At 68.9% G+C, this 57,479-nt stretch carries 50 protein-coding genes and 1 tRNA gene; 19 read left to right on the plus strand and 32 right to left on the minus strand.

Annotated elements, in window-relative coordinates; translation table 11 throughout:
- The 13 genes from IZR01_RS01975 to IZR01_RS02035 form a co-directional block, all read right to left on the minus strand.
- Positions 1–446, minus strand: a 446-nt coding sequence (locus IZR01_RS01975) for a helix-turn-helix domain-containing protein (RefSeq protein ID WP_194922647.1), incomplete at its 3' end; no start/stop codon positions are given.
- Between the two features lie 888 nt (positions 447–1,334).
- Positions 1,335–4,082 (minus strand): AfsR/SARP family transcriptional regulator, encoded by a 2,748-nt coding sequence (locus IZR01_RS01980; RefSeq protein WP_194922648.1) that lies wholly within the window; start codon positions 4,080–4,082, stop codon positions 1,335–1,337.
- A complete protein-coding gene (locus IZR01_RS01985) occupies positions 4,079–4,507 on the minus strand; it encodes a pilus assembly protein TadG-related protein (protein ID WP_194922649.1) in 429 nt (142 codons plus the stop codon). The genes IZR01_RS01980 and IZR01_RS01985 overlap by 4 nt, the downstream gene beginning before the upstream one ends.
- Positions 4,504–4,890 carry a TadE/TadG family type IV pilus assembly protein gene (locus IZR01_RS01990; protein ID WP_194922650.1) on the minus strand — a complete coding sequence of 129 codons (387 nt, stop codon included), beginning with the start codon at positions 4,888–4,890 and terminating at the stop codon, positions 4,504–4,506. Before IZR01_RS01990 ends, IZR01_RS01985 begins: the two co-directional genes overlap by 4 nt.
- Positions 4,891–4,924: 34 nt before the next feature.
- A complete protein-coding gene (locus IZR01_RS01995) occupies positions 4,925–5,311 on the minus strand; it encodes a TadE/TadG family type IV pilus assembly protein (protein WP_323746878.1) in 387 nt (128 codons plus the stop codon).
- Positions 5,308–5,511, minus strand: coding sequence for a hypothetical protein (locus IZR01_RS02000; RefSeq protein ID WP_194922652.1), 204 nt, complete (start codon positions 5,509–5,511; stop codon positions 5,308–5,310). Before IZR01_RS02000 ends, IZR01_RS01995 begins: the two co-directional genes overlap by 4 nt.
- Before the next feature lie 28 nt (positions 5,512–5,539).
- The gene (locus tag IZR01_RS02005; RefSeq protein ID WP_194922653.1) at positions 5,540–6,382 is read right to left on the minus strand and encodes a type II secretion system F family protein; all 843 of its coding nucleotides are present in this window, start codon (positions 6,380–6,382) and stop codon (positions 5,540–5,542) included.
- Positions 6,382–6,954 carry a type II secretion system F family protein gene (locus tag IZR01_RS02010; protein WP_194922654.1) on the minus strand — a complete coding sequence of 191 codons (573 nt, stop codon included), beginning with the start codon at positions 6,952–6,954 and terminating at the stop codon, positions 6,382–6,384. Before IZR01_RS02010 ends, IZR01_RS02005 begins: the two co-directional genes overlap by 1 nt.
- 299 nt (positions 6,955–7,253) lie before the next feature.
- Positions 7,254–8,555, minus strand: coding sequence for a TadA family conjugal transfer-associated ATPase (locus IZR01_RS02015; RefSeq protein WP_194922655.1), 1,302 nt, complete (start codon positions 8,553–8,555; stop codon positions 7,254–7,256).
- Positions 8,552–9,274: an SAF domain-containing protein gene (locus tag IZR01_RS02020; protein ID WP_194922656.1), complete on the minus strand. Its 723-nt coding sequence runs from the start codon at positions 9,272–9,274 to the stop codon at positions 8,552–8,554. Before IZR01_RS02020 ends, IZR01_RS02015 begins: the two co-directional genes overlap by 4 nt.
- 27 nt (positions 9,275–9,301) lie before the next feature.
- Entirely contained in the window at positions 9,302–10,126 is an 825-nt protein-coding gene (locus tag IZR01_RS02025; protein ID WP_194922657.1) for a hypothetical protein, read from the minus strand.
- Positions 10,123–10,713, minus strand: coding sequence for a hypothetical protein (locus tag IZR01_RS02030; RefSeq protein ID WP_194922658.1), 591 nt, complete (start codon positions 10,711–10,713; stop codon positions 10,123–10,125). The genes IZR01_RS02025 and IZR01_RS02030 overlap by 4 nt, the downstream gene beginning before the upstream one ends.
- Before the next feature lie 87 nt (positions 10,714–10,800).
- On the minus strand, positions 10,801–11,607 hold the full coding sequence (locus tag IZR01_RS02035; protein WP_194922659.1) for a GntR family transcriptional regulator: 807 nt from the start codon (positions 11,605–11,607) through the stop codon (positions 10,801–10,803).
- Positions 11,608–11,844: 237 nt separating this feature from the next.
- Between IZR01_RS02035 and IZR01_RS02040 the strand changes: the two genes are divergently transcribed.
- Positions 11,845–12,441 (plus strand): hypothetical protein, encoded by a 597-nt coding sequence (locus IZR01_RS02040; protein ID WP_194922660.1) that lies wholly within the window; start codon positions 11,845–11,847, stop codon positions 12,439–12,441.
- A gap of 213 nt (positions 12,442–12,654) precedes the next feature.
- Here IZR01_RS02040 and IZR01_RS02045 read toward each other — a convergent pair whose 3' ends face one another.
- Both IZR01_RS02045 and IZR01_RS02050 read right to left on the minus strand, forming a co-directional pair.
- Positions 12,655–14,061 carry an IS1380 family transposase gene (locus IZR01_RS02045; protein ID WP_194922661.1) on the minus strand — a complete coding sequence of 469 codons (1,407 nt, stop codon included), beginning with the start codon at positions 14,059–14,061 and terminating at the stop codon, positions 12,655–12,657.
- A gap of 117 nt (positions 14,062–14,178) precedes the next feature.
- Positions 14,179–14,748, minus strand: a complete 570-nt coding sequence (locus IZR01_RS02050) for an HNH endonuclease (RefSeq protein WP_323746879.1) — start codon at positions 14,746–14,748, stop codon at positions 14,179–14,181.
- 287 nt (positions 14,749–15,035) lie between these two features.
- Here IZR01_RS02050 and IZR01_RS02055 point away from each other — a divergent pair, with 287 nt between their 5' ends.
- The 6 genes from IZR01_RS02055 (at position 15,036) to IZR01_RS02080 (ending at position 21,468) form a co-directional block, all read left to right on the plus strand.
- On the plus strand, positions 15,036–16,217 hold the full coding sequence (locus IZR01_RS02055; RefSeq protein WP_194922663.1) for an ISAs1 family transposase: 1,182 nt from the start codon (positions 15,036–15,038) through the stop codon (positions 16,215–16,217).
- 1,090 nt (positions 16,218–17,307) lie between these two features.
- On the plus strand, positions 17,308–18,225 hold the full coding sequence (locus IZR01_RS02065) for a hypothetical protein (RefSeq protein ID WP_228558810.1): 918 nt from the start codon (positions 17,308–17,310) through the stop codon (positions 18,223–18,225).
- 323 nt (positions 18,226–18,548) lie between these two features.
- A tRNA-OTHER gene (locus IZR01_RS02070) sits at positions 18,549–18,634 on the plus strand.
- Positions 18,635–18,834: 200 nt separating this feature from the next.
- The gene (locus IZR01_RS52075; protein WP_267254744.1) at positions 18,835–18,960 is read left to right on the plus strand and encodes a hypothetical protein; all 126 of its coding nucleotides are present in this window, start codon (positions 18,835–18,837) and stop codon (positions 18,958–18,960) included.
- 142 nt (positions 18,961–19,102) lie between these two features.
- Positions 19,103–19,774, plus strand: coding sequence for a GAP family protein (locus IZR01_RS02075; RefSeq protein ID WP_194922666.1), 672 nt, complete (start codon positions 19,103–19,105; stop codon positions 19,772–19,774).
- Positions 19,771–21,468, plus strand: a complete 1,698-nt coding sequence (locus IZR01_RS02080; RefSeq protein ID WP_194922667.1) for a SulP family inorganic anion transporter — start codon at positions 19,771–19,773, stop codon at positions 21,466–21,468. Before IZR01_RS02075 ends, IZR01_RS02080 begins: the two co-directional genes overlap by 4 nt.
- A 26-nt stretch (positions 21,469–21,494) precedes the next feature.
- Here the strand turns inward: IZR01_RS02080 and IZR01_RS02085 are convergent, their stop codons facing one another.
- Together IZR01_RS02085 and IZR01_RS02090 are read right to left on the minus strand one after the other, a co-directional pair.
- Positions 21,495–21,905, minus strand: a complete 411-nt coding sequence (locus IZR01_RS02085) for a DUF7144 family membrane protein (RefSeq protein ID WP_228558811.1) — start codon at positions 21,903–21,905, stop codon at positions 21,495–21,497.
- A gap of 8 nt (positions 21,906–21,913) precedes the next feature.
- Positions 21,914–23,722: an alkyl/aryl-sulfatase gene (locus tag IZR01_RS02090; RefSeq protein WP_194922668.1), complete on the minus strand. Its 1,809-nt coding sequence runs from the start codon at positions 23,720–23,722 to the stop codon at positions 21,914–21,916.
- A gap of 207 nt (positions 23,723–23,929) precedes the next feature.
- Between IZR01_RS02090 and IZR01_RS02095 the strand changes: the two genes are divergently transcribed.
- The 4 genes from IZR01_RS02095 (at position 23,930) to IZR01_RS02110 (ending at position 30,855) form a co-directional block, all read left to right on the plus strand.
- Complete coding sequence (locus IZR01_RS02095; RefSeq protein ID WP_194922669.1) at positions 23,930–25,312, plus strand: DUF1254 domain-containing protein; 1,383 nt, start codon at positions 23,930–23,932, stop codon at positions 25,310–25,312.
- A gap of 244 nt (positions 25,313–25,556) precedes the next feature.
- Positions 25,557–27,374, plus strand: coding sequence for a serine/threonine-protein kinase (locus tag IZR01_RS02100; protein WP_194922670.1), 1,818 nt, complete (start codon positions 25,557–25,559; stop codon positions 27,372–27,374).
- Positions 27,375–27,405: 31 nt separating this feature from the next.
- Positions 27,406–27,726 (plus strand): L-rhamnose mutarotase, encoded by a 321-nt coding sequence (locus IZR01_RS02105; protein ID WP_194891362.1) that lies wholly within the window; start codon positions 27,406–27,408, stop codon positions 27,724–27,726.
- Between the two features lie 240 nt (positions 27,727–27,966).
- Complete coding sequence (locus tag IZR01_RS02110) at positions 27,967–30,855, plus strand: AfsR/SARP family transcriptional regulator (protein WP_194922671.1); 2,889 nt, start codon at positions 27,967–27,969, stop codon at positions 30,853–30,855.
- Position 30,856: 1 nt separating this feature from the next.
- On the opposite strand, the gene IZR01_RS02115 is transcribed toward IZR01_RS02110, so the two are convergent.
- Both IZR01_RS02115 and IZR01_RS02120 read right to left on the minus strand, forming a co-directional pair.
- Positions 30,857–32,131: a hypothetical protein gene (locus IZR01_RS02115; protein WP_194922672.1), complete on the minus strand. Its 1,275-nt coding sequence runs from the start codon at positions 32,129–32,131 to the stop codon at positions 30,857–30,859.
- Between the two features lies 1 nt (position 32,132).
- Entirely contained in the window at positions 32,133–33,236 is a 1,104-nt protein-coding gene (locus IZR01_RS02120) for a HesA/MoeB/ThiF family protein (RefSeq protein ID WP_194922673.1), read from the minus strand.
- A 369-nt stretch (positions 33,237–33,605) separates the two neighbouring features.
- Between IZR01_RS02120 and IZR01_RS02125 the strand changes: the two genes are divergently transcribed.
- The 3 genes from IZR01_RS02125 to argG all read left to right on the plus strand — a co-directional run bounded on the left by IZR01_RS02125 (position 33,606) and on the right by argG (position 37,193).
- A complete protein-coding gene (locus tag IZR01_RS02125) occupies positions 33,606–34,400 on the plus strand; it encodes an FHA domain-containing protein (protein ID WP_194891366.1) in 795 nt (264 codons plus the stop codon).
- Positions 34,401–34,569: 169 nt separating this feature from the next.
- Positions 34,570–35,646 (plus strand): hypothetical protein, encoded by a 1,077-nt coding sequence (locus IZR01_RS02130; RefSeq protein ID WP_194922674.1) that lies wholly within the window; start codon positions 34,570–34,572, stop codon positions 35,644–35,646.
- Between the two features lie 86 nt (positions 35,647–35,732).
- The gene (gene argG / locus IZR01_RS02135) at positions 35,733–37,193 is read left to right on the plus strand and encodes an argininosuccinate synthase (protein WP_194891368.1); all 1,461 of its coding nucleotides are present in this window, start codon (positions 35,733–35,735) and stop codon (positions 37,191–37,193) included.
- Positions 37,194–37,253: 60 nt separating this feature from the next.
- Here the strand turns inward: argG and IZR01_RS02140 are convergent, their stop codons facing one another.
- From IZR01_RS02140 to IZR01_RS02160, 5 genes are all read right to left on the minus strand, one after another.
- The gene (locus IZR01_RS02140) at positions 37,254–39,122 is read right to left on the minus strand and encodes a hypothetical protein (protein WP_194922675.1); all 1,869 of its coding nucleotides are present in this window, start codon (positions 39,120–39,122) and stop codon (positions 37,254–37,256) included.
- A 106-nt stretch (positions 39,123–39,228) separates the two neighbouring features.
- The gene (locus IZR01_RS02145; RefSeq protein WP_194891370.1) at positions 39,229–39,822 is read right to left on the minus strand and encodes a hypothetical protein; all 594 of its coding nucleotides are present in this window, start codon (positions 39,820–39,822) and stop codon (positions 39,229–39,231) included.
- Positions 39,823–39,834: 12 nt separating this feature from the next.
- Positions 39,835–41,697 (minus strand): ABC transporter ATP-binding protein/permease, encoded by a 1,863-nt coding sequence (locus IZR01_RS02150; RefSeq protein ID WP_194922676.1) that lies wholly within the window; start codon positions 41,695–41,697, stop codon positions 39,835–39,837.
- Between the two features lie 67 nt (positions 41,698–41,764).
- A complete protein-coding gene (locus tag IZR01_RS02155) occupies positions 41,765–42,679 on the minus strand; it encodes a substrate-binding domain-containing protein (RefSeq protein WP_194922677.1) in 915 nt (304 codons plus the stop codon).
- A gap of 113 nt (positions 42,680–42,792) precedes the next feature.
- On the minus strand, positions 42,793–43,197 hold the full coding sequence (locus tag IZR01_RS02160; protein WP_228553780.1) for a TOBE domain-containing protein: 405 nt from the start codon (positions 43,195–43,197) through the stop codon (positions 42,793–42,795).
- Positions 43,198–43,391: 194 nt separating this feature from the next.
- On the opposite strand from IZR01_RS02160, the gene IZR01_RS02165 reads away from it, so the two are divergent.
- Complete coding sequence (locus IZR01_RS02165) at positions 43,392–43,892, plus strand: molybdopterin-binding protein (protein ID WP_194891374.1); 501 nt, start codon at positions 43,392–43,394, stop codon at positions 43,890–43,892.
- A gap of 25 nt (positions 43,893–43,917) precedes the next feature.
- On the opposite strand, the gene IZR01_RS02170 is transcribed toward IZR01_RS02165, so the two are convergent.
- Positions 43,918–44,964 carry an ankyrin repeat domain-containing protein gene (locus tag IZR01_RS02170; protein ID WP_194922678.1) on the minus strand — a complete coding sequence of 349 codons (1,047 nt, stop codon included), beginning with the start codon at positions 44,962–44,964 and terminating at the stop codon, positions 43,918–43,920.
- A gap of 28 nt (positions 44,965–44,992) precedes the next feature.
- Positions 44,993–45,511, minus strand: coding sequence for a MarR family winged helix-turn-helix transcriptional regulator (locus IZR01_RS02175; RefSeq protein ID WP_194891376.1), 519 nt, complete (start codon positions 45,509–45,511; stop codon positions 44,993–44,995).
- Positions 45,512–45,589: 78 nt separating this feature from the next.
- Between IZR01_RS02175 and IZR01_RS02180 the strand changes: the two genes are divergently transcribed.
- Both IZR01_RS02180 and IZR01_RS02185 read left to right on the plus strand, forming a co-directional pair.
- The gene (locus tag IZR01_RS02180) at positions 45,590–46,705 is read left to right on the plus strand and encodes an FAD-dependent monooxygenase (RefSeq protein WP_194922679.1); all 1,116 of its coding nucleotides are present in this window, start codon (positions 45,590–45,592) and stop codon (positions 46,703–46,705) included.
- Positions 46,706–46,817: 112 nt separating this feature from the next.
- A complete protein-coding gene (locus IZR01_RS02185; RefSeq protein WP_194922680.1) occupies positions 46,818–47,648 on the plus strand; it encodes an alpha/beta fold hydrolase in 831 nt (276 codons plus the stop codon).
- Positions 47,649–47,731: 83 nt separating this feature from the next.
- On the opposite strand, the gene gad is transcribed toward IZR01_RS02185, so the two are convergent.
- The 3 genes from gad to IZR01_RS02200 form a co-directional block, all read right to left on the minus strand.
- On the minus strand, positions 47,732–49,123 hold the full coding sequence (gene gad / locus IZR01_RS02190; protein WP_194922681.1) for a glutamate decarboxylase: 1,392 nt from the start codon (positions 49,121–49,123) through the stop codon (positions 47,732–47,734).
- Positions 49,124–49,277: 154 nt separating this feature from the next.
- Positions 49,278–49,517: a chaplin gene (locus IZR01_RS02195; RefSeq protein WP_194891380.1), complete on the minus strand. Its 240-nt coding sequence runs from the start codon at positions 49,515–49,517 to the stop codon at positions 49,278–49,280.
- Between the two features lie 256 nt (positions 49,518–49,773).
- On the minus strand, positions 49,774–51,339 hold the full coding sequence (locus IZR01_RS02200) for an MFS transporter (protein ID WP_194922682.1): 1,566 nt from the start codon (positions 51,337–51,339) through the stop codon (positions 49,774–49,776).
- Positions 51,340–51,552: 213 nt separating this feature from the next.
- Here IZR01_RS02200 and IZR01_RS02205 point away from each other — a divergent pair, with 213 nt between their 5' ends.
- Together IZR01_RS02205 and IZR01_RS02210 are read left to right on the plus strand one after the other, a co-directional pair.
- Positions 51,553–51,924 (plus strand): YciI family protein, encoded by a 372-nt coding sequence (locus IZR01_RS02205; protein ID WP_194891382.1) that lies wholly within the window; start codon positions 51,553–51,555, stop codon positions 51,922–51,924.
- Positions 51,921–53,147, plus strand: coding sequence for an RNA polymerase sigma factor (locus IZR01_RS02210; protein WP_194922683.1), 1,227 nt, complete (start codon positions 51,921–51,923; stop codon positions 53,145–53,147). The genes IZR01_RS02205 and IZR01_RS02210 overlap by 4 nt, the downstream gene beginning before the upstream one ends.
- Before the next feature lie 29 nt (positions 53,148–53,176).
- On the opposite strand, the gene IZR01_RS02215 is transcribed toward IZR01_RS02210, so the two are convergent.
- The 3 genes from IZR01_RS02215 to IZR01_RS02225 are packed head-to-tail and all read right to left on the minus strand — an operon-like array spanning position 53,177 to position 57,278.
- Positions 53,177–54,553 carry a vWA domain-containing protein gene (locus IZR01_RS02215; RefSeq protein WP_194922684.1) on the minus strand — a complete coding sequence of 459 codons (1,377 nt, stop codon included), beginning with the start codon at positions 54,551–54,553 and terminating at the stop codon, positions 53,177–53,179.
- A gap of 26 nt (positions 54,554–54,579) precedes the next feature.
- Positions 54,580–55,842 (minus strand): sigma 54-interacting transcriptional regulator, encoded by a 1,263-nt coding sequence (locus IZR01_RS02220; RefSeq protein ID WP_369125466.1) that lies wholly within the window; start codon positions 55,840–55,842, stop codon positions 54,580–54,582.
- Positions 55,843–55,877: 35 nt separating this feature from the next.
- The gene (locus tag IZR01_RS02225; protein ID WP_194922686.1) at positions 55,878–57,278 is read right to left on the minus strand and encodes a hypothetical protein; all 1,401 of its coding nucleotides are present in this window, start codon (positions 57,276–57,278) and stop codon (positions 55,878–55,880) included.
- Between the last annotated feature and the right edge of the window lie 201 nt (positions 57,279–57,479).

The following is a 57,479-nucleotide window of genomic DNA, read 5'->3' on the forward strand; positions in this document are numbered from 1 at the left end:
GGCGTCGGGGACTCGGCGACTGGCTCCGCCGGCCGGGCCCGGGGAGGGAGGGAATCTTCTACCCCAGCCTCTTCGGTTTTGATTCCCGACTTCCCGCCACCTGGCGTACCGGTTCCCGGTGAGACGGTCGCCGGTTTCACCGGGACTGACGCCCCTGCTCGGTCGGCGAAGATCTCAACCTGGGTACGAATGCGGCCGTCCTCATCCCGGGTCTTCGCCCGAGTCATGTAGCCGCAGGACTCCAACTCGTTCAGCGCGCGGGTGATGGTGCCACGCCCCTCGACAGACTTGTTCGCCAGGGTCTTGACATCCTCGCGGGCGCCATCGGGGAGCGAAAGCAAATAGGCCAGCAGGCCACGCGCCGCGAACGACAGCTGATGATCACGCGCCGTCGTGTTCGGAAGCTTCGTAAAGAACCCGGTTTGCCGGGTACCATGTACACGCATCGGGAGCCCAAACTCCTAGTGCCACGCCCCGGGGTGTTAGCGCACCGCCGGGGTCTTTGTCTTGTTTTGTCACTACCCACCGTAGCCTCGCAGCTCACGGAGATTCAAGTGAGCCACACGGACGGACCAGTGCGACGCTCCGAATCGCGTCCACGCAGTCACGTCACCGCTCACGTCACCCCGGCTAGCCACGGCACCGCCGACACCTTGGCCGACGGCTACACCCGATCGAGGTAAACGTCCCAGCACCGGACGAATCGGTCCCCAGAAGTCGGCCATACGCCGCAAACGCAAAAGCCCTGGCGTCAGGATTAAATGCTACTTCACACCGAACGCGCCAGAAGGCATGCGTATCCTTATCCTGGAGCTTGAGACCAGGCGGAGGACGAGTGCCTGATAAGAAATCAACACCGACGATGGAGGGCTTCACTTGGACCTCCACCCCCACCAAGAACTTTCTTGAATTGATTGGTGCCGGAGACGGATGGTGCGTACGAAACACAATGTGTCAGTTGTTCGGATGGCCCGAGGGCTCCAACGAATGGCTGGCGTTCATCGAAGGTCCCAGCGCACGCGACCTCGATCGCCTCGGCGAACACCTGGGGCTTGAGTGGTACGACCCAGACTTCTCCCCGCACATCCCACTGCTACGGGCGCGATTGGACCACCCTGGAATCTTCCTCTATGCCTCGCACCTCTTGGGATACAGCCACGCCATGTACGAGCCCCACCTCCGCAATCCTCGATGGCTCGCGCCGCACTACCTCGAGCTTGATCCCAATTGGGAGTTCTTCCGCTGCCTGGTAGACGTTAGACAAGAACCACACACGGAAGTATCTGACACGGATTCGCATTCTCCGGCGTAGCGCTTAGATTAAATGTCAACGCTCAGCGTGGATAAATGCTCGCAGAGCTCAAGCTGAACTCGAAAACCTCTCGCGTCCCGCTGTCAACGCTCTCCCCTAGGTCCTCCATGTGGACGCCTAGAAGCTCAAACGTACGCCGGACGGCCATGGCGTCGCCCACCGCAGCCTGCGCCTTCATGAGGCTCTGGTACGTCTCGATGTTGTAGCGATCCACGTCGATAGCGTTCTCAAGCAGGTGGATCGCGTAGGCGGCGTCTGAGGGCTCTACGAGCCGTGCCAACCGGTGGTAGGCGTCCAAGGCGCGGCGTCGCTGTTGTTCGCGGACGGGTTCGGCCCAGTCCGCATCGATGAGCGGGAGGACAGGGCCCTTGTAGAGGCGGACTGCCTCGGTGAGGTGATCGACCTGCGCGGCCGGCTCCGCCTTGTTCGCTGCCGCGAGCGACTGTGTGAAGAGGTCAAGGTCAGTGGTGATAGTCGATGCCTCGAATCGAAGGCGCTGAGTACGCGGGTCGTCGTCGATGAACGTCGCGTCGGCAAGCTCTGGCGCGACCGCGCGTAGAGCGCGGCGGATCTCGGACAGCTCGGTGGAGAACTTGTGCCGGGTCTTGGTAGTGACCTCCAGGGCGAAGACCTCCTGGAGCAGGTATTCGCGAGGGGCGCCGGCTGGGTTCACTGCGAGGTAGGACAGCAGCGTCCGCAGCCGCGGGCGAAATCGACCGCTGATGTCGCAGCCGTTGACCACCACTCCGAGACCATCGAAGACCTCGATGCGCACCGCTTGTTCCGGGAGTCGCGGGGGCTCCGCGACCCGCATTTCGGCTGCGGCTCGCTGAGACGGCACGGCATGCTGCTGGACGTCGGCTTCCCCTGCCTGTGCCTGGGCCGCTGGCGTGGCCTGGTAGAGCACGCCGAGGGCCTCCTGAGCAGCAGCAATCGACATGTGAAACGCACGGGTGCCGTCGATGCTCGACGCGGAGCCCTCGGCGTGGGTCATGCCGTCTGTCTCCAGCCGTACCGCGGATGCTCCGGACGCCGGGCCCAGCACCGTGGCGTCGATATCGAGCGCGTGGCCGGCCTCGATGACGTCAGTCAGACGGACATCGTCGGGGCCGTCTGGCGGCAACGTGACGAGTAAGAGCGGCTGCATCAGGTGGTCGGGCTTGAAACGTCGGACGTCCGTCGCGTTGCGTAACCCGAGGGATCGAAGCAGAATGCGCCGCTCGCTGATCTCGTCCTCGACTTCGTCCAGGGCGTCGGAGAGCTCTGATTTGACCTCCACGTGCGGCACAGCGAGGAGTTCCGCGGTGCCGAAGACGCGCTCGGCAACAGCCGCTGTGATGACGACGCGGGTCGCTGTACCGCAGTCCGGGACCCCCTCCGCAGCCGAGGCTGCCACGATGAGAGCCCGTAACGCGGCCTCGGCACCGTCTCCCTCCAACGACGCCCCTTGGCCGGCAGTGTCAGTGACCGCGAGCTGCACCGGATCACCGTCGGGGTCGGTGCCCCACGCCAGGCCGGTCGGCGCCTCCAGCGCCTTGCGTGTCTTGGCTACGTCCTGCCCGGCCGACGCCTTCAAAATCGGAAGGCCGTAGCCGTCCACCGCCCGATCGGGCTGGAGAAGGGGTTCCGTCTCGACCCACTCAGTGAGATACGGGTCGTCTTCGTCCTGGACGTAGCCGACGTCCGGCGGGGCGAGGGTCAGTAGGTGCGCCCGCTTCAGTTGGACAGGAACGTCAGCTGCGCGGTCGACCGGATCGTCGTCAAGGGGAACCGGGAACTGTGCGCGCGGTCGAGACCGGCGCCGCAGTCGGCCGGCTGCCAGCGCCGCCGCGATGCCGGCTGCGAGCCCGATGCCCACATAGCCATCTGCCCCAAGGCTGATTGCTACGCGATCGCGCGGTGCGGTCTGCGCGCGCTCCGAAACCGTGTGCGGCCGCACACGTACGGCTTCAGCGGCTGGCCGCAGCGGCCTGGTCGCCCCTTCCAGGGCGGCGGGGGAAGCGGCCTCGGAACCATCGGAGATGACGTCGTGGGTCCTGGCTACACCGCTCGGGGCCTGTGCTGGACTCTGCCCGGCCGGCGCGGCAACCATCGGCATCATGAGCTTCCAGCCTGGCAGGATGACATCGGGATTCGTGAGCACCTGGCCATCAGGCTGTGGAACGCCGACGTTCTGCTCGTAGATCTCCGGCCACCGGTTCGGGTCCCCGAGATAGGCCGCCGCGATATTCCACAGGCTGTCACCATGGGCAACAACATGAAGTGGCGCTGAGGGCCGTTCATCTGTGCCGAGATCGACGCCCGGTACCGGCACCCCGACCGCCGCAGGGCGGGCACTCATCGGCCCTGGGCCATCGACGGGCCCGGAGGACGTCGCAGCCAGCGCACTGCGCGGGACACATAGCGTCACCAGCAGCGCCATCAGGAGCGCTTGAACCATGCCGCCGCCGATGAAGCTCCGCGTGCGGTTGATCGGCAGCTGGCCGTCGTGTCGCGCACGTAAGGCATCCCGAACCGCGCCCGGTAGTTGCGCTACGACCTGGACCGCGAAGATCGCCCAGCATGACCACAGCACGTAGGCCAGGACGGATACAGCGGCGTGGTCGTCAAACTGCCCGCTCCGCAGCCACCACACCATCCGCGCGGGGGACGGCACGGTGGCCGGAATCGGGTTTCCCAGGTACGTGCGCAGTAAGTACGGCAGGCCGAGGACGCCGCCGGACAAGGCAGCACCCGCAGCAGCAGACCGGAGAAGTCGGTTCGTGGTCACGGAGTGCTCCCGTTGAGGTTCACGATCGACGTGGCCGGAATCGCAGTGGCGGTCCCGGCGATGTTGAAGCCGCTGATGCCGATCAGTCGCAGCAATTCGGCGCGCTGATGAAGCCTGACGGTGACCGTCACCAGACCCGTTGTGGCGTTGACGGTCCCGCTTTCGCCGACTCCGGCGAGGTACGAACGTGCGGCTGCTTGGGCGCGAACCGGGTCCAACGTTGGACGGTCACCGTGTCGGAGCTGAACAGGATCGAGAGCGCCAGCACCCGCCCGAGCCGCCTCCTCCGCCACGGCAAGCGCACGGACCCGTGCATTCATGGCTAAGCCGAGGTCCAAGACGAGTCCGGCGACCATGAGCAGTGCCGGAACGATGACGACGGTGAACGCCGTCGCGCTGCCGTCATCACGGCGCAGGTCGATCATGTGGTCCCCCGGTAGAGATCAATCGGACTCGCCGCGTGAGACGTGACGCCAACGGCTCCCGGCAGACCAAGCCCGCTGAGGCCGCTCATCGAGGCCTCGCACCGTACGGACACGCGGACTCCGCCACCCGGCCGGAAGTCCGTCGTGTCAACGCTCACTGTGTAGGCGCTACAGCTCGACCCGCGGCCCCCGAGGTCCCCGGCAACCGCACTACGCGCCGCCTTTTGCGCGTCCTGCGATGACCGGGCCAACGACGCCGCCCGGGCCGCGTCCTCTGCGGCGGAGTCGACGCGGAGCCGGGTCTCGACGAGCCGTCCGCAGACCACCACGAACATGAGCACGGTGATCAGCAGTGGCACCGCGAACACGGTCTGGGCGGTCACGCTGCCTTCATCGGAACGCCAGGATCGCCGCACGTCAGCCTGCCGTCGTCAGACGCTCGACCGGCCCGGCGGCCGAGGCGTTCACCGGTAGATCCAGGAACGGCAGTACCCGCTGGGCTTGGCCGTGGATCGTCACCCGGGCGCGTTGCGCGTCGCGGACGACGTCCACGCTCGGGTGGAGGACCAGGCCGCGGCCGGCGGTGTTCAGGAGCGCTTCTGCCTGCCTGCGTCCGGAGGCTGCGCTTCCGTCGCTCACGCGGGCGGTCTGAAGTGCCTGCGCGGCGACGGCCTGCGCCGTGTGCGTGGCGTGCAGCCATACACCGAACTGGACTACGCCCACGACGAGTAGGACCAGCAGCGGCGTCATGAGCGTCATCTCGGCCGCCGCCGATCCTCTGTCGTTTCGCCAGCGCGGTTTCACTGACTCGTGATCTGCTCTGCGACCTTGTTGGCTTCAGCGACGATCGCGGTCCCGAAGACCTTGCCGACGAGGATCGCGATGGCGATGAGGATCCCGGTGACAACGGCCATCTCAGCGGCCGAGCTGCCGCGATCCTCATGAGCGATCATGACCAAGCGGCCCCGGACCGTGTCGACCAGACTGCGAACCTTTGTGATCATGCGTTTCTCCCGTGATTATGTGTGCTGGTCACAGCGCTGATAGAGCGCTGGCCATGGCCGGATAGCCGATCAGGACCAGGAAGCCGGTCATCAGCAGGGCGATCGGAACGGTCATGCGCTCGGTCGTAGCCGCCGCCTCGGCCTCCTCGTCGGCGAGGATCTTGGAACGGATCGCCTCGGACTTCGCTGAGAGAGATGCGCGGATCTTTGCGCCCTCTGAGCCGGCCAATCGGAGTGAAGCGGCCAAGTCGGTTATCTCCGTCAGGCCGAGCACTGTGCCCAGCTCGGCGAAGACCTGGTGAATCGGCAGGCGGGAGAGAAAGGCAACGTCGAGCGCGTGTCGAAGACGCTCGAACGCCGGAGAGTCGCCGATCTCCGATGCCCCGCCGAGGGCCTGCTCTACGCCAGTACCCGCCGCGAGCGCGTTGACGGTGACGTCTAGGAACACGGACAAGTCGGCGAGGGCGTCAGCGCGGGCCTCGGCCGCCTTGGTCTTGACCTCCGCATCGACGAGGTACCAGAAGAACCCGGCGGCAGTGATCGACAGGGCACCGGTATACGGCAGTGAGAAGCCGAGTACCGACTGAAGCAGCCACGCCAGTAGAAGGCCTACGAGGGTGGCCGCTGCCTGCGCCGCAAGATGGACTTCAGGAACGCGGTCCAGGACTGTCAGGTCCCGCCGGATCGACGCGCGCGGCAGCCCTAAAACGATCAGCTTCCGGGCGAGCGGCCGGCCCAGGCGGGCGAGCCATTCGCTGTCTGCATACTCGGCATCGTCGGCGAACTCGTGCGACACCGGGGCCGCGGCCGGCTGCCGGAACGCCAGCCACCCGAGCATCAGGCCTGCACCGACCAGCGCGCCGGCCAACATCACCACCACGATGAGGGCTCCTGTACCTGGTCCATGCGGGTGAGCAGGCGTTTCCTGGCCCGCGGTTTGGCCATGCGCCAGAGCCAGGCGTAGCCAGCGGAGAAGAAGGCGAGGCCAGCGGCGAGAACGAACTGTCCGTTCGCCGATCCGTACGGGGAAAGGAAGGATCGGTCCAGGACGAACAGCGCGGCCAGCATGCCGGCTGTCACGCCGGTGACGATGCGGACGCTCGTACGGACCTGCACCCGCGCGGCCTGTGCTCGCTTGCGCTGCGCTGCGTGCGTCCGAGCCGTCGCGGCCAACGAGCCGAGCAGCCCGGCCAGATCTCGCGCGCTGTTCCGGATGGCGTGGACCAGACAGACCACGACGATGTCCGCCGTCGGGTCCCGCAGCTCGTCGGCGAAGGACGTGAGCGCAGCAGCGAGGTCTTGCTGGTCCTCGATCCGGCGGGCCAACCCACGTGCCTCAACAGCGATCGCCTCTGGCGCAGCAGCGCAGGCTGAGCGAACGGACTGCTCAACTCCAGAGGCGGCGGACAGGGTGTCGCGCAGCATCTCGGTAAACGTCGCCACGGCTTCAGTGCGAGCGAGTTCCCGGGCCGTGGACCGGTCCGGGCCCAGAAGAGCAGGAAGCCACCACGTCGCGACTGCACCAGCCAAAGCCGCCACCGGCCATCCGGTGATCAAGCCCACGGCCACGCCAGCGCCAATACAGCCGACCAGCTTCCGGGAGTCCCCTTTCAGCTTGGCGGGAGAAAGCCGCCGGGCCAGCTTGGAACGACGTGGTGCGGGCCCTGCTCGGAATGCCGCGATTCCGCACGCCAGGCCCAGGCCGACCGCTGCCCCGCTTAAAGCCCCGATCGCGCCGATACTCACCGGGGCCTCCGGAACGTCGCTGGCTCGAACCCAGCCATCTCCAATTGCGCAAGACGCGCATCTGACGGCCGGGTAGCCGGAACCGCGCGACGATCCGGTCCGGGGCTGAAGACCTCGTTCGAGACCACCATCACGCCGTCAGCACCGGTGATCTCTCGGACCGACGACACCACGCGCGTGCCCTCTGGTGTCTGGTCCAGTTGCACCACCAAATGCAGCGCGTTCGCCACGAGCAAGTTGGTCGAGGGTAGATCAAGCCGCTCCGGTGACTGCGCCGCGTAGGCAGCGAGCTTGGCGAAGACGCCCATCGACGTCGAGGCGTGCAGTGTCGCCATGGAGCCGTCGTTGCCCTGGGACATCGCGTTGCACATGGGGATGACCTCGGCCCCGCGGATCTCACCGACGATGACGCGGTCCGGCGACATGCGCAGTCCGGCGCGGACGAGTTCGGCTTGGGAGATCGCGCCACGGCCTTCGGAGTTCGCCTCACGGGCCTGCATGGGAACGACGTCCCAGTGCCGGACCGGGTCGGTGTCGAGGCCGAGTTCGAGCGCGTCTTCGATGGTGACGAGACGTTCGGCGGGGTCCATCTCGGCGGCCAGAGCGCGGAGCATGGTGGTCTTGCCCGCACCAGTGCCGCCAGCAATCAGGATATTGAGCTTTGCGCGCACGGCTGCCGAGAGGAACGCCGCCAAGCCGGTGTCCACGGTGCCGAGCGCAATCAGGTCCGACAGAGTCGCCTTCGGGTAGCGATGCCTGCGGACGCTGATGCTGGGTCGCTTCGTCACCGCCATCACCGCGAAGAGCCGCGATCCGTCGGAGAGCTGGAGCGACAGCATCGGGGCGCCCCGGTCGAAGCGCCGTTCCTCGTGGCCCACCCGCGCCGCAGCCGTACGGATCAGATCGATCAGGTCAGCGTCGCTGTCGGCGATCGGTGTGGCACCACGCTCCCTCCGGCCGTCGGCAAACCGGAGAAAGATTTGGTCGTGGCCAGTGGCGTTGACGTTCTCGACGTCCGGCATGTCGAGGTAGGGCTGAAGACCGCCTATCGCGCATAGGGCGTCCGTGACGGACTTCTCCAGCGCTGCGGCCTCATCAGCGAGACCCGGCACACTCGACTGCCGCACCGCCGACAGCCGGATCCGAACCTCCGCCGCGATCAGCTCCTCCGCCAGCTCGCGACGTCGGGCGGAAGGAACGGCTGCACCGGTGCGGTCCTGCTCAGCGCGCACCGTAAGCGAGAGCCGACGAGCAACCACAGCAGTCACCTCGGCGACCGTCCCAAGCGATGTCGTCACGACTGGCCCGCCGAGTTCGGGGACACCTCGACGACCGATAGCGACGGCGCCTGCGCGATCTTCGGCGCTGCTTGGGCATCGACGAGCAGCGTGGTCACCGTAGTTCCAAGAGAGTCAGAAGCTCCGATGGACGTGACCACCGCGTCAGCCGCCAACGGCGTCGCCAGCGCCGTAGAGGAGGTGGGCGATACCGCAGCCAGCTCCGGTCCCGGCCACACGTTCACGTGGTCACCGACGCCGAGGCGCGGCGGAAAGGTCCCGGACTTCAAGCCCACCCCCACTACGGCCTCGCCCGCCGGCGGAAAATCAGCCGTCCCGACCATGCGGGTCGTCAGCAGTGTCCCGGCAGCCAGCGGCATCGCGGCGACGTGGCCGATGACCTTCGACTCGTCGATCGACGGCACAAGACCGAGTTCCGACGCCGCACCGACGTTCACGATCTGCACGTCGTTCTCTGTGATGACCTGACCGGCCGCGATCGGCTGCGCAAGGCTGAGAACCGGGGCCCGGCCGCTGATCTGCCACGACGCCACGGTGAAGGTCACAGCGCCGGTGACGACCAGCGCGACCGAGGCAACGGCGTACGGAATCCGAATCCGATCGGCGAGGCGAACACGCGTCGTTGGGCCGCCCTCGTCGGTATCGGTGCCGGCTGGCGAGGATGTGCGACGAGTCGTGCCTTGGGTGGGAAACGCGAATTTGGACAAGAGAAACCCCACGAGACGTGCGAGAGAGAATGAACGACGTCAGTGAACTGACGTGACAAGGGCTTGTGACTCGGCCACACGGACCGCTATCGACGACGTTGCAGACAGATCCGGGAGCGTTCCCCTCTGCCCGCCTCCGACCCAGGTCACACGCCACGTCTCCGTGCCTCGAACGGTGAACGTCCCGCCCGGCTCAGCGTCCGATGCGCGCTTGTAGAGATATCCACAGGTTGGAGACGAAGCGGCTGCCGGCGTTGAATCAGTGAACGGCGTTCCAGGCCCGGCGCAGCTCACGGTGCCTCCGTCGCCCATGTCCCAGATCACGTCCTCTGGCGTGGCCGTCGCCGACACCTGGAGACCCGGCACGCTCGCGGTCGCCGATAGCGGGTGCCAGGCCTCCACGTCGGTCCACAGGAACATGGGGAAGTTCACCCACTGCGGCCCATCAACCCACGGGCTCATGTTCAAGACCGGCGCGGTGAGCCGAATCTGTTTGGCCGCCTTCTGTGCCAAGTCGACCGGCTTCGACACCGGAACCCAAACCTCAAGGTCGGTCTTCGGGATCTGCGCCGTATTCAGGCTGCCGGCATCGCTAGTGCACCGCAATCGGTACCAGGCGCCGGCGGTCGCGCCAGCCGGACCTGGCGAGCCGACGACGGAGGGGTCAGGCTCCTCCGAGCACGCGTACGTTGGCGCGTTGGCCTTCGAAGCGGCAGTCGGCGCCGCAGTCTTTGCCTGCTGAGCCGCCACATCGACGGTCTGTCCCGACTCGCTGACCCCGCCCCAATAACTGTTCTGCGCGCCGTCTTCGGACCTCACTCCTCCGAGCGCTACAGCAACCATCAGGAGCGCTGCGCCGCTCATCGGCACGAACCGACCTGATAGATGTGAAGATCGTAAACTCGCCAGACGCCACCGACCTCGTGCACGTGGGCGAGGACGTGTTGCTGTCCTCCTGGCTTACCACTGCTGGTGCTCACTGGCGATCCGTCTGCTGCCTTGTAGACCAGGTAGTCAGATGTGTCCGCGCAGTCGTCGACCTGCGCGACGGGAGGAGTGGCTGTGAGGCTAAGACTCGTCACGGTAGGGGCGAGCTTCAGCTTGCCCTTTGCCACGATGCCGTCGCGTCGGCTCCTGGTGATGTCGCCGCCGATGAGCGAAAGTGCCTGATCCGAGGCATGCGCCGACAGCCCCGCCCCGTGGTCCGCCGGATTGAAGGCGGCCGACTGCCAATCGCCCATGAGACCGAAGTACGCCTGAAGAACCTGCTGCTGAGCCTGGGCCGGATCCGCCGCCGCGATCGTGCTTGCCGAGGCGGAAGGCGCTGGCGTGGCGGCTACTTTCGCCTGAGGCGACGCGTCATGATGCGCACCGTGCGCACAGCCGGCCACAGACGCCACCGACGCGATCAGCACGACGGCATACAACTGCCGCACCACGGCTGACCGCATGATCCGCTCCGAAACTCACAGATGAATCGAGGTCCTGCCACCTCGACCACGCCATGAATATCAAGGAACTGGCACGCTTGAACGCGGTCAACGTCGCGCGCGGAAGGAGTTCACCCATTTGAATGAACGCTGTACCTCCGGGCTCGTGCTGGCGGCGATCGCCAACGTGGCAAGCAGCGTCGCCGTACCCATAGCCCGACCGCTAGCGACAAGGTCGGGAACCTCCGAAAACGGGATCCACTCCGCCGCCAGATCGCTATCGCCACCTGACCGGCCAACCCTGAGCCCTCCATGCTGGCCGGCGAAGATCTCGTGTGGCGCGTCGGCGATCTCCGGCAGAGGCTGAAAGCTGAGCACATGGCGCAGCGCGGACACCTGTACGCCCGTTTGCTCCTCTGTGAGCCGCACAGCCGCTACTGCCGGCTCCTCTCCGGCAGCCACCGGTCCTCCTGGCAGCTCCCAAGTCCCGGTCCCGATACCAGGCCGGTAGCGCCAGACCATCAAAAGGCGGTCTGGGGCGCTCAGTACCGCAGTCGCGACGACGGTCAAAGACCGGAGGACATACGTGTTCTCTTGCTGACCTGCCTGCGAAGCCAGCTCAACCCGCTCAACATCGAACCGAGGGTCCTCGACAACCAGCACCGACGCTTGCCGCTTCCACTGCGCAACGCCGGGGTCGGCACGACGCGGCCGGCAGACGTAGTACCCCCGCCCATGCTCCGATCGAAGCCGCCCCTCGTCGATCAGCTTCTTGAGTGCGACGCGGATCGTGTTGCGACTCGCCTCAAGCCGATCGATCAAATCGTTCTCGGACGGCAGCCGCTGATCGGGGACCAACGTGCCATCTGCGAGCCAGCCGCGCAGCGTCGTCTCGACATCAGCCCTTGCGCTCATCAATCCTCTTCGCCCTACTTGCCCGAAAGGTTTGGTTCGCAGCGTACGCGGCGCCAGATCGCCGCTTCGAGCACTCGCCCGCTCCGGACCGGAGTCAACGCTCCCGACGTTCGCCAGTCGCGCGCCGAGACGCGCGCAGCATGTATCGATTCCGATACGGCTCAGATGCTCCGCATGATGCGCGAACTGCCGCGTGGAGTGCTCGTGTCCTTAGTCCGCAGGCCTCATACTGCTCCAGTGACTGACTGGCCAAGCATCGTCATCCCCACCTTTTCTGGACTTGTCGGCGCTGGTGCTGGTGGCTATACGGCGTGGAAGGCAGCCGTCAAGGCCGGAAGTGACGCACGGAACCTCGCAGAGGCACAACGCCTCGCCGACGAGACCGAACGAAAAACCGAACTCGCCCGGAGCGCTGCGCGAGGCATTAGAACTATCGTCGCCGATGCATTAGTCCGGATGTACAACATCCCCACCGCCGACAAACAGCGGCAAGCAGGAAGCAGGGACGCCACCAGCGCTGAACGCACCATCGAGATGGCGTTGGCCGCTCACTCCACAGTGCAGGAAGTCATCCGCCACGACGCCTATCTACTCCCAGATGAAGTACGCAGCCGACTGGAGGCCTTCTTCCTGCTCTTGGGCCAGGCCACCTTTGCCGTATTGAAGGACCAACAAGTTAGTCCAGACGTGAACGCCTACGGCCGCTACCTGGACCTGTCGCTGCAGGCTGTAGTTCGCGGGGAGGAGGTTCCGGCCCACGTGGAGCCGCCCAACCTCAGCGATGTCAACCGGCCTCAGTGGATTCCGGACCAACACCCTGCTAGGTGGACGTAGCCCGGGTTAGGTACGGCCCGCAAGATCACGGGTCGCTACAGACAGACAAGCGACTAGCCTCCGTCTTTCACGAAGCTTCTGAGCTGGTCTGTTGAATCAGTGGGCTGATGATTGCGGTTCGCCGTTGGCACGAGGGCATGGTGATGGCCCGGCGCGGTGACCGGGTGCTCCTGGGGTTCCTCGGGGCGTGGTCGAGTGGGGTGTGACGGTCGATCAGCAGGTCTGGGGTCGGGGCAGCGCGGCCAAGCGGGTGAAGGCGGTGGCCAGGTCGCGGGCCCAGGGCCAGTGCTCGGCGATCCGTAGCCAGGTCCGGCGGCCGCCGCGGGTGATCTTCGCGGCGGTGTGCAGCAGCCGGTAGCGCAGCGTCTTGGGTTCGGCCTTGGCCAGCACGCCGTCCAGCAGCAGGGCCTGCATCCAGGCCAGTAGGTCGATGCCGGTCAGGGCGAGTTCCAGCCAGGCGGCGTTGATGCTTCCCTGGCGGGAGGGGAAGCGGCCGAAGCCGGTGTCTTTGCCGGTGCGGATGCGGTCTTCGACGCGGGCGTGGGCGCGGTGTCGGGCGTCGATGAACGCCAGCGGTCCGCTGCCGGCGGGGCTGTCGGTGGCGATGAGTTGGTGGCGGAAGCCCTCGACGGTGTCGAACAGGTCGAGCTGGGCGCCGGGGTGCGGGCGTTCGCGGCGGACGATGAACCTCGTGCCGTCGGGGAAGCCGGATCCATCAAGGAGCCCGGTCAAGTCGGCGACCTGTGCGCAGTCTCGGATCTCGTCGTCGGCGTCGATCGCGGCTGACCATGCGGAGGTCGGCAGCGTGCTGATCGCGTCGCGGACCTCGGCGTCGATGGGTGCGCCCACGGAGAACCGCACGTCGCACCCGGTGTCGCGCAGTGCTCTGATGTGTGCCAAGAACGCCTTGGTGCAGCCGGCGGTGTCGGTGCGGACCAGCAGCGGAACCCCGTGCCGGTGCGCGTCGGGGATCTGCGCGAGGGCCTGGTCGAGCACGGTGATGTGGTCGGCTGCGGTGTTCGAGCCGGCCCGTCCCGGACGCAGGATTCCGGCCAGTGCCTCGTTGGTGTTGTCCAGGAACGCCAGGATCGGGTGGTATCCGAAGGTCTTCTTCCAGGTCGGTGTGGCGTTCTCCTTCTCCGAGTGACAGATCACGATGGTCGCGTCGATGTCCACCACCAGCCCGGGTATCACTCGTCCGGCGGCCTTGGCCTGCGGAAAGGCATCACGGGTCTCAGCATGCTGGGCCCAGGCGATCTCCCGCGCTATCGCGCGTGCTGCTCGCAGCCGGGACAACGTCGTCTCATCGATCCGATCCAGCACCCGCCACGCCGTGGCCGGCGATGCGACCGGCCCGAACAACTCGCTCTGATCCCGCAGCACGGCCAGGTCGCTGATCGCCTCGCCGCCATCGGCGAGCATCACCGCCAGATCAGCGGCCACCTGGCCCGGGTCATGCCCGCCACCACGTGTCCTGGACCCGGCCAACGCGTCACCGAACGCTCCGGTCAGCCCGGTGGCCTGGGCCAGATCGGCCAGCAACCGGGCCCCGACGTGGGAGACCACGCCTCGCCCATCGGACGTGACGGACAGCCTCGGACGCGACGTTGTAGTCTTCACCTGGAAAGTGCTCCCGCTTGTGACGATCTGTGCCTAGAGAACTCAGATCATCCCAGGTCAGGGAGCATTTCTGCGTTCCGGTATCAAGATCCGGACTCACTTCGTGAAGCAGTCAGGCTAGTCCTCCGCAAAGGTCACCTCATCGAGAGGCAGCGCACTGGACCATCGCTCGACAAAATCTCGCCCCGCCTCCGTGAAGTGAACCCATAAGTACGCCTCGTTCGGCGCTGGATCCGCCTGTTTGAGCAAGCCGTCCTGGATCAGGAACAGCACCTGGATCGCGCTCCCAAGCGGCAGGTTGAACATCGTACCGATGTCATCGGGGTACCGCCGTAGTGCATTCGCGTAGAGCCAAATCAACCGTTGCTCTAGGTCGCCATACCGGCCGTTGACGGTCGCAAGGTTGGCTTTGTACTGCCGTAGCGACTTGCGATCAATCTGCCCCGGTCTGTCACCTTTCCGCGCGTGGCATGTCGGACAGAGAACGATCATGTTGTCGAAGCTGTGCTCCTGGACCTTCGCCCACTCCTCGATGTGCTCGAATTCCACGGGTGTCTGCCTACAGGTTGGAATCGCGCAGCGATGGCCCGCCTCAACAAGAAGCCGACGCCGAAGCTCTACCGGAATAGCCGGTCGTTCTGCAGGCATGAAGCGAGGGTACGTGCCGACGCTGTGATCGTGTGTCATTTCACTGGAAACCTCGCCAGGACGGATCACACTGCCACTGCCGGAGTTCAGTACCTTGGCGACGACGGTCGGCTGAAGCGACTGCTTCGCTGCTATGGAGAGGTAGTCACGGATACACAGCAGCGCCGCAGCATGGCCGGGGCGTTCTCATGATGCGAGATGACGCAAGCCGTGTGCTGCGGTGATGCCGTGACGGAAGCCCGCTGTGACAGTGGTTTGACATGAAGGCACGAACTCTGGTGATCGTGTGGTGTCTAGTCATCACGTTCGCCGGAGTCGTGCCTTCCATGTCATCTTCCCTGATCGAGGACCTGTCGCGCCAGCTTGAAGACGTGGTGCTGCCATGTCCGCCCGACCGGCTGCCCGGACTGCCGACGCTGCTGGACGTGCTCGGGATGGTTCCGGACCCGCGCTCGCCGCGCGGGCGACGGCACCGGTTGTCGTTCCTGCTGGCCGTGGCGGTGCTGGCTGTCCTGGGCGGGGCGAGATCGCTGGCGGCGGTGGCGCAATGGGCCCGCGACGCCGACGCCGACACGGTCACGCTTCTCGGCGGCTCCGGTCGCGCCCAGCCGTCCCGGCGTACGTTCGGTCGGGCGTTCGCACGCCTGGACGGCGACCTGCTGGACCTGGCCTGCCGCGGCTGGATCAACATGCTGCTGGCCGCCAGCGAGCCCGACGACGCCGCCATGGTGGGTCTGTCGCTGGACGGCAAGGCCGTGCGCGGCGCCGAAGACGCCGGCGGCACGATGCCCCACCTGGTCGCGGCGGTGCGCACCGACACCGGAACCGTCGCCGGACAACGCGCGGTCGACGTCAAGAGCAACGAGATCACCGCCTTCCGGCCGCTGCTGGACGGCATCGACATCACCGGCATGATGATCACCGCCGACGCCCTGCACACCCAGCGCGAGCACGCCCGATACCTGCACCGCCGCAGCGCGTTCTACCTGCTTCCCGTGCTCGGCAACCAGCCCAAGCTCTACGCGGCCCTGGACGCCATGCCCTGGCCCGCCGACCCTCATCACAGCGACACCAGCCGAAGCCGCGGCCGCATCGAGACCCGCACCCTGCGAGCCCTGCCCGCTCCGCCCGGCCTGCCGTTCCCCCACGCGCGGCAGGCCGTCCTGATCGAACGCCACACCGTCGACGCCGCCACTGGCAAGGTGCTGCACCACTACGGCGTCCTGGCCGTCACCAACGCCACACCCGACCACGCCACCCCCGCCGACCTGGCCCGACACACCAAAGACCACTGGATGGTGGAGAACCTGCACCAAGTCCGCGACACCACCTTCGCCGAAGACGCCTCCCGCGTCCGCACCGGTAGCGCCCCGCGCACCATGGCCACCCTGCGCAACCTGGCCATCAGCCTGCTGAAACTCCTGGGCTGGGACAACATCGCCGCCGCCACCCGGCACATGGCCGCCCACCGCAGCGACGCCCTCAACCTGATCGGTCTCGCATCATGAGAACGCCCCGGCCATGAGCGCCGCAGTGATGCCCTCGGCGACGTCGTTGCGAAGCGGGCCAGCCAAGCTACTAGGGGGCGCGTATGTGCCGTCGCAAAACTCAAGCATCGGTCTCCTGACTAACGTCCCCGTCGCCGACCAGGACGAAGTCGATCCAGGGAAGATGGACGGTGAAGGTGCGGAGCGCACGAGCGGGGCATGTCCGACGGAGCAACTGCCTGCATTAGATCAACGCTCCCCCGTACCGTTAGACCATGGCTACGGATGGTGAACCTACGGCGGAGCTGACGGCCTGTTCTCCGCTCGCCGTGATAGCGATGCCTTGGACGTTTTCGCAGCGCCATCCCCTAGATACGAACGATTTCATCCGGGCGGCGGAGCTGCGGGGCTGCAAGCTGGACTTATCGACACTTCGCGAGCTATACCGCCACAGGTTGCTAGTCCCTTTTGTAGCTATCCGCGACCGTCGCACCTCTGATCCGGCTCCTTTGACTGCGGCCGAGGAGCGGCGGGGCTGGAACAGTACGCGGCTTGGCCAACTTCTTGAGGCCCGCGCAGCCGGCAGACTGTTGGATCTCGCAGGAACTCCCTACAGGCCGAGGCTAGAGTTCCGCCGCAAGGGCGCGGACCCCCATAGGTGGTGGAATGGCCTGATCTATACGTGGTACCAGCTGGTAGCCCTGCCCGAACTGCTGTCACTGCTAGAGCACCGGCGATACTCGCTTCGGGACCACGAGCGGCGGGCACACATTCCCGAGCCTGACTCGCACTTCGTGCAGAATATGGCCCGCTTTTGGCGTGTTGCCGTAGCGGCTACAGCGCTCGAAGCGCGCTACCTGCCGAGCCTCGACCCCGAGTGGATTCGACTCACGAACATCGAGGTCGAGGATTGGGAGAGCTACCGCAGCGACTTCAATCCTGCCGTCATGAGCGATATGCTTGGATACTCCGCAATCCAGGCCCGCCAAGATGCAGAACGGCTGCTCATAAATGCTCGGCACATCGATCCGATGGGTGACGACTGGAGTCGCCTTATTCAGCGGTCACCCGCAAGCTCACACAAAGCCTCAAGAACGCTGCCCTGTCGGCGATGGATCTTCGCGTTACAGCAGAGATTCTCCTCCGCTTCTACGAAGATCTTGCTGGTCGCGGCCTTGTGGAGGCTTTACCGGAGATCGATCCGCGTTCCGGATGGCATCCCATGCACGATCGATTGAGTTTCCGCCAGAACACGCTCGACCAAAACCTTATGGATCTCGGAATCTCGCCCCATCCCCGCGTTGTGCTTGCCATTGAGGGCGATACGGAAGAGATACATGTCCCGAAGATCTGGAAGGCCCTGGAGTACTCAGATACTCCAGAGCTTGTACGCGTGCTCAATCTTGGCGGAACTGACCGCGACATCCAGAAGCTTGCCGTCCTGGCTGCGGCACCACTCGTGAGCCACAAGGGGACAGACAGTACTCGAGAGTTCTGGTGGCTGATCAAGCCACCTACATGCTTCATGGTTGCGGCCGATCCAGAGGCACAGTTTGCTCCTGGCGAGATCCGTAAGACGCGCGACAATATAATCGAACAGATCGGGAACGCTCTAAAGGCCCAGAAGGTCAAGGTAGATGACGCCGAGATTCAGACACTGGTTGATCTCTACACTTGGACCCAGTCATGCTACGAGTTCGCGCACTTTACGGATGAAGAGCTCGCGGACGGCATCATCGCAGTGCATCCCACCTGTAACGGCTGGTCGCGTGACGATCTAATTAGCGCGCTCGCTTATTGGCGGAACTTGAAGAAAGACATCAAAGAGGTGTGGAAGCGAGGCACGTGGGATCCACAAGCTAGCAGGGTAAACGGCAAGTGGAGTTCGGCTGTCAGTAAGACACGGCTTGCTGAAGCGCTGTGGCCAGCGCTAGAGCAGAAGATCCGACTGGCGATGATCGACGAGGCTGTGCCGGTTCCCGAGATCGTCAAGGTCGTTCAAAGAGCGTACTACAAGGCTCAGAGTTAGCGATATAAATCATTCGTGCTGCCGGTCGAATCCTTTCCTCAAACTGGAACAAATTGAACTCTCAGAGCGCCAGCTCGGGATCTACGCTTTCTGGTCGCTTTCGACGCGCCTGGGGCTGCCGTGCTAGTCGTAGAAGCTCGCTGGACCAAGTACGCCCACAAATGCAGCTCGCCGTTCATCAAGACAACGCTGCTCGGCTTCGTTTTCAGCCATGACCTGAACTGTCCAGAGCTAGTTGCAGTCCTAGTTGCAGTCTGGACAGTTGCACTAGACAGCTCTGGACTGTCGCCTTCGCGCGCCATACTCAACGGCAAGGCCACACCGAGCTGGTGCAACCACGGCAATGTCCGAAGACACGCCTCGAAAGCGTGTGAGGTGCAAGCCTCCGTGGGTTCAAATCCCACCGTCACCGCTCTAGTTACAGCCCCTGAGCTGCGGGAACGCAGAACAGGGGCTGTTTCTGTTCCTGCCGCCAGCGAGGTTTGCGCGACGTCGGAATGCAACCCGAATGCAACCCATCGCGCCAGCTTGCATCTGGACACGTCATTGACCTGTGGTTCCCTGCGCGTCTCACACGCTTTTGAAGCCCCACATAGTAAGGACTCGAACATGAGACACGAACATGGGACGCGAATATCGGACACGAACGTGGAAGGCATCACCTTCAAACGGGAGGACGACACCGTCGTCGGCAACCTGTTCAACCCAGACCGCTGCAAGCAGGGCACGACATAGCCGGCGATCGCCCGACGCGCGAGACGTGACGCCAACCCATCCTGCGCCAAAAGGACCCATTCGGCTGCGTCGGCAGGCGCGTCCTGAGGGGTCCTCATAGCGTCAGCCGCAAGGTACGGCGATAGGTGAGGAGGCTGCCGACGTGGGTGGCGCCATCGGGCAGATGCTCAGTTCGGCGGTGGGTGTGGCGATCAGCCCCTTGCCGCTGATCGTCGTCATCTTGATGTTGTCGACGCCGCGGGGAAGGGCGAACGGGATCGCGTTCGTGCTGGGCTGGGTGGCCACGCTGGCCGTGCTGGGGACGGTGCTCGTGCTGGTCGGCGGGGGTGCGCGGTCCGGTGGCGAGCCTGCGCGGTGGACGTACTGGCTCAAGCTGGTGCTGGGTGTGTTGTTCGCCCTGATGGCGGTGAAGCAGTGGCGGGACCGGCCGCGGCCGGGGCGGGAGGCGAAGACGCCGAAGTGGATGGCTTCGGTCGACGGGATCGGGCCGGGGCAGGCGGCCGGGGTGGCGGCGCTGTTGTCCGGTGCGAATCCGAAGAACCTGGCGCTGACGGTCGGCGGGGCCGCGTCGATCGCGGGGGCGACGGGCGGCGGCGGGGCCAAGGCCGTCGCGGTGGTGTTGTTCGTGCTGGTCGCTTCGTTGTGTGTGCTGCTGCCGCTGGGGGTCTACCTGGTCGGCGGGGACCGTGCGGCCGCCACGCTGGCCGGGTGGAAGACATGGATGGCCGAGCACAACTCGGCGATCATGATGACGGTGCTGGCCGTGCTGGCCGCCAAGTACGTCGGGGACGCGATAAGCGGTCTGACGGCGTGAGCGCCGATCCGGCCGCGCCGACCGCACGCTCGGCGCGGGGTTGGCCGGTCGCGGAGTGGCTGCGGCACTATCCGAGGGCGGCTTTCGGGAAGGACTCGGTCGGCGCGTTGACCGCGTGGGCGCTGATCGTGCCGGAGTGCGTGGCGTATGCACAGATCGCGGGTGTCCCGATCCAGAACGCCTTCTACGCCGCGCCGGTCGCGCTGGTCGCCTACGCGCTGTTCGGCACCTCCAATCACCTGATCGTGGGCGCGACCTCGGCGGCCGCGGTGCTGTCGGCGTCGACGGTGTCGGAGATCTCCGCCAGTCCGGGCCAGGCGGCCACGTTGTCGGCGGCGCTGGCGCTGATCGCGGGCGTCATCCTGATCGCCGCGGGGGTGGCAAGGCTCGGGTTCGTGGCGGACTTCCTCGCCGCGCCGGCGCTGGTCGGGTTCCTGTTCGGGATGGCGCTGACGATCGTGGTGCGGCAGTGCGCGAAGATCGTCGGAGTGTCCGGCGGCGACGGGGACTTCTTCGCCCGGGCCTGGCATCTGCTGCGCCACCTCGGCGACTGGGGCGCGACCGCGGTGGCCGTGGGTCTGATCGCGATCGCGGCCCTGCTGGTCCTGGAGAGGTTCCTCCCCAGGCTCCCCGCGGCGCTGATCGTGCTGCTGGCCGGTATCGCGGCCTCGGCGGTGCTGAACCTGAAGGATCACGGTGTGGCGATCGTCGGGAAGATCCCGCGGGCGGTGCCCACTCCGGCGTGGCCGAACCTGCCGTTGCACGAGTGGACCGCGCTGATCGGCGGCGCGTTCGGGCTGGCCCTGGTGGTGTTCGCCGAGAGTTTCAGCATCTCCCAGCAGTTCGCCGCCAAGCACGGCGAGAGCGTGGACGCCAGCCGGGAGATGACGGCGATGGGCGCGGCCAACGCGGCGGTCGGCGTGTTCCGGGGCTTCGCGGTGTCCGGCAGCGCCTCCCGCTCCGCCGCCGCCGAGGCCTCCGGCGCCAAGACCCCGATGGCCTCGCTCGTCGCGGCGGTGGTCGTGCTGATCACCGGGGCCTTCCTCACCCCGCTGTTCACCGACCTGCCCGAACCCGTCCTCGGCGCGATCGTGATCGTCGCGGTCCGCGGGTTCCTGAAGGTCGGGGAGATGCGCCGCTACTGGCGCCTGGACCGTCTGTCGTTCGCCATCGCGGCGACCGCGCTGGCGGGGGTGCTGCTGTTCGATCTGCTGCCCGGGCTGGTGATCGCGGTCGGGCTGTCGCTGTTGCTGTTCATCGGCTACGCCAGTCGGCCGCGAGTGGCCCCGCTGGGCCGGATCCCCGCGACCGACGTGTTCGGCGACACCGCCTTGCACCCCGGTGCCGAGACCGTGCCCGGGCTGCTGATCGTGCGGCCGGACGCGCAGGTGTTCTTCGGCAACGTCGGCCGGATCCGCGACGACATCCTGGACCAGGTCCACGCCGCCGATCCGAAGCCGTCGGTGGTGGTGCTGGACCTGGCCGCCAGTTATGGGCTCGGTCTGCCCCGCCGCGACGAGTTCGCGGCGCTGGACAAGACCCTGGAGCAGCGCGGCATCCGGTTGTGGTTCGCGCACGTGCACGTGCGGCTGGACGGCGAGGACGTCCTGGCCGAGCTGCACGACACCGCCCGGATTCTTCCCGACGCCGACGCCGCCGTCCGCGCCTTCCGAGCAGAGAACGCGACCCGGTGATCAGAGTCGAAAGCGTGACTCAGTGATCAGACTCGCTCGGGGCCGATGTCGTGGAACAACGACCAGATGACGAAGAACCCGAGCCCGATCATGATGATCGACCAGAACGGCTGGTACGGCAGGTAGAGGAAGTTCGCCACGACCGCCAGGACGGCCAACACCACGCCGACCGTCCGGGCCAGGACCGAGCCGGTGAACACCGCGAATCCGGCGACCAGCACCAGGACCCCGACGACCAGGTGGATCCAGCCCCAGGCGGTGATGTTGAACTTGTACGCGTACTTGCCCACGACCGCGTACACGTCGTCCTTGGCGATCGCCGCAATCCCCTGCAGGCCGCTGAGCAGGCCTTCGACGACCATCAGGGTACCGGCCAGGGCGGTTCCGCCCGCGGCCAAGGCGCGGCTTCCGGATTCGGATTCGGTGGTCTTCATCATCGGCTCCCTTAGGGGGTGACGATCGCGAAGTCGGGATCGGGGTCGTCGAGCACGCCCAGGACTGTGGTCAGCACCGTGGCGTCGCCGGTGTGCTGGATCCCGTCCATCCCCTTGCCCGCGAGCAGGCCCATGAACTGCGGCTTGGTCAGGGTGAAGGCTGCCTCGGCGTCCTCGGCCGGGGTCTTCCCGCCGAGGGGGATGTAGGTGAGGACGCCGTTCTCCAGAGTCAGCCGGTAGTGCTCGTCGAGGTCTGTGAAGTGCCAGTCCGTGACGGCGCGCGCGTCCCATGCCTTGGGACCGTTGACCCGGATGGCCAGCGAGTCGAAGAACTGCGGGATGCTCAGCGCGGTGGTCATGCCGCCGGCGAGGATCACGGTGGGCTTGATACCGGTGCGCAGTTCGGCGGCGCCGGTGAGGTAGCAGTTGCGCCAGGTCGCGCACTCCGCGCCCCGCCCCAGCTGCTCGAACACGTCGGCCAGCAGGTTCTTGGCCTCGGTGTCGTCGGGCTCGGCGAAGACGGCGTGCCTGAGCAGCTGCGCGGCGAAGCGCAGGTCGCCGTCTTCGGCATAGCCGCGGGCCTTGGCGACGATCTGGCCGACGCCGCCGAAGCATTCGGCGTAGCGCTTGGCGGTCTCGGTCGGCGGGTGCTCCCACAGCGAGACCGGGTTGCCGTCGTACCAGCCCATGTAGCGCTGGTAGATGGCCTTCACGTTGTGGCTGATCGAGCCGTAGTAGTCGCGAGCGTGCCAGGCGTTCGCCAGGACCGGCGGCAACTCGATCATCTCGGCGATCTCCGGACCGGTGTAGCCCTGGTTGAGCAGGCGCAGGGTCTGGTCGTGCAGGTAGGCATACAGGTCGCGCTGCTGGGACAGGAACGTCTTGATGTCCGCGGTGCCCCAGGTCGGCCAGTGGTGGGAGGCGAACAGCACGTCGGATTCGTCGGCGAACAAGGCGATGGCCTCGCCGAGGTAGCGCGCCCAGATGTGCGCGTCGCGGACCAGGGCGCCGCGCAGCGTCAGGATGTTGTGCAGGTTGTGCGTGGCGTTCTCGGCCATGCACAGGGCTCGACGATCCGGCAGGAAGAAGTTCATCTCCGAAGGCGCCTCGGTGCCCGGAGTGACCTGGAAGACGACGCGGACACCGTCGACGCTCTCCTGCTGCCCGGTCTTGGTGATGGTGACTGTGGGCGGCAGCAGACCGGGGTTGCCGGTCGACGCGGTAAAGCCCAGCCCCATGGAGACCAGGCCGTGCGGTCCGCGCTCCAGGTTGGAGCCGGCGTAGTAGATGCCCCGGCGCAGCATCGCGGTGCCCGCGTAGACGTTCTCGGCGACCGACTCGACCATGAAGTGCTCGGGAGCGATGAGCGGCACGTCGGAGCCGGCGTCCAGGACGCCGTGGATACCGCCGAAGTGGTCGAGGTGCGAGTGGGTGATGATGACACCCGTGACCGGCTGCTCGCCGCGCTGGGCGCGATAGAGCGCCAAACCCGCGGCCGCCGTCTCGGCCGACATCAGCGGGTCGACGACGATGACCCCGGTGTCGCCCTCGATCAGCGTCATGTTCGACAGGTCGAAGCCGCGGATCTGGTACACGCCCTCGGTGACCTGGTAGAGACCGGCACGGGCAACCAACTGGGACTGTCGCCACAGGCTGGGGTTCACCGAGTCCGGGCAGTCTTGATCCAGGAACTTCGTGGAGTCGAAGTCCCAGACCACGCGGCCGTCGGCAGTGGTGATCTTCGACTGCTGGGGACCGGCGACGAACCCACGGTCGGCGTTGTCGAAGTCGGCGCGGTCGGCGTAGTTCAGCTGGTTCACAACGGCTCCTCATGTCAAGTCGTTGTTCCAGCTTCTGGTACCCCTTGCCTTTCTGCCACCGGACCTTCTGCCATCCGGGCCTTCCGCCATCGGACCTCCGCCACCCGGATCTCCTGCCACCCGGCCGGCTCTCGGCGATGGCACGACGAGTGCGGACCAGCGAGCGTGGCATCTGAGCGCGAGGCGCGACCACGAGATGAGGGTGCCATGACGGCCGTCGAGTTCGAGAACGGTTTCCCGACCAGCGACAGCGCGAAAGCCGCGCAGAGTGAGGTGGCCCTGCGAAGGGCCGTCGAGGCGTACCGCTTCTTCTACCCGACGGTCTCGCTGGAGGGCATCTTCCAGGGCACCCGCGAAACCGGGGCCAAGGACAACGAAACGGCGCTGTTGTTCATCGCCCGCCCGCGCCATGTCGGCTTCACCCTGAACTCCGACACCCCGTATTCCGGCGGCGTTCTGGACCTGCGAAAGAGCGGCCCACTAGTCATCGACATGCCCGCCGGGCCGCTGATCGGGCTGGTCGACGACCATCACCATCGGTGGATCACCGACCTGGGCCTGCCCGGACGGGACGCGGGCAAAGGCGGCAAGTACCTGATCACGCCGCCCGGATGGACGGGCGAAGTGCCCGACGGCTATCTGTGGGCCGCGTGTGACACCTGGACCGCGTTCTGTGCTTTGCGGGTCCTGCCGCTCGGCGGAGATGTGGACACTGCGAAGAAGCTGCTGGCCACGGTGCAGTTCTACCCGCTCTCCCAAGCCGACGCCCCGCCGGCGTACACCTTCACCGACCGCAGCGACCAGCCGATCGACTGCACGTGTCTGGCCTGGGAGGACAACCTCGAGTACTGGCGCGTTCTGCACAAGGTCATCGACTCCGAGCCGGCGATCGAGGAGATGCGCCCGATGCTCGGCGCCCTCGCCGAAGTCGGCATCGAGGCCGGAAAGCCCTTCCCGACGGACCCGGCCGTCACCGATCTGTTGACCCGCGCCGCACAGCAGGGTCGCGACGAGATGCTGGTGTCCGCGTTCGCCTCACAGCGCCCGGACCGCATGGCCTGGCCCGACCGCACCTGGGAGTGGGTCGGCCTGCGCTCCGAGAACGGCACCTTCGAACGCGTCGGTTCCTTGGACGTCGAGGCCAAGGACCGGTGGTTCGCTCAGGCGATCGTCACCTCCCCGGCGATGTTCCGCCGTGTCGAGGGCCAGGGCTCGCTGTACTGGCTCGGGCTGCGCGACGACTCGGGTGCCTACCTTGACGGCGGACGCACGTACCGCCTCACGGTCCCGCTACCGGTACCCGCCGGGCTGTTCTGGTCCGTCACCGCCTACGACGCCCGAACCCGCTCCGAGGTCGTCGCAGACCAAGGCCAAGCCGCGCTGCGCTCGCTGTTCGACGATCTGACCCCGGCCGACGCGGCGCAGGTCGACCTGTACTTCGGCCCGTCCGAGCCGGCCGAGGCCGCGGGCCGTTGGGTGCAGACAGTCCCCGGCCGCGGATGGTTCGCCTACTTCCGCATCTACGGCCCCGGCGCACCGGCCTTCGACGGAAGCTGGAAGCCGGGCGATTTCACCCCGGTCGCAAGGTAGGTCGCCAGGTGAGTAGCCGGGTGAGTAGCCGGGTGAGTAGCCAGTGAAGATGGACTGGCCTGCGAGAGGAGGGTTTGCTGCCGCCGGAGGTGCCGGTGCCCTCGACGGACCTGGCGAGCGCGTGGATTACAACAACTCGACTACCAGGCCTAGGGACTTCCTCCGAAGTCACGCCATACCCCGCCCCAGGAGTTAGGTTACTAAGGACCCTGCACCACGGTGTCCTTCCGGAGGGCGGAACTCGATGCGGACGCGGACAGGGCAACCGCCCCAAGCGTTTCACCCCGCCCGGATCGGGCCCTATGAGGTAGTGCGCCGGCTCGGCGCCGGCGCGATGGGTGAGGTGTTCCTCGCGCGCTCAGCCTCCTCGCGGCTGGTCGCGGTCAAGACCATCCGGGCCGGGCTGGCCGAGCATCCCGGGTACCGGCGCCGGTTCGCGCACGAGGTGGACGCCGCCAAGCGGGTCAGCGGGGCCTTCACCGCCGCGGTGGTGGGCGCCGATCCGCACGCCGATCTGCCGTGGCTGGCCACCGTGTACGTGCCGGCGCCGTCGCTGGAGGAACTGGTCACGGCGTGCGGGCCGCTGGCGGTCTCGGCGGTGCGCTGGCTGGCCGCCGGGTGCGCCGAGGCCCTGGAGTGCGTGCACCGGGCCGGGCTGGTCCACCGGGACTTCAAGCCGGCCAACGTGCTGGTCACCGCCGACGGTCCGCGGGTCATCGACTTCGGGCTGGCCCGCAGCGACGGACTCCCGCAGGGCACCGCCGTCGGGATGGTGATGGGGACGCCGCTGTACATGGCCCCCGAGCAGGCGATGGGGGATCGGGACGTCGGGCCGGCCGCCGACGTGTTCGCACTCGGCGCGACGCTGTACCACGCAGCCACCGGCGCCGCCCTGTATCAGGAGGAGAAGGCGGTCGGCGTCCTGCTGCACAAGATGCGGCAGCCGCCGGACCTCACCCCGCTGCCCAGCGAGCTGCGCGGCCTGGTGGCCGGGTGTCTCGCCCTGGAGCCCGGGGACCGGCCGACGCCCGCCTCGCTGCTGGCCGCGCTGGCGCCGCATCTGGCCACGGCCGACGCGGCGCGGCCGCTGCCCGAAGCCGTCCTGGCCTACGTCGAGGACTACCGCGGCACGCAGATGGAGCTGGCGCGCTCGCGGCGTCCGCTGCCGCAGGCGGCCACGGCCCTCATCTGGGAGCCGACCCATGTGGCGGAGCCTTTCGACAGCTTCGGCGATGGCGACGGTAGTGGTGATGGCAACGGCGGTGGCGACAGCGGTGGCGGGACCGGGACCGTGGACGAGGACGTGCGGTCCCGACATCCGTCGCTGCCTCCGGGAGTGGAGCCGGTGGACCTCGTGCCCTCGGGCTGGGTGCCGGCGGACCACGCGCCGACGAACCGGCGGCGCGCGCGTACCGGATGGTGGAGCCGGGACGGCTTCGGGCGACGCTCGCCGGTGGGACCGACCGTGGTCGCCGTCAGTGTCCTGCTCGCCCTCGGTGTCGCGGCGATCGGTGGTCTGCTGCTCATCGGCTCGCTGAGGACCGGAAACGGGGGCTCCACGGGACCGGCGGCCGGCGCCGCGCCCGGCCCTGCGTCGTCGGCGGCATCGGCATCGGCATCGGCGACGACGGCCGCGACCCGACCCACGGGATCGCCACCCGGCACGCCGCCCCCGACTAACTCCCCGCCGCCGCAGACCCGGCCCGCCGGCCCGCCGCTGGGCGGTCCGCCGCCGCAGGGCCCGCCGATCAGCCCGCCACCCGGCGCCGTCACCGAGATCGACGGCACCCGACTCGGGGTACGCCCGCCGTTCGGCGACCCGCGGACCACCTACATCCTCAACGGCGTCGGCTGGCCGGCCGGGCAGACCGTCACCGTCACCTTCCTCAACGGCGCCGCACCGCCGGTCAAGACAGTCGTCGACGGCAGCGGGACGTTCAGCGTCGCGCTCGATCAGGGGGCTGGTTCGGTCCTGCTGCCGGACGGGCGCTACCACGTGCGGGCCTCCTCGGGCGCCCGGTCGCTATCGGTGTCGTTCGTGGTCGGGCCGCCGCTGAACTAGGGGCGTTACCCCGTCCCGTAGTCTGCGTCGCATGCAGCGCGTCTGTTTCCTGTTGAAGGTGAAAGCCGAACTCGCGGCGGAGTACCGCGCACGGCACGAGACGGTGTGGCCGGAGATGCTGGCGGCGCTGAGCGAGTCCGGCTGGCGGAACTACTCGCTGTTCCTCCGACCGGACGGCCTGCTGGTCGGCTACCTGGAGACCGACGACTTCGCCGAAGCGCTCGCGGCGATGGCGCAGACCGACGTCAACGCCAGATGGCAGGCTGAGATGGCGCACTACTTCGAAGGACTGGACGGCGGTGCGGCGGACGCGGCGATGGTTCCGCTGACCGAGGTCTTTCATCTGGCCTGAGCGCCCGCCGCAGGAAACCCTTCGCGCTCGGACCACGTGAGCATGGTTACTTCCGCCTGTTCAGAGATCGGTCCGGACGGCGCCTACGGGGCGCTGAGCTTCAGCGGCTAACGTCGGCGTAACGTGCAGTCGTTCGAGGCCGGGAGTGGCGGAGCTGTGAGATTCGGACTGCTTGGGCCTCTGACCGTGGTCACGGACGAAGGGCTGTCGGTCGCGATTCGAGGCAGGATCAGGCGCGCCGTGCTGACCTCCCTGCTGCTGGAGCCCAACCAAGTGGTGAGCGTGGATCGGCTGTGCGGCGCGGTGTGGGGTGACGCGGTGCCGTCGGCCGCCATGGCATCGCTCCACAATCACGTCATGCACGTACGAAGGCAGCTCGGATCCCAGGCGGGCGCTCGGATCCGTACTCAGTCGCCGGGCTACCTGGTGGAGGTCCGGCACGCGGAGCTGGACGTCGAAGTCTTCGAGAGCCTGTGCGCCAAGGGGCATCAGGCCGCGCTGGCCCAGGACTGGGCCCAGGCTTCCGTCTTGTTCCGGGAGGCGCTGGTCTTGTGGCGCGGCGAGCCCTGCCCCGATCTGGCGGAGGCGGGGACGGTGGCGTCGCACATTCACGGATTGTCCGAGATCCGGTTGGCTGCGCTCGTGGCGCGGGTAGACGCCGACCTGCGCCTGGGACGACACGGAGAACTCGTCGCCGAACTCCGGATGCTGATCAACGAGCACCCGCTGCGGGAGATGCTGCACGAGCTGCTGATGCTCGCCCTCTACCAGGCGGGGCGCCGGGTCGAGGCGATGGACGCCTTCCTCCAGCTGCGCAAGACGCTGGTCGACGAGCTCGGCGTGGAGCCGTCCGCGCGGACGCGGGACCTGCATCGGCGCATGCTGGACGCGGACCCGACGCTCGACATCCGGTACGCCTCAGCGAGCAAGCCGGCGACAAAGAACGCATCGAACGCATCGACGATCACCAATGATGACAACGAAACCGACGACACCAACACCGCCACCGATGCCGCCCAGGACCAGCAGCCAGCCACCGCCTCAACCCTCCCAACCTCCAGCATCCACTTCAGCGGACGAGCGACAGAACTCCGCGCGATATGCGACCACCTGGCAGCCGCCGAGCACGAAGCCCACACCGTCCCGATGCTCGTGCTCTCCGGCCTGGGCGGAATCGGCAAGAGCGCACTTGCGGTCCGCGCCGCGCACACCCTGTCGGCCGACTACCCGGACGGCCAGCTCTACATCAGCCTGCACGGCACCAGCAGCGTGCCGCGGACCGCCACCGAGGTGCTCGGCAACCTGCTGCGCGACCTCGGAGTGCCGAACTCCGACCTCCCGTCCGACGAGGAAGGACGCGCCGCCCGCTTCCGCTCCCTGACCTCCGGTCGCAGGCTGCTGATAGTCCTGGACGATGCCCGGGACGCGGCCCAGGCCCGCCCGCTGCTGCCCGGCAGCGGCTCCTGCGCCGTCCTGGTCACCAGCCGACGGCGCCTGCCCGGGCTGGTCGACGCGATCCCCATGCACCTGGACGCGCTGGCGCCGGCCGAAGCCCTCGAAGTGTTCACCGGCATCGTCGGGACGAAGCGGGTGGACGCCGAACCCGAGGCCACCGCTCAAGTATTGGGCTACTGCGGCGGTCTGCCGCTGGCGCTGCGGATCGCCGCGGCCCGGCTGGCGTCCCGGCCGGCCTGGACCGTGGCGATGCTCGCGACCCGGCTGGACGGCGAGCACCGCCGGCTGGACGAGCTGCGGGTCGAGGACCTGGCGGTGCGGGCCAGCTTCCAGATGAGCTTCTCGAACCTGCCGGGGCAGCCGGCGCCGGGCGGGCTCACGTGTGCGGTGGCGTTCCGCCTGCTCGGCCTGCTGCCCGGCTACGAATTCGGCGTCCACGTCGCCGCGGTGCTCTTCGACCAGACCCTGGAGCAGGCCGAGGACCTGTTGGCCACGCTGACCGACACCAGCCTGGTCGAGACGACGGTCCCCGGCCGCTACCGGCTTCACGACCTCCTACGTGTGTTCGCAGTGGAGTTGTCGAGCGCGGAGCTGACCGAGGACGAGCGTGACCGCACCTCGCGCCGCCTCCTCTCCTGGTACGCCGACGCGCTGCTGGCCGCCGTCCGCCTGATCGGCCGGAGCAAGCGGATGCCGCCCGGCGCCGAGCAGGCGATGGGCGAGCCGCACTGGCAGCTCCCGGAGTTCGCCGCCCACCGGGACGCGCTCGCCTGGTGCCAGGCGGAGGAGGACCACCTGATCTGGGCGCTGCGCACGGCCTCAGCCCGGAAGTGGCACGACATCGTGGTGCGTATCGCAAGCCTGATGTGGTTCTACTACATCGTCGCTGGAAGCCATGCGCCGTTCGCGACGACCCAACGGCTGGGAGCCGACAGCGCGCTGGCCCTCGGCGACGAACCCGCCTACGCCTGGCTGCTCACCGGGCTGGGCAGCGCGCTGAAGCAGGCCGGTGACTACGAAGAGGCGATCGACTGCTTCCGCAGTGCCCTGAGGATCAGGCAGCGGCTCGGCGACGAGCGGGGCCTGGTGAACATCCAGAACAACATCGCCAGCGCGCGCTACCTGCAAGGCCGCTACGACGAGGCGCTGGAGTGGTTCGGCCAGGCCGAGGCGGCCGTCACCGCGATCGGCGACCTGGCGGCGCTCAGCATCATCCTCAACAACGCCGCCGAGACCTGCAACGACATGGGCGACCTGCCGGAGGCCGTGGCCAAGTACGAGCGCTCGATCGAGCTGGCCGTGGCGACCCGGAACCTGCATCAGGTGGGCATGGCCAGGACCGGGTTCGGCGAGACGCTGCGCCGGATGGGCCGGCTCACCGACTCGCTGGAACAGCACCGGCTGGCGCTGGCCATCCAGGACGAACTCGGCAGCGATCACCGCCAGCTGCTGACCGCCCTGGACCGGCTCGGTGCCACGTTCGCGGACCTCGGGCGGGTCCAGGACGCCCGGCATTCGTGGCAGGAGGCGCTGGCCCTCGCTGAGCGGACCACAGACCTGCGGGCCGCCGAGATCCGGGACCGGCTTGAGGAAGTAGCCAAGGCTGATCGAAGTCAGGCTGATCCAAATCAGGCTGGTCCAAGTCAGGCTGGTCCAAGTCAGGCTTCTTCATAGGTCACGCGGTCCGCGAACCCGTCCGTTCCCGAACCGCGAGCAATGGGGCAACGAAATAGGGCACGAGGACGACCACCGCGCAGACGATCGGTTCCCAGAAACCGAAGGTGCCAGGCGAGTGATCCGCCAACGCTGTCCGCAGCCAGCTGCCGACGTGCCAAACGCCGGGGATGACGATCACGACGAGGCAGGCGGCGGACAGGACCGCGCCGGCCAGGAGCAGCCAGCTGTACCAACGAGCCACCCGCACGTCGGCCCGACCGGCCCGGTCCAGTTCGGCCCGTTGCCCGGCGTTGAGCCGGCCGAACCTGGCGCGCAGCGTCAGCCGGGCCACCCGGCTCAGGTCCAGGCAGTCGAAACCGAGCACCAGCACGCCGTACAGGTCCGAGCGCAGGAAGATGACCAGCTGCATCGACATCGCCAGCACCTGCATGTCCGCCTGCCCGGCCAGGAAGCCGAGCAGCGTGGCCGGGGCGTGCCAGTGGTGGTGCAGCGCGGTCCAGCGCAGCGCGAGGTTGACCGCGAGGATCGTGGAGTCGAAGGCCAATCCGGCGAGCAGCGGCCCGAACCTGGCCCGTCGCGACACGGTTCGCAGGGCACTGAGATCGGTTTGCAGGACCAGGATGTAGCCGCGGCGGCCGACCGCGATCCCGGCCGGCACTCCGGCTCGGCGACCGGCGATCCAGTGCGCGCCTTCGTGCCCGAAGGCCAGCACGATCTGCGTCGCCGTGAGCAGGGCCAGGCTGAGCAGCGGGTCGTGGAGGAAGTACAGGGCGGCGCCGGAGGGCCGCAGGGCCCGGTCGAAGACGAGCGCGAGGAGGTCGGCGAGGAACACCAGCGCGTAGCAGGCCCACATCGGGCGGCTGAATGCCGGGCCGAGCAACCGGACCGCTGCCGTGCCCCACCGTCCTCCGGTGCGGTCCGAGGCGGCGGCCGCGGCGGTCTTGACGTCGCCGATCTTCGCCACGAAGCCGAGCCCGATCAACGCTTCGGCGAAGTCCGCCACGTCGATCTCGGTGCCGGTGGTGGCCAGTACGTGCGCGGCGGTCTCCTCGATGGTGCGGCCCTCCCCCAGGGCCTCGATCACCGATCCGGCGACGGCCGGCAGGACGACGAACTCGCCCTGCGCCGGATCGCCCACCATGATCTCGTCATCGGTCCCGTGCGGCTGGATGCTCAGGGGGCGCAGGACCAGGCGAGTGTCGCCGGTGAGCGCAGGCGCCTCGGCCGCCTGAGCCGCCTCGGCTTCCTCAGCCGCCTCGGACACGGAGGGCATCTCAGCCCTCTTCCACAGCGGACCGCGCGGGAGCCGTCGCGCAGACCGGGCAGTCGGCGACCCGCTCCCACTCGCGCTCACTCGCCTGTCCCGTCGCCAGATCCACGATGTGGTAGCGGCCCGCGGACACCGGCTCGGCGAACCGCGTGAGATAGCGAACGATCTCCAACGAAATCAGCCCCATGAGTTGGAGCACCACCGGCCCGGTCGAGCGGTTCGCGGACGGCAGGTCCGCCTCGAACCGGTTCACCAGACCGGCCAACTCCCCCGCCTTCGCCGCCTTCTCCGACGACTGGCAGCGCCAGCAAGCCGAACGGCCCGGATCCACCGACCAGTACGCGAGCTGACTGCCCTGGCCGCCGCCGGAGACGTAGGGGATCCCCGCCGCCACGCAGGCGTCGTTGACCCAGTCCGCGGCCGCGACCGGCTGATCGATCCCGGCGAGCACCAGATCGGCGCCCGCGATCAGCGCCGGTACGTCCTCGGGGCCGCTGACGCGCTGGAAGACCGTCTCGACCGCGATCTCCTGGTTGAACGCGCGCACCCACTCGGCGGCCCGCTCCACCTTGGGCCGGCCGATGTCCTCGGCGCGATAAGTGAACTGGCGCACCAGATTCTTCGACTCGACCAGATCGAAGTCGACGAGCCGCAACCGGCCGACGCCGAGGCCGCACAACGCCTGGAGCGCGGCGGACGCACCGCCCACCCCGAGCAGCACCACGTGCGCGTCCAGGAGCTTGCGCTGGAAGTCGGCGGGACGCTGCGCGAGCGAGGCGTGGGTGGCGAAGAACTCGAGGTTGCCGGAGTAGCGCTCACGCTGCCACTCGGTGAGGCCGTCGGGCGAGGCGTCGACGAGCAGCCCCAACTCGTCGAAGACTTCGAGCGCCTTCTCGACGTCCGACGCGTCGAGCTCCCAGGGCCCGGCGGCGGCGAGCGCCGTCGCCAGCTCCGCGACCGGTCGGCCGCCCTCGGCCAGAAGCTCAACGAGCCGCTCCAACTGGCCGGCCTCGTCGCCGAGCACGATCTCCTGGACCGGGTCCTCCACGAGGATCCGCAGATCGGCGCCCGCGCGCTCCCACAGAGCGTGTTTCAGCTTCGGGATCATCGGCCCTGCTCTCCTTGCGTGGTCCGGCCGGCGGCGCGCGACCGGCGGCCGACCCCGGTGGGTCCGGCCGCCGTATCCGTGGCTTCAGGGTCCCCGTGGCCCCCGCTGTAGCGGCTAGAGCTTCGGCGGCGGCATGTAGATGGTCGCCTGCACCTTCTCGACCTTCTTGACCTCGATCTTCATGGTGTTCCCTCCTTCCCGTGCTCGCTGCCGCCAGCTTCGCGCCCAGGCCTAACAACGGCATAACACGGATGTATCAAGGCATCGGCCCGCCCGGCCGACGGGCATTGTCATAGCGCGTTTGCACCCGAATCAATACGCTGTGTCGTGGTAGTCGATGTCCTGTTCGATCCGTCCAGGTGGGGGACCGTGACCAGTCTGATCATCCAGCTTCCGGACCGCTTGTTGGAGTTGGAGCGGGAGCAGGAGGTGAGCTTCGGGCGCGGCGGCCGGGGCGGGGCGGTGGACGTGCGGTTCGACGATCCGGCCGTGTCGCGGCTGGCCGGGCGGATCCGCGCGGTGCAGGACTACTGGACCATCTCCAACTTGAGCTCGCGGGCCACCTACATCGTGGAGAACCCCGAGGGCGGCGGCGAGTTCCTGAAGGTGGCGCCGGGGCGGCTGAACATGCCGGTGCCGTTCGAGATCTCGCGGCTGGTGGTGCCGGGCCGGGACGGCCAGATGTCGGTGACCGTGTTCGCGCCCGAGCACGTCTACGTCACCGACGCCACCCACCACGGCGCGTTGACCACGCAGGTGGCGTTCCTCCTGAACGAGAGCTCGAAGTACTTCCTGGTCCTGGTCGCGTTGTGCGAGCCCCGGCTGCGCGACGGGGCGTCGGTGATGCTGCCGAGCGTGCCGCAGATCGTCGAGCGGCTGCGGCATCTGGAGTCCTGCCGTGATCTGACACGGTCCGCCGTCAACTTCCACATCGACTACCTCGCGCGCTCCAAACTGCGGGTGCGCGACGCCGCCGCGGAGGGCGGGGAGGAGAAGGCCGACTGGCAGCGGGCCGCGCTGGTGTCCACCGCACTGCGGTTCAACCTGGTCCGTGAGGAGCATCTGGGGCTGCTGCCGTCGCGGATGCCGCGTTCGGGGGCGGGCCCGACGGAGATCGCCCATCCGCAGATGATCGAGACGATCGCGCCCCGCAAACGGAAGTGAACACCCCCGATCGGTGAGCCGTCCGGCTCCGGGATCAGTGGCCGACCGCAGGTCAGCCGCAGATCGGCGGGCATCCTGGAGGCTTACAGGTGTCGGCGTGCGCCGCTCGGTGCTGCCATGAAGCTGTGATGGCTGACATCACGCCACGGCGGATACGGGAGGCGGAACGATGGGGAGTGCCGACAGGACGACGGTCGACCGGCTGGCCACTTGGTTGGAAGCGCTGAGCCCGGTCCTGGACCGGCTGGCCTGGTTCGTGCCGCAGGACTTCAGCCACGATTTCTCGCCGGAGTCGCTCGACTCGCTGGAGTGGGTGCTGGCGACGCGGCTCCCTGATTTCGGCGCGCCACAGGCCCTCGACACCGGGCTGGCCGACTCCGCTGCGGCGTATCTCGGCGAGGCGTTGATGCGGGTCGGCGGCGGGCGTTGGGTGTGGGACGAGGATCCGGCGTGGGACGAGGATCCGGCGAGCCAGGCGGCAAGGCCGGCGGGGAGTCCGGCGGCGAGCCAGGCAGGGAATCCGGCGGCGAGTCGGCCGGTGGTCCGGTTCGACGACGCGCTAGGCCTGCCGCCGATGTCGCCGCTTCAGCTCATGGTCCAGGCCCGGGACGCCGGGACGGGGACGGCGTTCCGGGCCGCCCTCGCCGATTTGCGGGAGACGGTCAGCGGGTATCAGGCCTCGCATCCGGGCTGGACGCCGACGACGGTCCACAGTTCCAGCGTCGATCCGGTCGCGTTCGACGAACTCCCGCCGCCGGACCCGTGGCTGAGCCGTTGGCTGGCCTCGCGCGCGGCGGACTTCCCGCGGTGGGCGGACGAGACCGGCGACCCGCGGGAGTGGCAGTTCGCGCTGGAGACCATCGACGGGTTGGAGCGGCTGTTCCTGGACCGGTTCGGTACCGTCGAGCGCTTCTCGGCGCCGGCGAGCCAGGGCTTCGTCGCCACCGCCTCGTGGCTCCTCGGCGAGATCTTGCGCAGAGCGGCCCCGGACTGCGTGTTCTGGCGCTACTACCCGGTCCCGCCCGGGTACGCCGATGCCGCCGACTACTTCAAGCAGGTCGGCTACCCCTATGTCGGCTCGCCGGTGATCGGGCGGTTCCCGGACCTCGAACTCCTCGACCCGCGGGTGCTGCTGCGGATCGTGGTCGAGGAGCGCCGGCCGGGGTGGCTGCGGATCCGGATGGACGACTTCCTGACGCCGGCCGTCCCGGAGACGGGCTCGGACCGGATGCCGACACGCTCCTGAAGCCGGCCCGTCCCGGATGACGGCGCGGGCTGCCCGCGATGTGGACAGTGGCATGATTATTCGGCGAGTCGTATATAGTTACACCCATGTCCAAGGTCCTCACGTCTCTGCCAGCAGGTCAGCGCGTCGGCATCGCCTTCTCCGGCGGGCTCGACACCTCGGTCGCGGTCGCGTGGATGCGCGAGAAGGGCGCCGTGCCCTGCACCTACACCGCCGATCTCGGCCAGTACGACGAGCCGGATCTGCCCGGCGTGCCCGGGCGCGCCGAGGCCTACGGCGCCGAACTCGCCCGCCTGGTCGACTGCCGCGCCCCGCTCGTCGAGGAAGGCCTGGCCGCCCTGGCCTGCGGCGCCTTCCACATCCGCTCCGGCGGCCGCGGCTACTTCAACACCACCCCGCTGGGCCGCGCCGTGGCCGGCACCCTGCTGGTGCGGGCGATGCTCGAGGACGACGTCCAGATCTGGGGCGACGGCTCGACCTTCAAGGGCAACGACATCGAGCGCTTCTACCGGTACGGCCTGCTGGCCAACCCGGCGCTGCGGATCTACAAGCCGTGGCTGGACGCCGACTTCGTCAGCGAGCTCGGCGGCCGGGCCGAGATGTCGCAGTGGCTCACCGAGCGCGACCTGCCCTACCGGGCCAGCGCCGAGAAGGCCTACTCCACCGACGCGAACATCTGGGGCGCCACGCACGAGGCGAAGTCCCTGGAGCACCTGGACACCGGCCTGGAGATCGTCGAGCCGATCATGGGCGTCCGGTTCTGGGACCCGAAGGTGGAGATCGCCACCGAGGACGTCACCATCGGCTTCGAGCAGGGCCGCCCGGTCAGCATCAACGGCAAGGTCTTCGCCACCGCGGTCGACTTGGTCCTGGAGGCCAACGCGGTCGGCGGCCGGCACGGTCTGGGGATGTCGGACCAGATCGAGAACCGGGTGATCGAGGCCAAGAGCCGGGGCATCTACGAGGCCCCCGGCATGGCCCTGCTGTTCATCGCCTACGAGCGCCTGGTCAACGCCGTCCACAACGAGGACACCGTCGCCGCGTACCACAACGAGGGCCGCCACCTGGGCCGGCTGCTGTACGAAGGCCGTTGGCTGGACCCGCAGGCGCTGATGATCCGGGAGTCCCTGCAACGCTGGGTCGGCCGCGCCATCACCGGCGAGGTGACGCTGCGGCTGCGGCGTGGCGAGGACTACTCGATCCTCAACACCACCGGCCCGGCGCTCAGCTACCACCCGGAGAAGCTGTCGATGGAGCGCACCGAAGGCGCGGCCTTCGGCCCGGTCGACCGCATCGGCCAGCTGACCATGCGCAACCTCGACATCGCCGACTCGCGGACCAAGCTGGAGCAGTACGCGCGGCTGGGGATGGTCGGCACCGGCGCGGGGTCCGCGGCGGCGGAGCTGTCCGGCGGCGGTGCGTTCCCGAGCGAGCTGATCGGCGCGATGACCGACGGCGGGGCGCAGACCATCGCGGCTCGGGCCGGTGCCGAGGTTGACGACGAGGAACTGCTGGATCACGCGGCCATGGAGGCCGGGAACGACTGAGCGTCCGACGCGGCGGGAGTCGCGTCGGAAGTCACGCCGTGAATCGCCTCAGGAACCGCGTCAGGAATCGAAGACCATCTCGGTCACGATGCCCGGCACCCGCGCTCGCAAGGGATAGAGCACCGTAGCGTGCCCTTGATGCACCCCCCGCGCAGCGCCGGTGCCGGCCGTCACGGTGAACGTCACGTCCTCGCCGTAGCGGCTGGTCACCCGGGACGTCACCTTGACCGTCGACGGGTCCAGCGTGCCGTCGTAGGTGAACGACCGCGCGAGCCCGACCCAGTCCCACGAACTCAGGTCCCCGGGATACATCACCACCGTCCCGTCGGTTCCGCGGTGGCCCCACTCCGGATCGGAAGACGTCAGCGGCCGGTAGCGCATCGGATGGCGCCAGTCCGCGTAGACGAGGAACACCGAGGAGTTGTTCCCCTTGATCAGTTCCTCGGCCTGGGTGAACTCCCCGGCCAGGATGTCCTCGGCGGGCACCACGCGGTCGGGCAGGTCGGCGTGCGGATCCCCGGCCAGGGCCGCGGCCGCCGACGGCGCGGTGGGCACGGCGCCGGCCATCGACGCCGAGCCGTGCGTGGCCGACCATCCCACGAGCACCGCAAGAAAGACGACGCTGGAAACGCCCAGAACCGGAACCCGGCGCGGACCGCGCTGCCACCACGTGTCGACCGCCGGAACCCGGTCCGAGCGCAGCATCCCGTCGCCGACCACCCCGCCCCGCAACGCGGCCGGGGCCAGCCGGTGGAACAGCGCGCCGACCGCCAGCCCGGCCACCGGGAACATGATCGCCTCGTACCGCATGTGCGAGGGGCTGACCCCGGCGAGCATCACGAGGTAGGTCCCCGCGATCGCCCCGAGCAGCACGCCGGAGACGACGTCGGTGAACCGGATCAGCACGAACACCAATGCCCCGGCCAGCAACGCCGACAGCGCCTTGTCCCCTTGCAGCATCCCGAGCACGTCGACGCGCGTGATGGTCCACGCCACCTGCCCCGGGTCCGCGGACACCTGCGACATCTGCGACCCGGTCCCGCTGCCCGCGAACCGCCCCTCCAGCAGGTGGACGAACACCGTCGTCCCGACCACGATCGCGGACGGCCACAGCCAGTCGTTGCGCCACCGGCGGCTCCGCCCGCGTCCGGGGAACGCGACCGCCCACGCCCAGCCGAAGAACGCCAGGCCCGCAGCCGTCGGCATCACCTGCCGGCTCAGCTCCAGCAACACCGACAGCAGCGCCAACAGAACCAGGTTGTGCGGGCGGGCACGCCGCCCCAGCGGCAGGTTCAGCAGGATCAACGCCAGCACCGCGATCGCGACCGGATCGGTGACCGCCTCGGCCAGCGTCATCATGAACCCGCAGGCCCCGAGCACCGCGCCCGCGGCCAGCGCCGCGGTCGGCCCGTAAAGCCGCTGCACCAGCCGGGTCACCGCCCACAGCATCACCGCGAACGCCACCATCGCGGCGATCGGCATCCCCTCGGTGATACCGAACACCGCGACGAACGGCGCGGCCAAGAACGGGTACAGCATGCGCGACTGGACCATCAACCACGTGGGATCGCTGTGCGCGAAGTACCAGGATTCGGCGATGGTGCCGGAGTTGGCGAACTGTTTGCGCAGCGCGTCGGCGTCGCTGAAACCCAGGTCACGCAGCGCCATCGTGACGTAGTACCGGCTGTCCGGCGGGAACGCGTATGCCGAGTAGTGCAGCCGCGCGTAGTAGCCGAAGACCAGCGGGACGAGCACGATCAGCAGCACCGCGGCGTTGACGCCGAAGATGTCACGGTGCACCAAGCGGTCGAACTGCGCGGTGAAGCGGTTACCGGTCGCTATGGGATCGGAGGCGGCCAAGTCCTCATCAACCGGTTCCGGCTCTGGAAGCGATTCGGCCGCAGCGGCGAGCTCGGTATCCGACGTCATGCCCGCCCCTGACTGTGCCCCGATTGAGTGGCAGGAAGCTATCACGCGCTCCTGCGTCTAGGTCGCAGGACAACGCCTGTATAGGCGGGCAGCGCCTCTCGCGCGGCTAGGGTGCCGCGGCGTCGTCCTCAGAACCGAAAGCGGCCTCGTCTTCTTCCTTCTTCTCTCCATGTCCAGCCAGCCCACGGATCTCGTGCGCGAGCCCGAAGGCCGGGCCGCCGATCAGTTCCCAGGTGCGGGCGATGCCGATCAGGAAGAACACGATGACCAGGATCGCGACGTTGTCGACCGCGTTGGTGTCGTGCGGCTTGGCGATGATGGCCAGGCCGAAGCCGAGCTGGAAGGCGAATGCCGCGGTCAGCGTCGCCAAGAAGACGGCGTCCCGCCGGTACCGCCACTTCACCGCGTGCGCCCGCACCAGCGAGATCGCCGACGCGGCGACGAACATCAGCCCCACCACCGACACGCTCACCGTCGTGTATCCGACCTTCTCCCCGGGCAGGATCGCGAACAGCGAGACCGCGAGCGCGTTGGTGAAGGCGGTCAGCGTGCCGGACGCGCGCAGCCGGTAAGCCCGGGCATCGACGTGGTGGGAAAGCCGGTCACCGGAGACCGAGATCGCGACGAACAGCAGACCCACCAGCGCCCCGGCGACGCCGGCGGACGTGGCGAAGAACGAGTTCAGATCTGACGGCGTCACCGGAGAAGTTTCTCAGACCTCGGGCCAAACGATGACCGCCGCGCCCGGCACGTCCACTTCGCAGCGTTCGCCGATCCCCGGTTCCTGACCGCTGGGGACGGTGACCGTCAGCTCGTGACTGGCAGTGTGGCCGACGACGGTGTCGATCGCGCCGTCGTCGCCGAGCCGGAGCAGCAGTTCGGCGACCGGCCCGAGGTGGGCCACGTCGTCCACAACGGCCGCCGTCCCACCGGCGGCGACCAGGCGGACGTCGTGCGGTTGAACGCACCAGGCGACCGCGGCGGGCACCTTCGTGTGCTGCCACGCGGGAGTGTTGAGGGCCGCCTCGGGAAGCGCGATGCGCAGCGGCCCACTTGCCAATACCCCGTCGGCATCGACGTGGCCGTGTGCGATGTTGCGGACGCCGAGCAGCCGGGCCGCCGCCGGGCCGGCCGGGTGAGTCAGCACCGCACGCGTGGGGCCGTCCTGCAACACGGCGCCGTCGGCGAAAAGCAGCGTGTCCTGCGACAGCAGCGCCGCGTCGTCCGGATCGTGCGTCACCAGCACCGAGGTCAGCGTGGTCTCGCGCAGCACGGTGCGCAGCAGCCGGCGCAGCTCGTCGCGGACCGGGGCGTCCAGGCCGGCGAACGGTTCGTCGAGCAGGAGCAGCCGTGGCTCGCGCACCAGGGCCCGGGCCAAGCCGACCCGCCGGGCCTGGCCGCCGGAGAGCTGATCGGGATAGCGGTCGGCGAGGTCGGTCAGCTTGAGCCGGTCCAGCCAGAACGCCGCCAACGCCGGATCGGCGCCGACGCCGAAGGTGACCTGCTCCCAGACCCGCAGGTGCGGCAGCAACGTCGGGTGCTGCGGAAGGTAGCCGATGCCGCGCTTCTCAGCGGGCAGCGCGGCCAGGTCGCGGCCGCCGAGGGAGATCTCGGCGGCCTGCGGCTTGAGCACCCCGGCCAGCAGGCGCAGGGTCGCGGACTTGCCGGAGCCGGAGGCGCCGAGGATGGCCAGGTTGCGGCCCACCCCGCGATGCTCGACCGCCAGCCCGAAGCCGCCGAGGCGGGCCGCCATCCGGAAGTCGAGGACAGGGCCCTGCGACAGAGCCGGGGGGCGGGGGGCCGGGAGCCGGACCGGTCGGCGCCGGTGCGCGCGCCGGGCCGGGCCGCGGTCGGCGATCAGCAGGACGACCAGGGCCGCGCCGAGCGTCACCAGCACCGGGACCGTGGTCGCGGCCAGCCCGGTGCTGCTGAACTGCACGTAGGTGAACACCGGCAGGGTGTAGGGGTGGTAGGCCAGCACGATCGTCGCGCCGAACTCGCCGAAGGCCCGCAGCCAGGCCAGCAGCATCCCGGCGCGGATGCCCCGCGCGGCGATCGGCAGCGCGACCCGCAGCGTCCGGGACAGCGCGCCGTGGCCCAGGGTCGCCGCGACGTCCAGTTGGGCCGGATCCACCGCGGCGAAGGCCGAGCGCGCCGAGACCACCAGGAACGGCGCGGCGACGAAGCACTGGGCCAGCACGACACCGGTGGCGCTGTCGGTGAGCCCGCCGTTGAAGAACTGGCCGATGGTGGTGTACGGGCCGACCAGGTAGATCAGCAGGATGCCGCTCATCAGCGGCGGAAGCGCCAGCGGCAGCTGGACCGCGACGCCGAGGGCGCCGGCGGTGCGGCTGCCGGAGCGGGCCAGCAGATAGCCCAGCGGCACGCCGAGCAGGGTGACGACGGCCGTGCTGATGGTCGCGGTGATCAGCGAGGTCCGCAGCGCGTCCCCGACGCCGGGCGCGGCGGTGGCCGAGCCGCCCTGGCCCGGTGCCCGGACCAGGAACGCGACCAGCGGGACCAGCAGGTAGGCGACCAGTAGCGCGGCCAGCCACGGCAACGGGGTGCGCAGCATCCGCGCTCCCGGACTCCCGACGGCCGACCGCACTGTGCCCACTGTGTCGGTACCCGGCTTCAGGGCTTCAGCTAGCGCTGAGCAGGGTCTGGAGCTGCGCGGGCACGGAGCCGGCGGCGCCGGTCACCTTGATCGGCTGCAACTGGAGGCCGTGCTTGGTCATGAAGGCCTTGCCCGCGTCGCTGAACAGGTACTGCACGAAGGCGATGCCGGCGGCGTTGTCCGGGGCCTTGTTCAGGACGCTGACGGTGTACGTCGCTTGCAGCTTGATGTCGCCGAGGGTGACCGTCGGGATGTTCAACTCGGCGGCCTCGCTGGAGTAGAAGAAGCCGGCGTCCAGCTGCCCGGACTGAAGGCGGCCGACCAGCTGCTCCTCGGGAAACACCTGCACCGCCGAGGCGGGGATGTTGTCCTTGGTCAGCGCCTGCGCGGCGAGCTTGCCCTTGGGGTCCAGCTTCGGGTCGGTCGAGCCCATCTTGAAGCCGGCCTCGGTGATGACCTGGTTCCACGGCTTGGACTTGATGTCGGCGGCGAACTTGCTCTTCGGGTTGTAGGCGATGACCAGCGGGGCGGTGGCGAAGGTGGCGTACCAGGTCTCCCAGCCGCCGTTGGCGTCGCCGATCAGGCCGGTGTTGGCGTCGGTGGCCGCGCTGATGAAGACGTCGGCCTGCTTGACCTTGCCCTTGATCTCGCTGACCAGCTGGGTCGAGCCGGCCGCGTCGCCCTGGAAGTCGCCGCCGGTGGCCTTGTCGTAGGCCGGGCCGAGGTCGTGTTCCATCAGGTTCGCCAGCGAGGCGGCGTAGGCGACCTTGACCGGGCCCGGTGCGGACAGCGCCGAGGAGGATCCGGTGGTCGCCGAGGACCCGGAGGACGGCGCCGAGGATGGCGACGATCCACTTTTCGGCGTGCTCTTCGAGCTGCTGCACCCGGCTCCGGCCAGCAACAGGCCGGCGGCGATGGCTGCGGCGACTGGCTTCTTCACGAACGCCCCCTTCGGGTCTTCACGGTCTTCTACTTCGGCTACTCGACGGTCGCGGACAGCGCGCGGACGACACACGGAAGACATGCCGCCTCCCGCGCGTCGCCGGCGGGGCCTCAGCCCTCGTCGGCTTGCTTGCGGGCGGTCCCGGCGCGTTCCACGACCACGGTCGTGGACTTGATCACCGCGACCGCCGTGGCGCCGACCCGCAGGTCCAGCTCGTCCACGGCCTCCCGGCTCATCAGCGACACCACCCGGAACGGCCCGGCCTGGATGTCGACCTGCGCCATCACCGCGTCCTTGGTCACCGCGGTGATGATGCCGCGCAGCCGGTTGCGGGCCGAGGACACCTCCGAGCGCTCGTCGGCGGCCGACGCCAGCGACGCGGCGAACGAGGCGAGCTCGGGGCCGGGGACCACCCGGTGCCCGTTCTCGTCCCGTTGCGCGCTCAGCCGGCCGGCATCGGCCCAGCGGCGCACGGTGTCGGCACTGACGCCGAGCAGTTCGGCGGCCTCACCCATCCGGTAGACGTCCACCCGGCGAGCTTACATCGCAGACGCGAGGGGGAAAGGCCTGAAGACCTTGCATTTCCATTACGAATGGCGCTCAGTGATTGGCAGCTGCTGTGACACCCCTTGCTTCCAGCCGGGTGCGCCCTACTGTGGATCGTGGGCCGCACCGCCGGTGGGACGCGGGCGCCGCGAGGAGGGATCCCATGGTCGCTGAGCACATCGGCGCGATCGGACCGGCCGTCGACGGGCCGGCCCGGCCAGCTCGGCCGGTACGGCTCGTACGGCTCGACGGCGAGGTGCGCTCGCCCCGGGTCCTGAGCGTCCCCGAGCTGTGGTCGCTGCCGCGGCACGAGTGCGAGGTGGAGTTCACCTGCCGCAAGAGCGGGCCCCGTCGGCATCGGTTCGCCGGGCCGCTGTTGCTGGACGTGGCGCGGCTCGCCGAGCCGGCTTTCGTACCCGGGGAGCGCAAGGACCGGCTGCGGTTCCTGATCTCGGTGCGGGCCGGTGACGGGCACCGGGTCGTGTTGTCGTGGGCTGAGATCGATCCGGAGTTCGGGAACGTGCCGGTGCTGCTCGGGCTCACGCGGGACGGCGGTGCCCTGGACGCGGAGGGACCGCAGTTGGTCGTGCCGGGCGACGTCTGCGGCGCGCGGCATGTCAGCGGGGTCGCCGACCTGCGTATTCGGAGCGATTCAGGGGACTGATCGTTGTCGGGTGCGGCAAAGTGCTTCAGCGCTTGTAGGCCGGTTCCGGGGTCGGCAGCGGGTCCGGGTTGGCGAGCACCCAGCGGACTGCCAGCTCACTGAGTCGCCCGACGTGCTCGTCGGAGGTGCCGCGGCCGTAGGCGGAGGCCAGTTTGGTCGCCTCGGCGAGTTCGGCTTCGGGGAGCGGGACGCCGGAGGCCAGGAGGGCGGGGACGGTGCGGGCCATCGTCCGGAAGTCCTGATCCCAGTTGATGCCGCCGTTGTCGAGGACTTCGTGGGCCAGGCGGCCGGTGACGCGGATGGCCTCGCCTTGGGCGGTGGCGGCCGGGCCGCTGCTCGGGACCAGCGTGTCCCACAGTTCTTGGTGCTGGTCGGGCCAGGTGGTGGCGGTCACGGTGATCGGGGACGTGCCGTCGTGGGTGCGGCGTGGCGCTACCGGGGTGACGTCGAAGAGCTCGTACAGGCGGGTCAGCGCGGCATCGGTCTCGGCCAGGTAGTCCGGGTTGAAGCCCGCGCGGTGGAACTCGAAGCGCTTGCCGATCTCCTCGACCCGCTGGCGCATCCGCTCGTTGCTCGGGGTTCCGGCCGCCAGCAGGACTTCCGCGATCTCGGCCATCCCGGGCAGGGCGGCGTTGGAGCAGGACGCGAGTGCCTCCTCCAGCGCGGACCGGCCGCCGTCGAGCTCCAGCGGGTCGGCGCCGCGGGCGAGCAGGAGGCGCACGGTCGAGGGCTTGTGGCCTTCGGCCGCCGCACGCAGGACGGGGCGTCGTGAGGAGCGGAGGTCGGCACCGGCGTCCAGGAGGGCGGTGACGACCGGGTCGTTGCCTACGCGCGCGTGCCGCCACAGCGGGGTGCGGCCGTAGTGGTCGGGGGCCTCGATATCGGCGCCCTGGGCTACCAGCCAGCCGACCAAGTCCGGCGGGATGTCGTACATCCCGAGCGCGGTGGGGCCGTAGGCGTCCTGGTGGGCGTCGAGCTCGGTGGTCTCGAAGACCGCTTTCACCGCGTCCACATCGCCGGAGCGGAGCCTGGTGTCGAAATCCTTCGGCAGCCGCTTCTTCTTCCTCGCCATGCGGGCAGCATAGGGAAGGCCGCAGACATCAGGATCCGGCGGCGCCGTTCCGGATCTCGGCGGTCGCCGAGCGGTAGGCCTCGGTGGTCCGCCGGTACATGTCGAGCATGACCATGACCTGGTCCAGCGAGTAGTGGGCCGCGACCTCGGCCAGGTGGCGCTGGGAGATCTCGGCGGCGGCGTGGTAGTCGGTCATGCCGTCCGGGAGCAGTTCGACATAGACCGCGCGGCGGTCCTGGTCGCTGCGGACGCGGCGGACGTAGCCGGCCTTCTGGAGCCGGTCGATGACGCGGGTCGCGGAGGCGGAGGGCAGGCCGAGTTCCTCGGCGATCGCGCCGACCGGCATCGGGCCGCGGGATTCGAGCAGGATCGCGGCGGCGACGTCGGCCGACTGCAAGCCCAGGCGGGCGGCGACGGCTTCGTTGTGGACCATGAGCGCGACCAGGAACTCGCGGAAGATGTCGGCTTCGGCGGGGCCCGGTTGGAAGCCGGGGGCTGGCGCTTCTGCGGCTGTCTCTGTCCCTACCTGTGCCTCTGCGTCGCTCACGGTCGCATTCTACTTCGGTTCGATGTATCTTCGAAATGGAGAGAGTTCGAAATGGAGATACACCGTAGTGGAGTGATTATGGACGTCATCGTGATCGGCGCGGGGCTCGGCGGGCTGGCCGTGGCCCGGCGGCTGCTGGCCGACGGACACCGGGTGCGGGTCTTCGAGCAGGCTTCGGAGCGGCGGACCGGCGGTGCCGGGTTGGGGCTGTTCTGCAACGGACATGCCGTGCTGCACGATCTCGGCGTACGCCTCGACGGGCTCGGGCAGCGGCTGGACCGGATCGACGCGCGGACCGCCGGCGGGACGCTGCGGACCCGGGTGAATCTCGCGCACGCCGCGCAGACGTACGGGTTCGACAGCCGCGCGGTCTCCCGGGCCGAGTTGGTGGAGCGCCTGTCGGAGGGGTTGCCCGCGGATCTTGTCGCGTTCGGGAAGGCGTGCACAGGAGTGAGCCAGACCGCGCGCGACGTCACCGCGACCTTCGCGGACGGCACGTCAGCCACCGCCGACCTGCTGATCGCGGCCGACGGCCACCACTCCGCGGTGCGCCGACAGCTGTGGGGCGACGGCGCGGTCGCGCCGGCCACGTTCGGGACCTGGCAGGGGCGCAGCCCGATGGACATCGACGTCACCGACACCCATCTGCACTACATGATCACCGGCAAGGAAGGAGCCTGCGGCCTGATGCCGGCCGGAGGCGGGCTGGTCCAGTGGTGGTTCGACGTGCGCTGGCAGCCCGGCGACCCGCGCCCCGAGAAACCCCTGGAGGACCTGCGCCGCCGCTTCGGACACTGGGCATCCCCAGTCCCGGAGGTACTGGCCGCCGCCACCGACGACACCCTCGACTTCTTCGGCCACCACTGGAACAAGGTGCGCCCGGTGTGGGGCGAGGGACGCGTCACGCTGCTCGGCGACGCCGCGCACACCATGCCGCCGACGCTGGGGCAGGGGGCGAATCAGAGCTTTGAAGACGCATGGGTTCTGGGCAAGGCGCTAGCGGCGGCCGAACCCGCGGAGGCACCCGAGCGGCTGCGCGAGTACGAACAGGCGCGGTACCCGCACGCCGCGCTGGTGTCGCGCATGGCCAAGCGGAACCCGGCCAACCAGCGGATCCCGGCGTTCTTGGGGCGGCGGATTCCGGAGACGTCCTACACACGGCTCTTGCGGAAGTTCAGCAATCGGCTGGCTTAGCGAGGCGGGCCGAGGCTGGGTCCGGCCGACGAGCAAGTTTCTGTATCGTTCACTACAGAACGTGGTAGGTTCTTCTGTAGCGAACGCTACACACTCTTGTGAGGGGTCTTCCATGCTGGTCAGCAGTACGCCTATCGCCACGCCCGAACCCGCCGCCGTCGCCGCCGTCGAGCCCGTCCTGGCCCGCACCGTCGGCGGCACCGGCCCCGGCCTGCTCCTGGCGCACGGCGCCGGGGGCAGCGTGGCCCTGAACTACGGGCCGGTCCTGGACGGCCTGAGTGCGGGGCACACCGTGGTCGGGGTCGACTACCCCGGGACCGGCCGCACGCCGCGCGCCGCCGAGCCGCTCAGCGTGGACTTCCTCGCCGATCAGGTAGTCGCCGCCGCGGATGCCGAGGGGTTGCGGCGCTTCGCGGTGGCGGGTTTCTCGCTGGGCGGGCCGGTCGCGATCCGGGTGGCGGCCAAGCATCCGGAGCGCGTCAGTGCTCTGATCCTCACCGCGACGTTCGCGCGGCGGGACGCGCGGCTGGATCTGGCCGCGAAGCTGTGGGGTGAGCTCTATCGGGCCGGCGACAAGGTGCGGCTCGCGGAGTACCTGACGCTGGTCGCGCTCAGTACCGAGGCGCTGCGGGCCACTCCGGCGCCGGATCTGCGCGGGGCGATCGAGGGGCTGGCCAAGCTGATCCCGGCCGGCACGCCCGAGCACGTGGACCTGGTCCGGCGGGCGGACGTGCGGGCCGATCTGGCCTCGATCGCCGCGCCGACGCTGGTCATCTCGACCACCGGCGATCCGCTGGTCTCGCCGCATCTGCACGAGGAGTTGGCGGCGCAGATCCCCGGCGCGCGCCTGGCCCGCATCGCCACCGGTCACCTGCCGTTCGCCGAGCGGCCCAAGGAATGGCTCGGGCTGATGACCGGGTTCCTCGCCGAGCACGCGGTGTGAGCCGGAAGCCTTGGAAACCAAGGCCTGAAGCGCGGAACGGGCAGGCACGCGGCCACGGGGGGCGCGGCGCGCCGACCCCCGCCTCAGTGGTGGAACACCGACCGGTTCACGTCCGGCAGCGGCTGCGTCAGCTTGTCGAGGTAGGCGACCGTCTCCTCCAGGTCCGCCACCAAGTTCGCGGCCAGGTCCATGCTCATCCCGTTGCGGACCACCACCCGCTGCACCACGGTGTCGGACAGGTTGTCCGGCATCGGATACGCCGGCACCAGCCAGCCCTTCATCCGGAGCCGGTCGGAGACGTCGTACAGCGTCCAGTTCGGCCCGTAGCCGGGTTTCTGGCGCCAGGCGAACACGGGGATGTCGTCGGCGTCGTTCCAGAGCTCGAAGCACTCCATCGCCCCGATGCGGTCGGCGAGGTACTTCGCGACGTCCATGGACGCCTTCTGGACCTCGTGGTAGCCCAGGCGCCCGAGCCGCAGGAACTGGAAATACTGCACCAGCACCTGAGCGGCCGGGCGGGAGAAGTTCAGGGCGAAGGTCGGCATGTCGCCGCCGAGGTAGCTGACCTTGAAGACCAGGCTCTCCGGCAGCAGGTCGCGGTCCCGCCACAGGATCCAGCCCAGGCCCGGGTTGACGAGGCCGTACTTGTGGCCGGAGGTGTTGATCGAGGCGACCCTCGGGACCCGGAAGTCCCACTCCAGGTGCGGTTGCAGGAACGGGGCGATCATCGCGCCGGAGGCGCCGTCGACGTGGATCGGGATGTCCAGGCCGGTCTCGTGCTGGATCTCGTCCAGGGCCCGGCTCACTTTCAGCACCGGTTCGTACATGCCGGTGTAGGTGACGCCGAGGATGCTGACCACGCCGATGGTGTTCTCGTCGACATAGGACTTCAGGTTCGCGCCGTCCAGCGTCTTGTGTTCCTCGGTGATCGGCACGTAGCGGGGCTCGACGTCCCAGTAGTTGCAGAACTTCTCCCACACCACCTGCACCGCCGAGCTCATCACCAGGTTCGGCCGGTCGGTCGGCTTGCCGGCCGCGCGCCGGGCCTCCTGCCAGCGCCGCTTGAAGGCCAGGCCGCCGAGCATGCAGGCCTCGGAGGAGCCGATGGTCGAGCAGCCGATGGCCCGCTCCTGGTCCGGCGCGTGCCACAGGTCGGCCAGGATCCGCCAGCACCGCTCCTCGATGGCCGCGGTACTCGGGTACTCGTCCTTGTCGATCATGTTCTTGTCGAAGGACTCCAGGTAGAGCCTTCGGGCCTGGTCGTCCATCCACGTGCCGACGAAGGTGGCCAGGTTCAGCCGGGCGTTGCCGTCGAGCATCGCCTCGTCGTGGACCACCTGGTAGGCCGTCTCCGGCAGCATCGGCAGGTCGGCCAACCGGGTCCGGGGGCGGCTGCGCAGCTCGCCGGGGCGGGCGAAGAGCGGGTTGACGTCGACGTCCCCGCGCAGATCGCGTTCGCGGTTGTTGTGCGGCATGCGTGCGCCTCCTAGAGAACAGACTCCCCGAACAACGCTCTCCCGCACCGCACCGGACGGCAAACCAAGGCGTCCGCGCGAGAACCCCGCGCCGGTGCCCCAGGACGCGAAAAGACCCCGGGCCACCAGGCCCGGGGTCCTCAGCTGGAGTGCGTCAGCGGTTGACGCAGACGTTGCCGGCGCTGCCGAGCAGAGCCGACAGGATGCCCACGTTGTCGCCGCAGACGTTGATCGGGATGTTGACCGGCACCTGGATCACGTTGCCGGACAGCAGGCCCGGCGAGCCGATCGCGCCGCCGATGGCACCGGCACCGGACGCGGAGGCCGTGCCGGCGAAGCCCACGACCGCGAACGCTGCCATGGCGGCGGCCACGATGGTCTTGCGCATGCTCATTGAAGCTCCCTGACGTTGGAAGGTGCGAACGTCGGGGGCTTTACCCCGTCCGGCCGCTGCTCATCTCCGGTCTACACCGTCGGCCGGATGGTGCGTCAACCCGGCGAATACCCGCTCCAATCAACGTTTCAGCAGGTCAGAGCATTGTGAAAGGGGGTTAAAAGTCACCCGTACGGGCGGATCAGAATGGGTGAACAAAGGGGCGTCGCCATTGTCGGCGACGCCCTGCCAAAGCCATTCACGAGACCTTGGTTAATCAGACAGTCATTTCCTGGAGGACCGGTTCGGTGATAACAGGTTCGACCTGCGCCTCCGGCTGCTGAGCTGCCGGTGCGGCTGGCGCTGAAGCCGCCATCGAAGCCGTCGCTGTCGCCGCCTCCGCCGACCGCATCGCCAGCACCAGCACCGCCAGCGCGGCGAAGACAGCCGCGGCGATGACACCGGTCACGTGCACGCCCGCGGTGAAGGCCGCGCGCGCCGTGTCCAGCGTCGCGGCCGCCTGACCGGCGCTCTGGTGACCGCTCGCGGCGAGCGCGGCGGCCAGCGAGTCGGAGCTGCCGTGCGCGTGGGCCCGGTAGACGACGGCGGCGACCGCGCCGAGCAGGCCCAGGCCGAGGGAGCCGCCGAAGTAGTTGCCGGTCTCGGACATCGAGGCGGCGCTGCCGGCGCGCTCCGGCGGGACGCTGCCGATCACCAGTCCGGTGCCGAGGGCGAACAGCGGGCCGGCGCCGAAGGCCAGGACCGCGATGCCGGCCATCAGGAGCGGCAGGTTGCCGGGGCCGTCGACGGCGATCAGCGACAGGGCGCCGAGGGCGGAGATCGCCAGGCCGCCGGCGATGGCGGTCGGCTGCCGCAGGCGGCGGGTCAGCGCCGGAGCGGACATGGTGCCGACGGCCACGCCCAGGCCCATCGGGGCGAACAGGGCCGCGGCCGCCATCGGCGAATGCCCGAGCACGCCTTGCAGGTACTGCGTCACCAGCAGCCCGACCCCGGCCATCGCCAGACCGGCGAAGACCAGCGCGATCAGGACCGCGGTGAACGGACGGCTGCGGAACAGGCGCAGGTCCAGCAGCGGCGTGGTCAGCCGGAACTGCCGGCGCACGAACACCGTGCCGATCGCCGCCCCGACCGTCAGCGCCGCGACCGGGACGGTCACCGTGTGCGCCACCGTCAGCTGCTTGATCCCGTAGACCATCAGCAGCACGGCGGCCAGCGACAGCGCGACGCTCACCGGGTCCAGCTTCCCGGCCTGCGAACCCCGGTACTCCGGCAGCACGAACGGACCGGCCAGCACGAGCACCACCATCGCGGGCACCGCGGCCAGGAACACCGAACCCCACCAGAAGTGCTGAAGCAGGAACCCGGCCAGCACCGGACCGACCGCTCCCCCGGTGAACTGGCACGTGGCCCAGATCGCGATGGCACGGCCGCGGGAGCGGTCCTCGCCGAACATGTTGGTGATCAGCGCCAGCGTGGACGGCGCCAGGGTGGCCCCGGCGACCCCGAGCAGCGCCCGCACGATGATCAGCATCAGCGGACTCACCGAGAACGCCGCGACCACCGACAGCACCGCGAACGCCGAGGCCCCGATCAGCAGCAGCCGGCGGCGGCCGATCCGGTCGCCGAGCGTCCCCATCGTGATGACCATCCCGGCCACCGTCAGTCCGTAGCTGTCGCTGATCCACAGCTGCTGCACAGGGCCGGCGCCGAGGTCGGCGCTCAGGTGCGGCAGCGCCAGGATCAGCGCCGTCATGTCCATCGCGACCAGCAGGGTCGGCAGCATCAGCAGGACCAGTCCCCACCAAGCCCGGTTCGTTCGCATCGCCGTACTCCTTCTCTCGACTTCTCTCGACTTCTCTCGACGTGTCACCGGGCAGTCGGAGCCGGCTACCGATCCTTGACACCGCCGCGCCGAGAATCTTGGAGAACAGGGCCGCGGAAAAATTTCGGGCCAGGATGTCAAGGACGGCTCAGCGGCTCCGACCACCAGGTGACAGGGCCCCGCCGGGCGCCCCGCGACACGAGGAGTGACGAGATGAAGTTCGTGATCAGCATGCACATCAACCCCGCCGTGATCGACGCGCTGACCGACGAGGAGAAGGCGGCGATCGGCGAGGGCCACGGCAAGTTCATCCAGAACCTGAAGGACCACGGGGAACTGATCCTGACCCAGGCCCTGGTCGACCCGTCGCAGGCCTCAGTGGTGCGGATCCGCAACAGCCAGCCGGTGGTGACCGACGGCCCGTTCCTGGAGGCGAAGGAGTACCTGGGCGGCTTCTACCTGATCGACGTCGAGGACAAGGCGCGCGCGCTGGAGCTGGCGGCGCAGATTCCGGACGCCGCCATCGACGGTTTGGGCGTCGAGGTGCGCCAGGTCATGTTCTCCGATGGACAATTGGAGGCATGACGGCATCGGCGATCGAGGACCTGCTCCGTGAGCTCACCCCGCAGGTCCTCGGTGCGCTGGTCCGCAGATACGGAAGGTTCGAAGGCTGCGAGGACGCCGTGCAGGAGGCGGTCCTGGCAGCCACCGTGCAGTGGCCGGCCGACGGCGTGCCGGCCAATCCGCGCGGCTGGCTGGCCACCGTCGCCTCCCGCCGGCTCATCGACCAGGTCCGCAGCGATTCCGCCCGGCGCGACCGGGAGGAGCAGGTCTTCGCCGCCGAGGTGATGCCGGAGGAGGTCCCGGACACCGACGACACCCTGGTCCTGCTGTTCCTGTGCTGCCACCCGACGCTGACCGCGGCCTCGCAGACCGCGCTGACGCTGCGCGCCGTCGGCGGCCTGACCACCGCCGAGATCGCCCGCGCGTTCCTGGTGCCGGAAGCGACGCTGGCGGCCCGGATCAGCCGCGCCAAGCAGCGCATCAAGGCCGCCGGGAGCTCGTTCGAGCTGCCCGAGGGCGCCGAGCGCGAGGAGCGGCTCCAGGTCGTGCTGCACGTGCTGTACCTGATCTTCAACGAGGGCTACACCGCCTCCTCCGGCGAGGATCTGGACCGCGTGGACCTCGCGACCGAGGCGATCCGGCTGACCAGGATGGTGCACGCGCAGCTGCCCACCGACGGCGAGGTGGCCGGGCTGCTGGCGCTGATGCTGCTCACGCACTCCCGGCGCGAGGCCCGGACGACCGCGAGCGGCGACCTGGTGCCGCTGGACGAGCAGGACCGGGCCAGGTGGGACGACGACCTGATCGCCGAAGGGTTGGAGCTGGCGAAGAGTTCGCTGGGCGGTCCGGAGTTGGGGCCGTACCAACTACAGGCGGCGATAGCCGCTACGCATGCCGTCGCCACGGACGCTACAGACACCGACTGGAAGCAGATCCACGCGCTGTACCTGATCCTGGAACGCATCGCGCCGAACCCGATGGTCACGTTGAACCGCGCCGTCGCGCTCGCCGAGCTCGAAGGGCCGGAAGCCGGGCTCGCGGTGCTGGCGGCGTTGGACGCGGACGAGCGGATGGCCAAGCACCACCGGCTGTTGTCGGTGCGGGCGCACCTGCTGGAGATGGCCGGGGATGCGGACGGCGCGTATGAGAACTATCGGAACGCCGCCAAGGCGACAGCGAGTATGGCTGAGCAGCGTTACTTGGAGTCTCGGGCGAAGAAGCTGCGGGCTTCTCAGCCCGACTAGCAGGACCCTTACTCCAGCTGGCAGGGCCCTCACTCCAGATAGACCGTCTCGATCCACTCCGGCGGGCGGCAGTCGATGAAGTTCCCTTCGTCGTCGTAGCGGGCGAGGGAGCGGCGGGTGGACGCGAAGATGCCGGCGACGATGCGGCAGCCCGGTTCCTCTGCGGGCCACGGGGTTCCGCCGTCGGTGAGGACCACGGTCACGTCGGGGCGGGGCACGCGGCTCATCGCCGCGCGGATCCCTTTACGCAGATCGGTGCCGCCTCCGCCGACCAGGTTCAGGTCCTCGGCGCGGCACACGTTCTGCGCGGTCTGGACCGCTGCGTCGCAGGTGTGGACGGCGACGTTGGCCCCGGTGACGCCGACCGCGCGGGTGATGGCGGCGACCTCGGTCAGGGCACTGCCGAGGTCCACGTCGGAGACCGAGCCGGAGGTGTCGATGACCACGGCCACCTGCGGGAGCGGACGGCGCAGGCTGGGCAGGACCAGGCGGCCGCCCAGGCTCGCGGTGCGGCGGCTGGGGCGGCGGTAGGTGTAGTCGCCGGCGCCGGCGGCCGCGCCGAAGGTGGTGCGGAAGGCGGCGCCGAGGAGCGTGCGCCAGTCCTGCGGAGCATTGCCGTAGCGCTCGGCCCAGCGCTGCCAGCCAGCCGGGGCGGTGCCGCGGCCGGCGGCGATGGCGTCGCGGACGCTGATGCGGATGGCGGCGGCTTCGTAGTCGCCGAGGGGGTGGGCGCCGGCGGCGTCGTCTTCCCAGGGAGCTGGGAAGTTGTGGGCGCCGGAGCCGCAGTCTGGCCAGTGCTCGGCGACCATGGTCGGGGTGACGTAGACGAGGTACTCCTCGAAGAGGTCGTGTTCTTTCAGCCGGAGCCGGCCGGGGGTCAGGGCACCGTCCGGGAGGCGTGGCCCGGTATCGGTGGGGTCGGCCAGGCCTCGGAAGAGATCGTCGTTGATCTCCAGGTCCATGGCGATGTTGAGACGGGCCTGTTCGCGGCGCGGGTTGTCGGGGTCCAGGCGGGGATCGCCGGGGCGGCCGGCGGCTTCGTGCCGGGCGCTGGCCTCGGTGAGGCGGCGGGCCCGGGTGTGGTGGTCGCGGACCAGGTGCGCGATTTCGTGGAGCCAGACGCCGGCCAGGTCCCGGACGCCGGTGGCGCGGACGAAGGCGGGGTTGACGTAGCAGCGCCAGTGGCGGTCGACGCCCATGGTGGGGACGGCGTAGGTGGGGACGATGGCTATGGCGTGGAGGGGGACGGCCAGGTAGGGGCAGGTGGTGACGGCTAGGCGGCGGGCGGCTAGGAGTTTGGAGGTGTCCAGGGCGGTGGCGGCGTCTTGGTCAGGGTGCTGATGGGTGGCTTTGGGGCGCGGCGGCGGGTCTAGGGGTCGGGCGGTGAGGCGGCTTGGGCCGGCCATGACTGCCGGGGTTGGTTTCAATGGGCTCATTCGCTCCACACCAGCAGGGCTTCGAGGGCGGCGAGGCCGTCGAGTTGTGCGGGGAGTTCCCAGTGGGGCTCGCGGAGAGCGGCCAGTTGCATCGCGGGTGCGGCCAGGAGGTCGACGGGGACTGTTTTGGCTAGGCGGGCGATGAGGGTCCAGCCGGCTTCCCAGCGCTCGCGGGTGGTGGTGGCGTGGCGGCTGCCGTCGTCGCGGCTGGCGTCGCGGCCGATGGGGTCGCGGCCGATGGCGTCGACGACCGCGGCGAGTGTGGCGTGGACCAGATCGCCGCGTTCGGGCAGCTCTACCCGCTCGGGATCGGCGAGGACCGCTTCGGGGTCGGGGAGGTCTTGGCGCTCCAGGAAGGCTAGGAACTCCAGGCCCGCGCCGTCACCGACGGCCCCTCGGATGGCGATGGCCACAGCTTCGCGTTTCGCGTCGGCCGCGTAGCCGAAGGCCAGCAGGCGCAGGGCCATCTCCCAGGTGCGCGGTGACGGCCAGGCGCCGCCGCGAGCGGCAGCCGTAGTCGGCATCCGGTGCGCATAGTCGGGACGTACGGTCAGGAACGCGCAGATCGCGGCGCGAGCCCTGGCCACCGAGCGTTCCAACGCGGCCGGGTCGAGGCGGGGCAACGGCACGTGGGGCCAGACGCCACCGAGGCCGCGCACCACCACGTCGGGATCGTGGACCCACGCCAAGTGCACAAAGCGGTTGGCCAGCGGCGGCGCCAGCTGCCACCCGTCAGCCGCACTCCCCGCCGGATTCGCGGCGGCGACGATCCGCACCGGCGCGGGCAGCGCGAGGCTGCCGACCTGCCGCTCCAACACCACGCGCAACAACGCGGCCTGCACCGCCGGCGGCGCGGACGAGATCTCGTCCAGGAAGAGCAGGCCGCTGCCCGCCCGATGCAGCCGCACAGCCCAGTCCGGCGGCGCCATCGCAATGCCCTGCGAGGCAGGATCCGCACCGACGATCGGCAGCCCCGCGAAGTCGGACGGATCGTGCACGCTGGCGATCACCGTCTCCAGCGGCAGAGCCAGGCCGCGCGCGAGCTGCACGAGGGTGGAGGACTTGCCGATGCCCGGCTGGCCCCACAGGAGCACCGGGAGGTTGGCCGCCACCGCGAGCGCCAGAGCCTCGACATGGGGATCGGGCCGCGGCTCGGTGGCGGCGGCGCGGGTGAGGGAGATGAGGCGGTCCGCGGCTTGGAGTTGGAGGTGCTCGTCGGTGGATAGCGGGGAGATGGAGCCGGCGGCGGCAGCATCCATCGCAGTGGTCTGAATCTCAGAAGTCAGTGTCATGGTCACCAGTGAGTTCGAGCCGGAACCCCCTTTCGGGCACGCCGGCGGTGGTCGTTGGTTTCAGTGCTGGGGCTGGGGGTGCGGGTGGCGCCGGCGAGGATCATGCGGTGGCGCAAGGTGTTCTCGCGGAGCGCGGCCAGGGCGGCGCCGACTGTGCCCCCGGTGGGCAAGTCGATGTGGCTCAAGGTGGTGCTTGCGCCGGCGTGGGTACGCAGGAGGTCGCGGATGTCGGTGGCGCGGCCGTGGTGCAGGAGGGATTCGATGAGGTCGATGACGTGGCGGCCGGAGGACAGGTAGTCCAGCGCCTGCTGGCAGGGGTTGGTCGGCCCGCCCAGGCGAGCCAGGAGGGATTCGCGGCCCGGGTGGGCTGAGTGGTCGAGGATGTGCCAGGCGTTTCGGTGGTAGGCGATGCGGTGCCGGGTGGTCCCGCAGTGGATCCACAGGACCAGGATGTCTCCCGCGCTGTGGCCGGGTCCGGCGATGAAGGGGACCTCGCGGTAGAGCCATTCGTCGGATTCGGGGACGGCCGGCTGCGGGTGGTCGAGGCGCGCCGAGGCGACCAGCGGGTGGAGCTCGTGCTCGCCGAGGTGTCCGAGGCGGAGCAGGTCGGCGTCCAGTACCCGCGACCACACCGCGTTCGGGACGATCGGCAGGTCGAGGGCCGCGCGGTCGGCGGCCACCCGCGCGCCGGCCGTGGCCGCGTTCAGGCCGGACAGCACCAGCGCACCGACGCCGGAACGCACCACGGCTTCGTCCACGCCGGGCAGCGCCGCGCGCACCCGATCCACAAGACCGGGAAGGCGAATCGGCAGGGCCGCGAGCCAGCGCGTCCGAGCGGCCGAGGCGGGAAGCTGGAGCTCGATCCCGGCAGCCTGCCAGGCTTCCGCGGCCAGACCCGCGTCCTGCCACCGGCTGATCTGGCGCTCGGCAGGCGTGAGGTCGCACAGCCCCGCGAGCTCCGGCGCGGCTTCCGCATTCCAGAACATCGGGTGACGCAGCAGGCTGAGACGCTCCGGGTACTTCAGCCGCACGGCCTCCAGCACCGAACGCGTCGCCCCGTCATCACCTCCGCCGAGCACCACCAGCACGATCCGCTGCCCGGCATCGAGCGCGGACTGTGCAGTGGCCGCCGCCAGCGTCAGCCGCCGACTGCCATCGGTGAACTCCGCCAGTGGCACGAGCAGCCCGGCGAGCAGATCGCCGCAACCGTGTCCGCGTCGCGGTAGGTGCCAGCGCAGCAGATCCGGTGCCAGGTCACGCAAAACGCGCGACGCCTGGTCGGCGATCTCGGCGCCGTAGTCGCGGCGGATCGAATCAGGCCTCAGACACACATCGACGTCAGCGGCGGCGCACGCGCCGCGCCAGTCGCCCGCGGCACGCCGCTCGGCGACCGCGGCGATCATCGTGGGCGGAACACCGTACCGACGTGCCGCGACAGCCGCCCGCGCTCGGGTTCCGGAGAGAATCGCTGAAGCGATGGGTGCATCAGCACCGGAATCACTAGAACCGAAGGGGCCGCCAAGCGCCACAGCAGCGCGCGAGCCCGCAAAACCAGCCGTCCGCACCGGCTCCGTTCCCGTCATGGGGCAACGGCGGTGTCGGCG

The sequence above is a fragment of the Catenulispora pinisilvae genome (assembly GCF_015356865.1).
GTDB classification, from domain to species: domain Bacteria; phylum Actinomycetota; class Actinomycetes; order Streptomycetales; family Catenulisporaceae; genus Catenulispora; species Catenulispora pinisilvae.

Excerpts from the sequence above, each read along its gene's own strand:
- IZR01_RS02115 (WP_194922672.1), bottom strand. The coding sequence starts at position 32,131 with ATGCCCTCCGTGTCCGAGGCGGCTGAGGAAGCCGAGGCGGCTCAGGCG.
- IZR01_RS02160 (WP_228553780.1), bottom strand. The coding sequence starts at position 43,197 with ATGGGTGAGGCCGCCGAACTGCTCGGCGTCAGTGCCGACACCGTGCGC.
- IZR01_RS02130 (WP_194922674.1), top strand. The coding sequence starts at position 34,570 with ATGGGGAGTGCCGACAGGACGACGGTCGACCGGCTGGCCACTTGGTTG.
- IZR01_RS02100 (WP_194922670.1), top strand. The coding sequence starts at position 25,557 with ATGCGGACGCGGACAGGGCAACCGCCCCAAGCGTTTCACCCCGCCCGG.
- IZR01_RS02150 (WP_194922676.1), bottom strand. The coding sequence starts at position 41,697 with ATGCTGCGCACCCCGTTGCCGTGGCTGGCCGCGCTACTGGTCGCCTAC.
- IZR01_RS02205 (WP_194891382.1), top strand. The coding sequence starts at position 51,553 with ATGAAGTTCGTGATCAGCATGCACATCAACCCCGCCGTGATCGACGCG.
- IZR01_RS02105 (WP_194891362.1), top strand. The coding sequence starts at position 27,406 with ATGCAGCGCGTCTGTTTCCTGTTGAAGGTGAAAGCCGAACTCGCGGCG.
- IZR01_RS02055 (WP_194922663.1), top strand. The coding sequence starts at position 15,036 with ATGTCATCTTCCCTGATCGAGGACCTGTCGCGCCAGCTTGAAGACGTG.
- IZR01_RS02180 (WP_194922679.1), top strand. The coding sequence starts at position 45,590 with ATGGACGTCATCGTGATCGGCGCGGGGCTCGGCGGGCTGGCCGTGGCC.
- IZR01_RS02050 (WP_323746879.1), bottom strand. The coding sequence starts at position 14,748 with ATGACACACGATCACAGCGTCGGCACGTACCCTCGCTTCATGCCTGCA.
- IZR01_RS02035 (WP_194922659.1), bottom strand. The coding sequence starts at position 11,607 with ATGAGCGCAAGGGCTGATGTCGAGACGACGCTGCGCGGCTGGCTCGCA.
- IZR01_RS02085 (WP_228558811.1), bottom strand. The coding sequence starts at position 21,905 with ATGATGAAGACCACCGAATCCGAATCCGGAAGCCGCGCCTTGGCCGCG.
- IZR01_RS02005 (WP_194922653.1), bottom strand. The coding sequence starts at position 6,382 with ATGTTGGCCGGCGCGCTGGTCGGTGCAGGCCTGATGCTCGGGTGGCTG.
- IZR01_RS02210 (WP_194922683.1), top strand. The coding sequence starts at position 51,921 with ATGACGGCATCGGCGATCGAGGACCTGCTCCGTGAGCTCACCCCGCAG.
- argG (WP_194891368.1), top strand. The coding sequence starts at position 35,733 with ATGTCCAAGGTCCTCACGTCTCTGCCAGCAGGTCAGCGCGTCGGCATC.
- IZR01_RS02220 (WP_369125466.1), bottom strand. The coding sequence starts at position 55,842 with ATGGATGCTGCCGCCGCCGGCTCCATCTCCCCGCTATCCACCGACGAG.
- IZR01_RS02165 (WP_194891374.1), top strand. The coding sequence starts at position 43,392 with ATGGTCGCTGAGCACATCGGCGCGATCGGACCGGCCGTCGACGGGCCG.
- IZR01_RS02030 (WP_194922658.1), bottom strand. The coding sequence starts at position 10,713 with ATGCGGTCAGCCGTGGTGCGGCAGTTGTATGCCGTCGTGCTGATCGCG.
- IZR01_RS02215 (WP_194922684.1), bottom strand. The coding sequence starts at position 54,553 with ATGGCCGGCCCAAGCCGCCTCACCGCCCGACCCCTAGACCCGCCGCCG.
- IZR01_RS02170 (WP_194922678.1), bottom strand. The coding sequence starts at position 44,964 with ATGGCGAGGAAGAAGAAGCGGCTGCCGAAGGATTTCGACACCAGGCTC.
- IZR01_RS02025 (WP_194922657.1), bottom strand. The coding sequence starts at position 10,126 with ATGAGCGGCGCAGCGCTCCTGATGGTTGCTGTAGCGCTCGGAGGAGTG.
- IZR01_RS02120 (WP_194922673.1), bottom strand. The coding sequence starts at position 33,236 with ATGATCCCGAAGCTGAAACACGCTCTGTGGGAGCGCGCGGGCGCCGAT.
- IZR01_RS01985 (WP_194922649.1), bottom strand. The coding sequence starts at position 4,507 with ATGATCGACCTGCGCCGTGATGACGGCAGCGCGACGGCGTTCACCGTC.
- IZR01_RS02225 (WP_194922686.1), bottom strand. The coding sequence starts at position 57,278 with ATGATCGCCGCGGTCGCCGAGCGGCGTGCCGCGGGCGACTGGCGCGGC.
- IZR01_RS02000 (WP_194922652.1), bottom strand. The coding sequence starts at position 5,511 with ATGATCACAAAGGTTCGCAGTCTGGTCGACACGGTCCGGGGCCGCTTG.
- IZR01_RS52075 (WP_267254744.1), top strand. The coding sequence starts at position 18,835 with ATGAGACACGAACATGGGACGCGAATATCGGACACGAACGTGGAAGGC.
- IZR01_RS02065 (WP_228558810.1), top strand. The coding sequence starts at position 17,308 with ATGGATCTTCGCGTTACAGCAGAGATTCTCCTCCGCTTCTACGAAGAT.
- IZR01_RS02185 (WP_194922680.1), top strand. The coding sequence starts at position 46,818 with ATGCTGGTCAGCAGTACGCCTATCGCCACGCCCGAACCCGCCGCCGTC.
- gad (WP_194922681.1), bottom strand. The coding sequence starts at position 49,123 with ATGCCGCACAACAACCGCGAACGCGATCTGCGCGGGGACGTCGACGTC.
- IZR01_RS02200 (WP_194922682.1), bottom strand. The coding sequence starts at position 51,339 with ATGCGAACGAACCGGGCTTGGTGGGGACTGGTCCTGCTGATGCTGCCG.
- IZR01_RS02140 (WP_194922675.1), bottom strand. The coding sequence starts at position 39,122 with ATGACGTCGGATACCGAGCTCGCCGCTGCGGCCGAATCGCTTCCAGAG.
- IZR01_RS02195 (WP_194891380.1), bottom strand. The coding sequence starts at position 49,517 with ATGAGCATGCGCAAGACCATCGTGGCCGCCGCCATGGCAGCGTTCGCG.
- IZR01_RS02095 (WP_194922669.1), top strand. The coding sequence starts at position 23,930 with ATGACGGCCGTCGAGTTCGAGAACGGTTTCCCGACCAGCGACAGCGCG.